Source organism: Pseudomonas sp. PME37.24/025, assembly GCF_055556615.1.
Window position 1 is genome coordinate 341,976 of the sequence record NZ_JBVHNK010000003.1, and the last position, 57,082, is coordinate 399,057.

Genomic DNA, 57,082 nt, shown 5'->3' on the forward strand with positions numbered 1-57,082 from the left:
TGACAGACGGTTTTCTTGATCATTCGGACCAGTTGATTCAGGTCACTCGTTGTAGATAAAACAAAATATTGCCACTAAAAAGGCTTGTTTTCTATTTTTTTGCGAATAATCTTGTAATTCCAACAACAAAACGACGGCGGCGCTGTAAATGACTCTTCGAATCGCAATCAATGGTTTTGGCCGTATCGGCCGTAATGTCCTGCGCGCACTGTATACCCAAGGCTATCGTCAGGATCTGCAGATCGTTGCGATCAACGATCTGGGCGACAGCTCGATGAATGCCCATCTGCTCAAGTACGACACCGTTCACGGCACATTCGATGCCGACGTTCAGCATGATCAGGAAAGCCTGACTGTCAACGGCGACCGTATTTCGGTCAGCGCCATTCGCAACCCGGCCGAACTGCCTTGGGCTGCGGAAAAGGTCGATGTCGTGTTCGAGTGCACCGGTCTGTTCACCGACCGTGCCAAAGCCGCCGCGCATATTACGGCCGGCGCGCGCAAAGTGATCATCTCGGCCCCGGCCAAAGGCGCTGACGCCACCGTGGTGTATGGGGTTAACCACGACATTCTGCGCCAATCGCACCAGATTATTTCCAACGCCTCGTGCACCACCAACTGCCTGGCCCCGGTGGCCCAGGTGCTGCATCGCGAGCTGGGCATCGAAAGCGGTCTGATGACCACCATCCATGCCTACACCAACGATCAGAACCTGACCGACGTCTACCACACCGACCCGTACCGCGCCCGTTCCGCCACCCAGAACATGATCCCGAGCAAGACCGGCGCCGCTGAAGCAGTGGGCCTGGTGCTACCGGAACTGGCGGGCAAACTGACCGGCATGGCGGTGCGTGTACCGGTAATCAATGTGTCGCTGGTGGACCTGACCGTGCAGCTCAAGCGCGAAGCGTCGGCCGATGAAGTCAACGCGATGCTCAAACACGCCAGCCAGCACTCGAAGATCCTGGGTTACAACACCCTGCCGCTGGTTTCCAGCGACTTCAACCACAACCCGCTGTCGTCGATCTTCGACGCCAACCACACCAAATCCAGCGGCAAGCTGCTCAAAGTGCTGGCCTGGTACGACAACGAATGGGGCTTCTCCAACCGCATGCTCGATAACTGCCTGGCGCTCTGCAACGCCGAGTAAGCGTCTCACTCTACGTTGAACGCGCCCCCTTAGTAGCTGCCGAAGGCTGCGATCTTTTGATCTTGACGATTGTAAGACCGACAAAAGATCAGGATCAAAAGATCGCAGCCTTCGGCAGCTCCTACAGGTATTGGCAACGCCGAAAAATGCGTTTTCGCAGACGCATTCTCGTCTGGAGAAGCAAGCGATGATCGGTATCAGCTTTACGCAAAAGACCCTGGCCGCGCGCAAGCGTATTGCTCTGGTTGCCCACGACCACTGCAAAGTATTTTTGCTGGATTGGGCCGAGCGGCAGAAAGACAAACTCGCGCAACATGAACTGGTCGCCACCGGCACGACGGGGTTGTTGTTGCAACAACGCCTCGACCTGCCGGTGGAAAGCATGATCAGCGGTCCGCTGGGCGGTGATCAGCAACTCGGCGCGCGAATTGCCGAGCAGCGGGTCGACATGCTGGTGTTCTTCTGGGACCCGTTCGAACCGCAGCCCCATGACCCGGACATCAAGGCGTTGCTGCGGGTCGCGGCGGTATGGAACATCCCGGTGGCCTGCAACGAGTGCAGCGCCGATTACCTGCTCAGCAGCCCGTTGATGGATCAGGCTCACGAACACCGCATCCCGGATTACGCGACCTATCTGCTGGGGCGTGGGTAAAGCGTGACCCATTCCGGGCGTAGCAACAATCACAAATCCTGTGGGAGCTGGCTTGCCTGCGATGGCGGTGTGTCAGCCGAATCTCTGTTGGCTGATACACCGCCATCGCAGGCAAGCCAGCTCCCACAAGGTCGGGTATTCGGCCGGCAACCGGCATTTTCATCTAATCGAGCGGTATTTTGAACTATGCTCGGGCTCTCGCTCCGGAGGGCCTTCGATGACTGATTTACTCACGTCCATTCAAGCCGCGCTCGGCTTGCCGCACACCCCAATCCCGTTCAAATCGAGCGGCGCCCTGCCCTCGGCGTTTGCCGTCACTGACCTTGCCTGCGCGAGCATTGCCGCTGCCGGTCAGGCGGTCAGTGAGTTGTTGCAACAACACACCGGCCGTTTGCCTGCCCTTGAAGTCGACCGGCGCCTGGCATCGTTCTGGTTCGCAACGTCGATCCGCCCCCAGGGGTGGAGCGTCCCGCCGTTGTGGGACCCGGTTGCCGGTGACTATGCGACCAAGGACGGCTGGGTTCGCCTGCACACTAACGCGCCTCATCATCGTGCCGCCGCTGAAAGCGTGCTCGGCGCCTGTGCCGACCGCGCCGCGATGGCGAACAAGGTTGCGCAATGGGCGAAAAGCGATCTGGAACAGGCCGTAGTTGATGCCGGTGGTTGCGCGGCCGAAATGCGCAGCTGGGCGCAATGGCAAGCACATCCTCAAGGTTTGGCGGTGAACGCCGAGCCGTTGATTCAGTTCAGCGCCGACGACAGCCAAAACCCAAAACCATGGAAGGGTTCGGTGGCGCAACCGCTGGCCGGGATCAAAGTGCTGGACCTCACGCGGGTGCTCGCCGGTCCGATCGCCAGCCGCTTTCTCGCAGGGATTGGCGCCGATGTGCTGCGCATCGATCCTCCGACCTGGAACGAACCGGGCGTGGTGCCGGAAGTCACTTTGGGCAAACGCTGCGCGCGCCTGGATCTGCACGACAAGACTGATCGCGCGGTGTTCGAAAGCCTGCTCCAGGACGCCGATATCTTGCTTCATGGCTACCGCGCCGATGCATTGGAAAGGTTGGGTTACGGCGTCGCCGCGCGTCAAAAACTGGCGCCGGGCCTGATTGATGTGTGCCTCAACGCCTACGGTTGGAGCGGCCCCTGGCAGAACCGTCGAGGGTTCGACAGTTTGGTACAGATGAGCAGCGGAATTGCCGAAGCAGGGATGCAGTGGAAGAAAGCAAACCAGCCGACACCGCTGCCGGTACAGGCGCTTGATCACGCCACCGGGTATTTGATGACTGCTGCGGCGATCAAGCTATTGGGACGTGGCGGGTCGGCCAGGTTGTCATTGGCGCGGACCGCCAAGTTGCTGATTGAACATGGCGCGGGGACCGATGAGGCGTTGCGGACGGAGGATCAAAGCGATCAAGGGATGTTGATTGAGCAGACACCTTGGGGGCCGGCCCATCGACTGCAGGTGCCACTGAAAATCACCGGGACACCATTGCAGTGGGCACTGCCGGCCGGGGAATTGGGTTCCCATCGCGCGCAGTGGTGGTGACTGTTCGGGCCCCTTCGCGAGCAAGCCCGCTCCCACAGGTGATCGCATTCCTCCAAGGAAACTCGGTCACTGTGGGAGCGGGCTTGCCCGCGAAGAGGCCCGGAAAGTCACTACACATCTCAGCTCAATCCGGTCGGCTCAACGATGTCCACAGCACCTGCGCCGCATACCCTCGCCAGGGCCGCCAGGCCTCGGCCCGCACCCACAATTCCCGAGCCGTCACCGGCTCACCTTCCAGCGCCGCCAGCGAATTGATCAACCCCACATCCCCACTCGGAAACGCATCCATCTCCCGCAGCTGCCGCAAGGCAATGTACTGTGCCGTCCAGTCACCAATCCCGTGCAACGCCAGCAACCGCGCCACACCGCCTTCCCGTTCCGGTTCAAACAACAAGGGATCATCCAGCAACGCCTGAGCCACGCCGGACAAGGTCCGACCGCGACTTTTCGGCATCCCCAACGTTGCCAGATCCGCCGCTGCCAACGCGACAGCATCAGGAAACACATGACTCAACCCCGGCATCGGCGACTGCAATGGCCGTCCATATTGCACCACCAGTTTCCCCGCCAATTTAATCGCCGCGACCACACTAATCTGCTGCCCCAACACCGCACGAATGGCCAACTCCAGCCCATCCCAAGCCCCGGGCACTCGCAGCCCCGGACGCGCGGTAATCAAGCGCGCCATCAACGGATCAACCGCCAGTTGTCGATGAATGGCTGGCAAATTCGCATCCAGATCAAACATCCGCCGTAGTCGCGCGACAATCTCCGGTACTGCCGCTGAATCAGGAAAATCCAGCGTGACTTCCAGCACATCGCCTGCCCCTGGCCTGACCGAAATCACACCGTGAACACCGTTCAACGCGATGCTGCGCGAGTACACCCCATCGACCACGGTTTCCATCCCGACCACCGCCCGCGCCGACAAAAAACCCAGCATCGCCGACCAGTCATAAGGCGGTTGATACGCCAGCAGCAATCTCACAACGACAACAATCCGCTGTACAACCCATAGGCCGCCAACCCCGCCCCGGCAACCACACAGCTGAAAATCCCCTTCTCGATATGGGTAAACAAAGGCTCGCCCTGTTCCCGCTTGGCCTGGGCAAACAGAATCACCCCCGGCGCATACAACAACGCCGAGAGCAGCAGGTATTTCACGCCACCGGCATACAACAGCCATACCGCGTAACACAGGGCAATGCCGCCGATCAGCAAGTCTTTCGTGCGCTCGGCCGAAGCATGCTCATAGGTTTCCCCTCGCCCGCTCAACAACACCGCATATGCCGCCGACCACAGGTACGGCACCAGAATCATCGATGAGGCGAGGTAAATCAGGCTGGTGTAAGTGCCGGCGGAAAACAGCGTGATCAGCAGAAAAATCTGGATCATCACGTTGGTCAGCCATAGCGCGTTGACCGGCACGTGGTTGGCGTTTTCCTTTTGCAGGAATGCCGGCATGGTCTTGTCCCTGGCCGTGGCGAAGAGGATTTCGGCGCACAGCAGCGCCCACGACAACAACGCCCCCAGCAGCGAAACCGCCAAGCCGACGCTTATCAGCACCGCGCCCCAATGACCGACCACGTGCTCCAGCACCGCGGCCAGCGACGGGTTCTGCAACGTGGCCAATTCCGGTTGGCTCATGATCCCAAGGGATAACACGTTCACCAGCACCAGCAACGCCAACACACCGATAAAACCGATAACCGTCGCCCGGCCCACGTCCGAACGTTTCTGCGCCTTCGCCGAATACACACTGGCGCCTTCGATACCGATGAAGACAAACACGGTGACCAGCATCATGTTGCGCACCTGGTCCATCACGCCGCCGAAATTCGGGTTGCTGCGGCCCCAGATGTCGCGGGTGAAGATCTCCGCCTTGAAGGCCACGGCGGCGATGACGATGAACATGATCAGCGGCACGATTTTGGCCACGGTAGTCAGTTGATTGATGAACGCCGCTTCCTTGATCCCGCGCAATACCAGGAAATGCACACCCCAGAGCAGTACCGAGGCGCAGCCGATGGCGATTGGCGTGTTGCCCTGGCCAAAGACTGGAAAGAAATAACCGAGGGTGCTGAACAGCAACACGAAATAACCGACATTGCCCAACCAGGCGCTGATCCAGTATCCCCAGGCAGACGAGAACCCCATGTAATCGCCAAACCCGGCCTTGGCGTAGGCGTACACCCCGGAGTCCAGTTCGGGTTTGCGATTGGCCAGGGTCTGAAAGACGAAGGCCAGGGTCAGCATGCCGACGGCAGTGATTGCCCAACCAATCAATATCGCCCCGGCATCGGCACGCGCCGCCATGTTTTGCGGTAAGGAAAAAATCCCGCCGCCAATCATTGATCCCACCACCAAAGCGATCAGCGCACTCAGACGAAGCTTTTGCGTCGGTTGCGACATTCGTGCATCTCCATTTCCCCGCGGCACTATCGCCGCGAGACCGTCACATAGTCGGTTTTTAACTAAATAGATAAAGCGTAATAACGTTTATCAATTAACGCCAATTCTGTCTTTATTTATAACTGATCACACTATCGAACCTATTTGCAAATAGCGGTTTTATCGGAAAATCCTAATAATTCCATATCCCTGCAAAATCAATGACCAATACTTGCCAAAACAAGAAAACAAACTAGCGTCTAAATCTCAACTGATACGCTTTATTTCTTTCACTTTTAACCGAGGCCTCTGGAAAGGGCTTTCCGGGCATTAGCCTTATGCCTGCCAAGGACGCATAAGTCTTTAATTAACAATGGAATGTGATCATGCATTGATCTAAATCAGATGATTGAACAGCTAACGAAATTAACCTGTTGTCTCTCTTCTCCTGCATTGGAGTCATGCAATGTCTGAATCCCCCGGAAAACTGAAACTCGGCGCCCTGGTTGCATTGGTTGTCGGCTCAATGATTGGTGGCGGGATCTTCTCTTTGCCCCAGAACATGGCCGCCAGTGCCGACGTCGGTGCCGTTCTTATCGGCTGGGCAATTACCGCGGTGGGCATGTTGACCCTGGCCTTCGTGTTCCAGACCCTCGCTAATCGAAAACCTGATCTGGATGGTGGTGTTTACGCCTACGCCAAGGCCGGTTTCGGCGATTACATGGGTTTCTCGTCTGCATGGGGTTACTGGATCAGTGCCTGGCTGGGCAACGTCGGTTACTTCGTTCTGTTGTTCAGCACCCTCGGCTACTTCTTCCCCATTTTTGGGGAGGGCAATACCGTAGCTGCCGTGATCGGTGCGTCTGTGCTGCTCTGGGGCGTACATTTCCTCGTGCTGCGGGGCATCAAGGAAGCGGCGTTCATCAACCTGGTGACCACCGTCGCCAAAATCGTACCGCTGCTGCTGTTTGTCCTGATCGCGATTTTCGCGTTCAAACTGGACATCTTCACCGCCGACATCTGGGGCGTGAAAAACCCTGACCTGGGCAGCGTGATGAACCAGGTGCGCAAGATGATGCTGGTCACCGTGTGGGTGTTCATCGGCATCGAAGGCGCGAGCATCTTCTCGGCCCGTGCGGAAAAACGCAGCGACGTGGGTAAAGCCACCGTCATCGGTTTCATCACCGTGCTGCTGTTCTTGGTGCTGGTGAACGTGCTGTCGCTGGGCATCATGACCCAACCGGAATTGGCCAAACTGCAGAACCCGTCCATGGCCGCGGTGCTGGAACACGTGGTCGGTCATTGGGGCGCGGTGCTGATCAGCGTCGGCCTGATCATCTCGTTGCTGGGTGCGCTGCTGTCGTGGGTGCTGCTGTGTGCGGAGATCATGTTCGCTGCCGCCAAAGACCACACCATGCCGGCCTTCCTGCGCAAGGAAAACGCCAACCATGTACCGGCCAACGCCTTGTGGCTGACCAACGCCATGGTCCAGTTGTTCCTGATCGTCACGCTGTTCTCGGCCAGCACTTATCTGTCGCTGATCTACCTCGCCACCTCAATGATTCTGGTGCCATACCTGTGGTCGGCGGCTTACGCGCTGCTGTTGGCGGTACGCGGCGAAAGTTATGAAAACGCTATAGCCGAGCGCAGGAAAGACCTGTTCATTGGCGCCGTCGCGTTGATTTACGCGGTCTGGCTGATCTATGCCGGTGGCGTCAAATACCTGCTGCTCTCCGCCCTGCTCTATGCGCCCGGCGTGATCCTGTTCGCCAAAGCTAAACTTGAAGTCAACAAACCGGTTTTCACCAACGTCGAGAAGCTGATTTTCGCAGCGGTCGTCGTGGGCGCCCTGGTGGCAGCTTACGGGCTGTATGACGGCTTCCTGACTCTGTAACACCCGACTCATTTGTCATCTGGAGGATCACTGTAATGACCACCGAAAAAGTTAAGTACGGCGTCCATTCCGAAGCCGGCAAACTGCGCAAAGTCATGGTTTGCTCCCCAGGCCTGGCCCACCAGCGGCTGACCCCGAACAACTGCGACGAACTGCTTTTCGATGATGTGCTGTGGGTTGCCCAAGCCAAGCGTGACCATTTCGACTTCGTCACCAAGATGCGCGAACGCAACATCGACGTACTGGAAATGCACAACCTGCTGACCGACATCGTCGCCATCCCTGAAGCGCTGGACTGGATACTGGAGCGCAAGATCACCGCCAACTCGGTCGGCCTTGGGCTGGTCAACGAAACCGGTTCCTGGCTGCGTAGCCTGGAGCCGAGAAAGATTGCCGAATTCCTGATTGGCGGCGTCTCCGCCGATGACCTGCCGGACAGCTTCGGCGGCAAGACCATTCAGATGTTCCGCGAATTTCTCGGTCACTCCAGCTTCATTCTGCCGCCGCTGCCCAACACCCAGTTCACTCGCGACACCACCTGCTGGATTTACGGTGGCGTGACACTCAACCCGATGTACTGGCCGGCGCGTCGTCAGGAAACGTTACTGGCCACGGCCATCTACAAATTCCACCCGCAATTCACCAACGCCGACTTCCAGATCTGGTACGGCGATCCGGATCAGGACCATGGCAGCGCCACCCTTGAGGGCGGCGACGTGATGCCGATCGGCAACGGCGTGGTATTGATCGGCATGGGTGAGCGTTCGTCCCGCCAGGCCATCGGTCAATTGGCGGTCAACCTGTTCAAGAACAAAGCGGTCGAACGTGTGATTGTCGCCGGCCTGCCGAAGTCCCGCGCAGCGATGCACCTGGACACCGTGTTCAGCTTCTGCGACCGCGACCTTGTGACCATTTTCCCGGAAGTGGTGAATCAGATCGTCGCCTTCAGCGTGCGCCCTGATGAAAGCAAACCGGGCGGCGTCGATATCCGCCGCGAAGAAACCAGCTTCCTCGACACCGTGGCCAAGGCCCTCAACCTGAAAGCGTTGCGCGTCGTCGAAACCGGCGGCAACAGCTTCGCCGCCGAACGCGAGCAATGGGACGACGGCAACAACGTGGTGGCCGTGGAGCCTGGTGTGGTGATCGGTTATGACCGCAACACCTACACCAACACCCTGCTGCGCAAGGCCGGCATCGAGGTCATCACCATCAGCGCCGGTGAACTCGGTCGCGGGCGTGGCGGCGGCCACTGCATGACCTGCCCGATCATTCGCGACCCTATCGACTATTAACTTTCAAACCCTGGCCGCCGCCAGCGCGGCCCGGGGGATAACCGATACCAAAGGAGATCCAATCATGGCTTTTAATATGCGCAACCGCAGCCTGCTGAGCTTGATGCACCACACCACTCGCGAGCTGAACTACCTGCTGGATCTGTCCCGGGACCTCAAACGCGCCAAGTACACCGGCACCGAGCGTCCACACCTGCAAGGCAAAAACATCGCGCTGATCTTCGAAAAAACCTCGACCCGCACCCGTTGCGCCTTCGAAGTCGCGGCCCACGATCAGGGCGCGCACGTCACCTATATCGACCCGGTGTCGTCGCAGATCGGCCACAAGGAAAGCATGAAAGACACCGCCCGCGTGCTCGGGCGGATGTTCGATGCCATCGAGTACCGTGGCTTCGAACAGGAAATCGTCGAAGAGCTGGCGAAGTTCGCCGGCGTGCCGGTGTTCAACGGTTTGACCGCCGAATTCCACCCGACGCAAATGATCGCTGACACCCTGACCATGCGCGAACACAGCGACAAGCCGCTGCACGACATCAGCTACGCCTACCTCGGCGATGCCCGCTACAACATGGGCAATTCATTGTTGATGATCGGTGCCAAACTCGGCATGGACGTGCGCATCGCCGCACCGAAAGCGCTGTGGCCACATCAGGACTTCATCGATCAGTGCAAAGCCTTCGCCGAGGAAAGCGGCGCGCGCATCACCATCACCGAAGACCCGAAAGAAGCGGTCAAGGGCGTGGACTTCATCCACACCGACATCTGGGTGTCGATGGGCGAGCCGGTGGAGGCGTGGGACGAGCGCATCGAGCAACTGCTGCCCTACCAGGTCAACGCCGACATGATGAAGGCCTCGGGCAACCCGCGCGTGAAATTCATGCACTGCCTGCCGGCGTTCCACAACAGCGAAACCAAGGTCGGCAAAGACATCGCCGCGCGCTATCCGCACCTGGCCAACGGCGTCGAAGTGACAGAAGAAGTCTTCGAGTCGCCGGCCAACATCGCCTTCGAGCAAGCGGAAAACCGCATGCACACCATCAAGGCGATTCTGGTGTCGGCGCTGGCGGATATCTAACGGCTCACTCGGTTTGCTCTTTGTGGGAGCGAGCCTGCTCGCGATGACGGACTGACATTCACCATGGATGTTGACTGATACACCGCTATCGCGAGCAGGCTCGCTCCCACAGGAGACCGAGTTACCTGCAACCTCCTCTCTGTTTAGAAGGACTGCATTATGCGTATCGTCGTTGCTTTGGGCGGTAACGCCCTGCTCCGCCGGGGTGAACCCATGACCGCGGACAATCAACGCGCCAACATCCGCGTTGCCACCGAACAGATCGCCAAGGTCCATCCCGGCAACCAACTGGTGATCGCCCACGGCAATGGTCCGCAGGTCGGCCTGCTGTCGCTGCAAGCGGCGGCCTACACCCAGGTTTCCGCTTACCCGCTGGATGTGCTGGGGGCTGAAACCGAAGGCATGATCGGCTACATCATCGAACAGGAACTGGGCAACCTGTTGGACTTTGAAGTCCCGTTCGCCACCCTGCTGACCCAGGTCGAAGTCGACGCCAACGACCCGGCATTCCAGAACCCCAGCAAACCCATCGGCCCGGTCTACACCAAGGCCGAAGCGGAAAAACTCGCTGCCGAGAAAGGCTGGGCAATTGCTCCGGACGGTGACAAATTCCGTCGTGTGGTGGCCAGCCCTCGACCGAAACGCATCTTCGAAATCCGCCCGATCAAGTGGCTGCTGGAAAAAGGCAGCATCGTGATTTGTGCCGGTGGTGGCGGCATCCCGACGATGTACGGTGCCAGCGGTAAACTGCAGGGCGTGGAAGCGGTGATCGACAAGGACCTGTGCTCGGCGCTGCTGGCCGAACAGCTTGAAAGCGATCTGTTGGTGATCGCCACCGACGTCAGCGCGGCGTTCATCGACTTCGGCAAGCCCACCCAGAAAGCCATCGCCCAGGCTCACCCGGATGACATGGAAAAACTCGGCTTCGCGGCCGGTTCCATGGGACCAAAGGTCCAGGCGGCCTGCGAGTTCGCCCGCCATACTGGAAAAACCGCGGTGATCGGTTCACTCTCGGATATCGAGGCGATCGTCCAGGGCAAGGCCGGCACGCGTATCAGTACGGCGACACCTGGCATAACTTACTTGTAAGGAGAGACGTCTATGGCAACGTTTGAGCCCGGTCATCTGCATATCGAGCGCCACGCGCTGACCCCGGATGATGTCAACTACAACGTGCACCTCGACTATGAGGTCGCACAGGATCCCAAGAAAGGCAAAGGGATGCAGTTCACCATGCACGGCAGCATGCAGGGAAAGGACATGACGGAGACCTTCTTTCTGCCCAAGGAGGAGGCTTACAACTTCGCCAACAACGTGACGAAAATCGCCGAGAAGTACGGAATCCCGAAAACACACAGCCAGATCGGCTCGGTTCACAAGCATTACGATTTAATGTTTGAAGATATCCGGAAGCAGTTGGATATGAAATCCGGCGACCCGGTAAACCTCGAGAACTTCGAATAACCCTATTCCCCTGGATGAACGCTGTACCTGTGGGAGCGGGCTTGCCCGCGATGGCGGTTTAACATTCAACATCTATGTTGTCTGACACACCGCTATCGCGGGCAAGCCCGCTCCCACAGGGATCATCGTTGCCCTGAAGTCCTGCGCAGGATTTCACCATTGACCCGCCCCAAGGCATACTTGCCACCCTCCGCACTCCAGAACCCAATCGCCCCATGCGTATCCACGTCAGCTTCATCGACCGCGTCGGCATCACCCAGGAAGTCCTGGCCCTGCTCGGTGGGCGCAATCTCAATCTGGATGCGGTGGAAATGGTGCCGCCCAACGTCTACATCGACGCCCCGACCTTGAGCCCGGCAGTGCTCGAAGAGCTGCGCGACGCGCTGTTCAGCGTGCGCGGCGTGCAAGCGGTGACGGTGGTCGACATTCTTCCCGGCCAGCGCCGTCACTTGCAGCTCGATGCATTGCTCGCCGCGATGACCGACCCGGTGCTGGCCCTGGACAGTGCCGGCAAGGTGCTGCTGGCCAACCCGGCGCTGATTGCCCTGTACGGCCGCGAACCGGCAGGTGAAAGCATCAGCGAGCTGTTTGCCGATCCGGCACTGCTCGACACGTTGTTGGAAAACGGCTTCCGCCTGCCGTTGCGCGAGATCACCGTCAACGGCCAGACCCTGCTGCTGGATGCCACGCCGATCACCGACGCTGGCGCGCTGCTGACCCTGTATCAACCGAACCGCATCGGTGAACGCCTCTCGGCGCTGCACCACGACCACGCCGAAGGTTTCGATGCCCTGCTCGGCGAATCCCCGGCGATTCGTACACTCAAGGCGCGCGCTCAACGGGTTGCGGCCCTTGATGCACCGTTGCTGATCCAGGGCGAAACCGGCACCGGTAAAGAGCTGGTGGCCCGCGCCTGCCACGCCATCAGCGCTCGCCACAGTTCGCCTTTCCTGGCGTTGAACTGCGCCGCACTGCCGGAAAACCTCGCCGAAAGCGAACTGTTCGGGTACGCCCCCGGCGCCTTCACCGGCGCGCAGCGAGGCGGCAAACCGGGGCTGATGGAACTGGCCAACCAGGGCACGGTATTTCTCGACGAGATCGGTGAAATGTCGCCGTACTTGCAGGCGAAATTGCTGCGTTTTCTCAACGACGGCAGCTTCCGTCGGGTCGGTGGCGATCGCGAGGTGAAGGTCAATGTGCGGATCCTCAGCGCGACCCACCGCGATCTGGAAAAAATGGTCAGCGAAGGCGCCTTCCGCGAAGACCTTTTCTATCGCCTCAACGTGCTGAATGTCGAAGTCCCGCCCCTGCGCGAGCGTGGCCAGGACATCCTGCTGCTGGCGCGCTACTTCATGCAGCAGGCCTGCGCGCAGATCCAGCGCCCGGTCTGTCGACTCGCCCCCGGCACTTACCCGGCGCTGTTGGGCAACCGTTGGCCAGGCAACGTACGGCAATTGCAGAACGTGATCTTCCGCGCCGCGGCGATTTGCGAAAGCAGCCTGGTGGACATCGGCGATCTCGACATCGCTGGCACCTCCGTGGCGCGCCAGAGCGACAGCGAGGTCGACAGTCTCGAACAGGCCATGGAGGAGTTCGAGAAAACCCTGCTGGAAAAGCTCTACGTCAGCTACCCCTCGACCCGCCAACTGGCCAGCCGCCTGCAAACCTCACACACCGCGATCGCCCATCGGTTGCGTAAGTACGGCATACCCAATAAGCCGTAAGATTTGTGGCTGAAACACAATCCCCTCAACACCACATCAGCCCGCTCCCACAGGTTCTGCGCTGCTTTTCAAAATCGCTTACAAAAGCGACCTCCACCTGTACTGAAAGCGCTACAGCGGAACGATATCGCTACACCCTCTCCTGATCGCCGCTGTGCAAGGCTTTGATCCACCTCAGCTTTTTTCTTCTCTCTGCGCTGTAGCGATTTCGCTACAGCCAGCCCATTCCAGTCTTTCGTAAAAACAATTAACTCATTGATTTATAAGCAATAAACAACATTGGCCGCGTTTTTGCTTAGTAACCATCTATAAAGCAGGGCTTTTGCCCGAGCATTCAATCGCGTCCACCAGACGAGTCTGGCCCCCTTAGGAGTTTCCATGAGCGAGTTGCGTTTTACTGAAGATCACGAATGGCTGCGCACCGAAGCTGACGGTACCGTCACGGTCGGCATCACCGCTTTCGCACAGAACGCCCTGGGCGACGTGGTTTTCGTACAACTGCCTGAGCTGCAGTCCTACGACAAAGGCGCTGAAGCCGCCACCGTGGAATCGGTAAAAGCCGCCAGCGGCGTGTACATGCCACTCAACGGCGAAATGCTGGAAGTGAACCCGGCGCTGGACAGCAGCCCTGAACTGGTCAACGAAGATCCGCTGGGCGAAGGCTGGTTCTTCCGCTTCCAGCCAACCGACGCCTCGGCTGTCGGCCAACTGCTGGATCAAGACGCTTACGACCGTCTGATCAAAGCCAACGCTGAAGCCTGAGGATCCGCCATGACTATCAATCTCAGCACCGCCAATGAATTCATCGCCCGCCACATCGGCCCGCGTGCCGGCGACGAGCAAGCCATGCTCAACAGCCTGGGCTTTGATTCGCTGGAAGCCCTGAGCGCCAGCGTCATTCCCGACAGCATCAAAGGCACCAGCGTCCTCGGCCTGGAAGACGGCCTGAGTGAAGCGGATGCCCTGGCGCTGATCAAATCCATCGCCGGCAAAAACCAGCTGTTCAAGACCTACATCGGCCAGGGTTACTACGGCACGCACACGCCGTCGCCAATCCTGCGCAACCTGCTGGAAAACCCGGCCTGGTACACCGCTTACACCCCGTACCAGCCGGAAATTTCCCAGGGCCGTCTCGAAGCGCTGCTGAACTTCCAGACCCTGATCAGCGACCTGACCGGCCTGCCGATCGCCAACGCCTCGCTGCTCGACGAAGCCACCGCCGCTGCCGAAGCCATGACCTTCTGCAAACGCCTGAGCAAGAACAAAGGCAGCCACGCGTTCTTCGCATCCGTGCATTGCCACCCGCAAACCCTCGATGTGCTGCGCACCCGTGCCGAGCCGTTGGGCATCGACGTGGTGGTCGGCGACGAGCGCGAACTGACTGACGTGACGCCGTTCTTCGGCGCCCTGCTGCAATACCCGGCCAGCAACGGTGACGTGTTTGACTACCGCGAACTGACCGAGCGTTTCCACGCTGCTAATGCGCTGGTCGCAGTCGCGGCCGACCTGCTGGCCCTGACCGTACTGACTCCGCCGGGCGAGTTCGGCGCCGACGTGGCCATCGGCAGCGCGCAACGCTTCGGCGTGCCGCTGGGCTTCGGTGGTCCGCACGCGGCCTACTTCTCCACCAAGGACGCGTTCAAGCGTGACATGCCAGGCCGTCTGGTCGGCGTGTCTGTGGATCGTTTCGGCAAGCCGGCCCTGCGCCTGGCCATGCAGACCCGCGAGCAACATATCCGCCGCGAGAAAGCCACCAGCAACATCTGCACCGCCCAAGTGCTGCTGGCCAACATCGCCAGCATGTACGCCGTGTACCACGGCCCGAAAGGCCTGACGCAGATCGCCAAGCGCATTCATCACCTGACCGCGATCCTCGCCAAAGGCTTGAGCGCATTGGGCCTGACCGTCGAGCAAACCAACTTCTTCGACACGCTGACGGTTAAGACCGGCGCGCAAACAGCTGCTTTGCACGACAAGGCGCGTGCTCAGAAGATCAACCTGCGTGTTGTGGATGGCGAGCGTCTGGGTCTGTCCCTGGACGAAACCACTTCGCAAGCTGATGTGGAAACCCTGTGGGCCCTGCTGGCCGACGGCAAAACCCTGCCAGACTTCGTCGCATTGGCCGCAAGCATTGAAAGCACGATCCCGGCCGCGCTGGTTCGCCAGTCGCCGATCCTCAGCCACCCGGTGTTCAACCGTTATCATTCGGAAACCGAGCTGATGCGCTACCTGCGCAAGCTCGCCGACAAGGACCTGGCCCTGGATCGCACCATGATCCCGCTGGGTTCCTGCACCATGAAACTCAACGCCGCCAGCGAAATGATCCCGGTGACTTGGGCTGAATTCGGTGCCCTGCACCCGTTCGCCCCGGCCGAGCAAAGCGCCGGTTATCAGCAGCTGACCGATGAACTGGAAGCGATGCTCTGCGCCGCCACCGGTTACGATTCGATCTCCCTGCAACCGAACGCTGGTTCCCAAGGTGAATACGCTGGCCTGCTGGCGATCCGTGCCTACCACCAGAGCCGTGGCGAAGACCGTCGCGACATCTGCCTGATCCCGTCGTCCGCCCACGGCACCAACCCGGCCACCGCCAACATGGCTGGCATGCGTGTGGTTGTGACTGCCTGCGACGCCCGCGGCAACGTCGACATCGAAGACCTGCGCGCCAAGGCCATCGAGCACCGCGAACACCTCGCTGCGCTGATGATCACCTACCCGTCGACCCACGGCGTGTTCGAAGAAGGCATCCGCGAAATCTGCGGGATCATTCACGACAACGGCGGCCAGGTGTACATCGACGGCGCCAACATGAACGCCATGGTCGGCCTCTGCGCACCGGGCAAGTTCGGCGGCGACGTGTCCCACCTGAACCTGCACAAAACCTTCTGCATCCCCCACGGCGGTGGCGGCCCGGGCGTCGGCCCGATTGGCGTCAAGTCGCACCTGACGCCGTTCCTGCCGGGCCACGCGCAGATGGAACGCAAGGAAGGCGCGGTCTGCGCGGCACCGTTCGGCAGCGCGAGCATTCTGCCGATCACTTGGATGTACATTCGAATGATGGGTGGCGCGGGTCTCAAGCGTGCTTCGCAATTGGCGATCCTGAATGCCAACTACATTTCCCGTCGCCTCGAAGAGCACTACCCAGTGCTGTACACCGGCAGCAACGGTCTGGTGGCGCACGAATGCATCCTCGACCTGCGTCCGTTGAAAGACAGCAGCGGCATCAGTGTCGATGACGTCGCCAAGCGCCTGATCGACTTCGGTTTCCACGCCCCGACCATGTCGTTCCCGGTGGCCGGCACGTTGATGATCGAGCCGACCGAAAGCGAATCCAAAGAAGAACTGGACCGCTTCTGCGACGCCATGATCCGCATCCGCGAAGAAATCCGCGCAGTGGAAAACGGCACGCTGGACAAGGACGACAACCCGCTGAAAAACGCACCGCACACCGCCGCGGAAATCGTCGGCGAGTGGACGCATCCGTACAGCCGCGAGCAAGCGGTGTATCCGGTAGCGTCGCTGATCGAAGGCAAGTACTGGCCACCGGTCGGTCGCGTCGACAACGTCTTCGGCGATCGCAACCTGGTCTGCGCCTGCCCGTCGATCGAAAGCTACGCTTGATCTATAGGGGGCGAGTTCGCTCGCCCCCCTTTTCAAGAACACCACAAAACCCTGTGGGAGCTGGCTTGCCTGCGATGGCGGTGGGTCAGTCAGCATCTCCGTTGGCTGATCCACCGCCATCGCAGGCAAGCCAGCTCCCACAGGATCGTATTTAGTCAAAAAAATTTCGCCAATTCCTATAACAAGAAACCGGAGAACAACCATGTCGTTAAGCGTGTTCGACCTGTTCAAGATTGGCATCGGCCCCTCCAGCTCCCACACCGTCGGCCCGATGCGTGCCGCTGCGCGTTTCGCCGAAGGTCTGCGCCGTGAAGGGCTGCTGGCCGCAACCACCTGCGTCAAAGTCGAGCTCTATGGCTCGCTCGGCGCCACCGGCAAAGGCCACGGCAGCGACAAGGCTGTGTTGCTGGGCCTGGAAGGCGAACACCCGGATACCGTAGACACCGAAACCGTCGCCGCTCGCCTGCAAGAGATTCGCGGCAACGGTCGCTTGAACCTGCTCGGCGAACACAGCATTGCGTTCAACGAGAAAGAACACCTGGCGATGATCCGCAAACCGTTGGCCTATCACCCCAACGGCATGATTTTTCGCGCGTTCGATGCCGCTGGCCTGCAAATCCGCAGCCGCGAGTACTACTCGGTAGGTGGCGGGTTCGTCGTCGATGAAGACGCCGCCGGCGCCGACCGCATCGTCGAAGATGCCACACCGCTAACCTTTCCGTTCAAAAGCGCCAAGGACCTGCTCGGTCATTGCAGCACCTACGGCCTGTCGATCAGCCAGGTGATGCTGACCAACGAAAGTGCCTGGCGCCCCGAAGCGGAAACCCGTGCCGGTTTGCTGAAGATCTGGCAAGTGATGCAGGACTGCGTCACCGCCGGTTGCCGCAATGAAGGCATCCTCCCCGGTGGATTGAAGGTCAAACGTCGGGCCGCGGCGCTGCATCGGCAATTGTGCAACAACCCGGAATCGTCGCTGCGCGATCCGTTGTCGGTGCTGGACTGGGTCAACCTGTACGCCTTGGCGGTCAACGAAGAAAACGCAAACGGTGGGCGCGTGGTTACGGCGCCCACCAACGGTGCAGCCGGAATCATCCCGGCGGTGCTGCATTACTACATGCGCTTCATCCCCGGGGCCAACGAAGATGGCGTCGTGCGCTTTCTACTGACGGCCGCTGCGATCGGCATTCTGTACAAGGAAAACGCCTCGATCTCCGGCGCCGAAGTCGGCTGTCAGGGCGAGGTTGGCGTCGCCTGTTCCATGGCCGCCGGCGCCTTGTGTGAAGTGCTGGGCGGCACGGTGCAGCAGGTGGAAAACGCCGCCGAAATCGGCATGGAACACAACCTCGGCCTGACGTGCGACCCGATTGGCGGGCTGGTGCAAGTGCCTTGCATCGAGCGCAACGCCATGGGTTCGGTCAAGGCCATCAATGCGGTGCGCATGGCCTTGCGCGGCGACGGTCAGCACTTCGTCTCCCTCGACAAAGTCATCCGCACCATGCGCCAGACCGGCGCCGACATGAAAAGTAAATACAAGGAAACCGCCCGTGGCGGTTTGGCGGTCAACATTATCGAGTGCTGATGCGCGCATCTGCACTATTTTCAGGAGCTGGATATGTCCACCGAACAATTGTTGAAAACCCCGTTGCACGCACTGCACCTCGAACTCGGCGCCCGCATGGTGCCGTTTGCCGGCTACGACATGCCGGTGCAATACCCGTTGGGCGTGATGAAAGAACACCAGCACACCCGTGATCAGGCCGGGCTGTTCGATGTTTCGCACATGGGCCAGATCCGCCTGACCGGCGCCAACGCTGCCAAAGCCCTGGAAACCCTGGTACCGGTGGACATCATCGACCTGCCGGTGGGCATGCAGCGCTACGCGATGTTCACCAACGACACCGGCGGCATCCTCGACGACCTGATGGTCGCCAACCTCGGTAATGACGAACTGTTCCTGGTGGTCAACGCCGCCTGCAAGGATCAGGACCTGGCGCACCTGCGCAAGCACATCGGCGACCAGTGCACGATCGAACCGCTTTTCGAAGAGCGCGCGCTGCTGGCTCTGCAAGGCCCGGCCGCCGTAACCGTGCTCGCACGCCTGGCGCCTGAAGTTGCGAAGATGACCTTCATGCAATTCGCCCGCGTGAAGCTGTTGGGCGTGGACTGCTTTGTCAGCCGTTCGGGCTACACCGGTGAAGACGGTTTCGAAATCTCCGTACCAGCGGTCAACGCCGAAGCCTTGGCTCGCGCCCTGCTGGCCGAACCGGAAGTAGCGGCCATCGGCCTCGGCGCTCGCGATTCCCTGCGCCTGGAAGCCGGCCTGTGCCTCTACGGCCACGACATGAACACCGAAACCACCCCAATCGAAGCGAGCCTGCTGTGGGCCATCTCCAAGCCTCGTCGTGCCGATGGCGCGCGGGCCGGCGGCTTCCCCGGCGCTGAAACCGTGTTCGCCCAGCAGCAAGCCGGTGTCAGCCGCAAACGCGTTGGCCTGCTGCCGCAGGAACGTACGCCAGTGCGCGAAGGTGCGGAAATCGTCAACGAAGCCGGCGAAATCATCGGCAGCGTGTGCAGCGGCGGTTTCGGTCCAACCCTCGGCGGTCCTTTGGCCATGGGTTACCTCGACAACGCTTACATCGGTCTGGATACGCCAGTTTGGGCAATTGTTCGTGGGAAAAAGGTGCCTTTGCTTGTAAGCAAAATGCCATTTGTTCCACAACGCTACTATCGCGGTTGATTGACTGTTTCTATAAGTAACGCGGTTGCGTTAACAGTGCACTAATCTGTAACGCAGCCGCCATAAAACAGTGCGTACGTTTCGTTTATGAACGTTACTTATAACGATCGAAAACAACTGAACAACTCTATCGAATAAGCTTGCGTTAGTGTCCCCCCTGATTGTCACAACCCGAGGAAATCCGGGCCTTCGCAGGGCTTGTTTTTTCTCCCGTAGTTGGCGTAGAGTTTGTTCACTGTGTTTGCATGGGTCGCTTGGAATCGTGACCTGGGCAGTAGCCTACAAGTTAGCTACATCCCGTTCGACGTCTTCTTACTCTCCTGCAACCAGCCCCAGTACTCTTTCATCGGAAGGAGACTGTCATTCATTTTTGCGTCAAAGGAAATAAGAAATGTCCCAACGTCAGAGCGGTACCGTCAAGTGGTTTAACGACGAGAAAGGTTTTGGTTTTATCACTCCAGAAAGCGGTCCGGATCTGTTCGTGCATTTCCGCGCTATTCAGGGCAACGGCTTCAAGAGCCTGAAAGAAGGCCAGAAAGTGACTTTCGTTGCTGTGCAAGGCCAGAAAGGCATGCAGGCTGACGAAGTACAAGCAGAAGCCTGATCTTCTGTAACGAAAAAGCCCCTGATACTGATATCAGGGGCTTTTTTGTGCGCGCAAATCCGTAAAATGGCTTCTTTTTCCGTTCAGAGGCTGCCATGTCGAAACACCTGCTCAACCCACAGGGCGACTTTCCCGCCGTCGGCCTGGGTCGTCGCCTGGCAGCGATGTTCTATGACTTTCTGTTGTGCACTGCCCTGCTTATCGTCACCAGCGGCATCTACAAGATGATCCAGATGGCGATCATCGGCGAAGGCCAAATGCGTACCTTGACCGACGCCGGCGCGCTGGATGGTGATCCATTGTTGTCGACAGTGCTGCTGTTTGTGCTATTCGGCTTCTTCGCCAAGTTCTGGACCTGGTCGGGACAAACACTGGGCATGCAGGTCTGGGGCATTCGCGTGCAAAACGCCGATGGCTCATCCATCAGCCTGTGGCAGGCGCTGCTGCGCTTTGTGGTGTCGATCGCGTCCTGGCTTTGCCTCGGGCTGGGGTTCTTCTGGTCACTGTTCGACAAGCAGAAGCGCAGCTGGCATGACATCTACTCCAATACCCAGGTTGTGCGGATTCCGAAGAAAACCAAGTAACTGTGGCGAGGGAGCTTGCTCCCGCTGGGGTGCGAAGCGCCCCCAAATGCGGCTGCTGCGCAACCGAACGGGAGCAAGCTCCCTCGCCACAACAGGTCTCGCCACAGTAAGTGTCAGGCGTTGCCAGCCAACTTCATCCGCGCCGCCTGGGTGAAATCAAGCATCCGCTTCAATGGACGAATCGCCTGCGGAATCAACGCCGGATCAACGAAGATCTCGTTGGTCCCTTCACGCAAGCTCTTCAGCATGCGCTCAAGGGTGTTCATCGCCATCCATGGGCAATGCGCGCAACTGCGGCACGCTGCGCCGTTACCGGCCGTTGGCGCTTCGATGAAGACCTTGTCCGGGCACAGCTGCTGCATCTTGTAGAAAATGCCACGATCAGTGGCAACGATCAGGGTCTTGTTCGGCAGACTTTGCGCAGCAGCGATCAGCTGACTGGTTGAACCCACCGCGTCGGCCAACTCGATTACGGCGGTCGGCGACTCCGGGTGCACCAGAATGGCCGCGTCCGGGTACAGCGCTTTCATGTCTTCGAGCTGCTTGGCCTTGAACTCTTCGTGGACAATGCAGGCACCGTCCCACAGCAGCATGTCGGCGCCGGTCTTGCGCTGGATGTAGGTGCCCAGGTGCTTGTCCGGAGCCCAGATGATGGTTTCGCCGTTATCCATCAGGCTTTCGACGATTTCCAGCGCACAGCTGGAAGTCACCACCCAGTCCGCACGCGCCTTGACCGCCGCCGAAGTGTTGGCATACACCACCACCGTGCGCTCCGGGTGCTGATCGCAGAACGCCGAGAACTCGTCTACCGGGCAACCCAGGTCCAGCGAGCAAGTCGCTTCCAGGGTCGGCATCAGCACACGTTTTTCAGGGTTGAGGATTTTCGCTGTTTCGCCCATGAACTTCACACCGGCGACCACCACGGTCTTGGCCGGGTGAGCATTGCCGAAGCGGGCCATCTCCAGAGAGTCGGAGACGCAGCCACCGGTTTCTTCGGCCAGGGCCTGAATGACCGGATCGCAATAGAAGTGGGCAACCAGCACTGCGTCCTGAGCCTTGAGCTCGGCAGCGATGGCGGCACGGTAATAAGCCTCTTCCTCGGCCGTCAGCGGTTTGGGCTGCTTGGCGTCGAGGTGGGCTTGAACCAGAAGGCGTTCGGAAATCTGCGTCATGTTCGCAAGACCTGCAGGCGCTCTCGCGCGAAAGTCGAGTATACACCCGGCTCCGGACCCTTCAGGGTACCGCCGGGAGAGTGAGTATTCATCAGGCGTGGATAGCGTTGAAGCTGCGCAAGGCTACAGAATATCCCGTGGATGCAAAAGATGATTCTGACCTGCGTCACCCAGACTGAGCCGAGCTCAAATCGCGGGCAAAAAAAAACCCGGAAATCCTCACTTACGTGGGCCTTCCAGATTTTTTAAAATGGTGGGTCGTGTGGGATTCGAACCTACGACCAATTGGTTAAAAGCCAACTGCTCTACCAACTGAGCTAACGACCCGCTGTGTGGTGGCGCGTATAATACTGATTTTTAAGGACTATTCAACACCTAATTTGAAATAAATCAAAAATAAGGTGTTGGGTCAGTCACACCGGCCGCCGCGAAGCCTTCTGCACGCAGGCGGCAGCTGTCGCATTTACCGCAGGCACGGCCATTATCGTCTGCCTGATAGCAGGAAACGGTCAGCCCGTAATCGACGCCAAGCTTCACGCCTGCCTGAACGATCTGCGCCTTGCTCAGGTTCTGCAGTGGCGCCTGGATACGGAAGCCCTGCCCTTCTACCCCGGCCTTGGTCGCCAGGTTAGCCATGCGCTCGAAGGCTTCGATGAACTCGGGACGGCAATCCGGGTACCCGGAGTAATCCACCGCGTTAACACCGATAAAGATGTCACGCGCGCCCAGCACTTCGGCCCAGCCCAGCGCCAGGGACAGAAACACGGTGTTGCGCGCCGGCACGTAAGTCACCGGGATACCTTCACCCGGCGTTTCCGGCACATCGATGCTAGTGTCGGTCAGGGCCGAGCCGCCGATACCATTCAGGTTCAGGCCGATCACCTTGTGCTCGACCACACCCAAGTCTTGGGCGACACGTGCGGCGGCGTGCAATTCGGCGTGAGACCGCTGACCGTAATCGAAGCTCATGGTGTAGCAGCTATAGCCTTCGGCACGGGCCATGGCCACGACGGTCGCGGAGTCGAGGCCACCGGACAGCAAGATGACCGCACGTTTTTCGGTGGTGTTTGTTTGTTCAGTCATTTCAACGCCCCGGCTCGTCATTCCAAAGATATTTATGCAGCTGCAGTTGCAAACGCACAGGCAGATTGTCCGCCACCACCCAGTCCGCCAGATCACGCGCGTTCAGGTCATGATGGCTCGGCGAGAACAGGACTTCGCCGGCACGTTGATCCAGACCGTACTGAATCAGCTTGGACACGGCCCAGTCGTAGTCTTCCCGCGAGCAGATGACAAACTTTACCTGATCGTTAGGCGTGAGCAGCTCGATGTTTTCGTAGCGGTTGCGGTGTGCTTCTTTCGAGCCCGGGGTTTTCAGGTCGACGACGCGACTGACCCGTGGATCGACCGCCGAGATATCCAGCGCGCCACTGGTTTCCAGCGACACTTCGTAGCCGGCGTCACACAACTGCTTGAGCAAGGGAATGGCATTCGGTTGCGCCAGGGGTTCACCGCCCGTGACACACACATAACGCGGGCGAAAACCGGCCACTTGCTCGAGGATGTCGTCGAGCGTACGAAGGGTGCCGCCAGTGAAGGCGTAGGCGCTGTCGCAGTATTGGCAACGCAATGGACAACCGGTCAGGCGCACAAAAACAGTGGGCAGCCCGGCAGTCCGCGTTTCACCCTGCAACGAGTAGAAAACTTCGGTGATTCTCAATGTGTCTTGCATAGTCGCCACGGGCGTAACAGCTAAACAGGCTGTCCGCCTCCGTCAGGCACTTCAAGGAACCCCGGCAATGCGCAGATCCCAAAAAGCGTGTTTCAGAAAAAGGGGGTGAATTCTAACGAAAAAACCCGCGACAAGCGCGGGTTTCTTCGAAACAGGTAGTGCAGGCTTACATGCGCTGCAAATCGCGTTGCGCCAGCTGAGCGGCGGAAGTGCCCGGATATTGGGACACAACCTGTTGCAGAATGCCTTTGACCCTGTCGGTATGACCGAGGCGGCGCTCTACATCAGCGAGCTTGTACAGCGAATCAGGCACTTTGGGGTGCTTGGGGTACAGTTGCGAAACCTTGGCAAATGCCTGACCTGCACCTTGCAGATCGCCTTTGGCCAGGTTCACTTCACCCAACCAGTACTGAGCGTTGCCCGCGTATTGGCTGTTCGGGTACTTGCGCAGGAATGCGGCGAAAGCCTGGCTGGCCTTGTCGAAATCCTTGGCTTTGATCAGGTCGAAGGCTGCATCGTAATACAGTTTTTCCTTCGCCGGATCAGCCGGTTCGCCACCCGCGGCAGGCGCTTGTGTGGAAGTGGCAGCGGCTGCCGCTCCGGCACCTGCGCCGGCTGCTGCTGCACCGGGGGCATTCAAATTGCCACCGGTGGAAGAATTATCAGGAGTCGCGGCTGGTGCAACGCCGGTTCCTATGCGCCGATCAAGATCCTGATATCGCTCCAGGTTCTCTTGCTTCATGCGCGCTACATCATTTTGCAGAACTTCGATCACACCCTGTTGGCGTGAGATCTGCTCCTGCATGGATTGCAGTTGGTTGAACAGCTCGCCCTGTGCCGAGACAGGGGCCGAAACCCCTCCCCCGGCATAGGCGCCGTTCGTACCGTAACCCGCAGGCGGATAACTACTCCCGCTATTGTTATAGCCGGAGTTGTCCTCGACCACAGGAACCGCAGCCCACACCGCAAGCGGTGCGAGACTGAGAGCCAAAACAGTTACAGCACGACGGCACGTTCGCATGACGAATTACTTACGCAGTTCGACGCGACGGTTTTGAGCCCAGGACTGCTCGTCGTTGCCGGTAGCAACTGGACGCTCTTCGCCGTAGGAAACCAGTTCCAGCTGAGCTGGGGAAACACCTTGCAGTACCAGGTAGCGCTGAACGGCTTTCGCACGACGCTCGCCCAGTGCCATGTTGTACTCACGAGTACCACGTTCGTCGGTGTTGCCTTCCAGAACAACGCGAGCGCCGTTTGCTTTCAGGTCTTTGGCGTGAACGTCCAGAGCGCGCATGGCTTCTGGCTTCAGGTCCGAGCTGTCGTATTCGAAGTAGAAGGTGGTGATTGCGCGCAGAGCAGCTTCTTCGCTCAGGGAGCCGTCAACAGCACCAGTGTTAGCGCCGTAACCAGCGTTTGGATCAACAGCGCCTTCACCGGCGTTGTCGCCGCCTTTGGACGAGCAACCTACAGCTACAGCCATGGCCAGAGCCAGCGCAGCAAATTTACCAAACTTCAGCATTTCCATCGTGAAACTCCTAATGAACCCCAGTGTGTTAAGTACAACGTGTAGCGCCGCGTCAGTTCAGGTAAGGGGACCAGGACGGTTCTCTGACTTCGCCTTGTGCGGTAGGAAGCGGGAGCCTCACGCGTCCATTAATGGACACGAGCATCAAGACTCCCCGGCCCTGCTGGCGGGTGGCGTAGATTACCATGGTGCCGTTGGGCGCAACAGTAGGTGACTCGTCCAGAGTGCTATCAGTGAGGATCTTTACACTACCTCGCTGCAAATCCTGGGCCGCCACCTTGAAATTGGTGAAGCCTTCCTGACGATGGATCATCACCAGGGTCTTTTCATCAGCCGACAGTTTAGGGTTGGCGTTGTAGTTACCGATGAAGGTCACACGCTCCGCACCACCACCGCTTGCGCTGGTTTTGTAGATCTGCGGCTTGCCGCCACGGTCGGAGGTGAAGTAGATGGTCGAACCATCCTTACCCCAGAACGGTTCGGTGTTGATGCCTTGGCCGTTAGTAACGCGGCTGATCTGACGCGACCCCAGGTTCATCACATAGATGTCGGGGTTGCCGTCTTTCGACAATACGAATGCCAGGCGCTGACCATCCGGCGACCATGCTGGCGCACCATTCAGGCCTTCGAAGTTGGTGATCTGCTCACGGCGACCGGTGTCGATGTTCTGCATGAAAATGCGCGGACGCTTCTGCTCGAACGACACATAGGCAATGCGCTTGCCATCCGGTGCAAAACGCGGCGACAGGATCGGCTCGCGCGATTGCAGCAGGGTCACGGCACGGGCACCGTCATAGTCCGAACGTTGCAGCGTGTAGCGAGTGTTCTTCTCGGAGAACCGCTCGGCCGTCACGTACAGCAGACGAGTCGAGAACGCACCTTTGATACCGGTGAGTTTCTCAAACGACTGGTCGGAGATGTAGTGCGCCATGTCGCGCAGTTGATCGACGCTGCCCGACACGCTGCCGGTCAGCACTTGCTGCTCGGTGGCGACGTTGAACAGTGCGTATTGAACCTGCAGGCGACCGCCCGCTGGAACGATACTGCCGACCATAATGTACTGGGCGCCAACAGCCTTCCAGTCACGGAAAATGATTTCGCTCGCCTGGCTTGGCTGGCTGATCATGTTCTGTTTTGGAATCGGCGAGTAGTAACCCGAGTTGCGCAGGTCGTTACCGATGATTTCGGCCATGTCGTCCGGCAGCACGCTGCCGCCCTGGTTGCCGAACGGAACGACTGCAATCGGGGTGGCCCGATCACTGCCGCTGGTGACCAGAATGTTTTTTTCATCTGCTGCCGCTATCCCTGCCAGGCAGCAGATAACGACAAGCATTCCTCGAAGAAGGTTTCTCACAAGGCTAGATCCTCAGGTGTGAATGTCATCTTGAATGAACGATACGGAGCGAAATCGCTCGGCTTCATTCCCTGCATTTCTGTCAAACGTCCAATGTTCTTGACCGCCGCTACTGCGGAAGCGTCAAACGGACCATCGCCGCTGGACTTGGCCACGCCAACCGAAGTCACCGTACCATCCGGCAACATGCCGATTTGCAACACGACCGTCATGCCTTTGCGTGCCGAAGGTGGACGAGCCCAGCCTTCCGCTGCACGAGCACGAATCAGATCATCGAAACTGCCGGAGACTTCGTCACCCTGCTCATCGGCCAAGGCCTGCTGACGCTGCGGCGTGTCGGAAAGCAAATCTGCCAGGGCCTGAGCCTTTTTCTCATCGGCGGATTTACGTGCCGCTTCCTGCGATTTTTTCTTCGCGGCATCGGCAGCAGCTTTCTTCTTCGCGTCTTCGGCGACTTTCTTCTTCGCCTCTTCAGCTTCAGATTTTTTCTTGGCGTCTTCCGCGGCTTTCTTCTTCGCGTCTTCGACGATCTTTTTCTTCGCCTCTTCAGCGGCCGCTTTCTTGGCCTCTTCTTCAGCAGCTTTCTTGGCTTCTTCTTCAGATTTCTTCTTGGCTATATCAGCCAATTGTTTCTCTTCGGCCTTTTTGGCTTCGGCGGTCTTCTTGGCTTCATCGGCTTTCTTGGCTTCATCAGCCTTTTTTGCCTCTTCCGCTTTCTTCGTCTCGTCGGCCTTCTTGGATTCTTCGGCTTTTTGAGCCGCATCTTCCTTCTTTTGTTCCGCGGCCTTGATCGCTTCCTGTTCGATCTTTTTCTGTTCCATCTGTTCGACTTCGGTCTGGCGCGCAGCGGATTTCTGCGCTTCACCCGCAATCTTCTGATTAGTCTGGGTGGTCGCCCGACTTTTCGATTTCAACTGGTACAGGGTCGCCTGGACGATCGGCTTGGCCGGCGGCAGCTCCGGTGTGAAGGCGAAACTGACAAACAGCATGCCGAAAACCAGCACGTGCAAGACAATCGCCCAGACACTAGGCCAGAAGTAGCTTTCCGAGGCGGACGGCTCTCGCATTTGCTGCATCAGGGTGCCTCGGTAATCAAGCCAACATTACCGACCCCGGCTTTCTGCAACCCGCCCATCGCGCCCATGACGGAGCCGTAATCGACAGTCTTGTCGCCGCGAATGAATACCTGGGTACGCTTGCCGCCTTCAGTACCGGCGCGAATGATCTTGGTCACCGCGTCGGTCATTTGCGGCAAGGTCATGGCCTTGTCCTGCTGCTTTTCGGTGTCGACTTCGCTGCCAAGGTTCCAGTAGTAGGTCTTGTCAGCCTTGATCGAAATGGTCAGGACCTGGGTGTTGTTGTCCTGCGGCAAGGCTTCGCTGGAAACCTTGGGCAGATCAACTTTCACGCCCTGATTGAGCATCGGCGCGGTCACCATGAAGATGACCAGCAGTACCAGCATCACGTCGATGTAAGGCACCACGTTCATCTCGGCAACCGGCTTGCGCTTTTTGCGAGCTCGAGCGATTAAAGCCATTGGAAATTACCTGCTTATTCTTCGCTGGTGTGCACTTTGCGGTGCAGGATCGCCTGGAATTCGTCGGCGAAGGTGTAGTAACGGCCCAGCAGGGTTTCGCTGCGAGCAGCAAAACGGTTGTACGCGATAACGGCCGGGATGGCGGCGAACAGACCGATCGCGGTGGCAATCAGTGCTTCGGCAATACCGGGGGCCACGGTGGCCAGGGTCGCTTGCTGGGCAGTTGCCAGACCACGGAAGGAGTTCATGATGCCCCAGACCGTACCGAACAGACCGATGTACGGGCTGACCGAGCCGACGGTGGCGAGGAACGGCAGGCTCTGCTCGAGCTTTTCTTCCTCACGGGAAATGGCCACGCGCATGGCACGGGCCACGCCTTCCATGACCGCTTCCGGGTCAACGCCGGACTGCTGACGCAGACGGGAGAATTCCTTGAAGCCAGCACGAAAGATCTGCTCGACGCCCGAATCCGGATCAGGGTTGCTACCGGCCTGACGGTAGAGTTTGGACAGGTCGATACCCGACCAGAAGCGCTCTTCAAAGCTCTCCAGGGCGCGTCGACCGGCACGCAGCAAGTTGCTGCGCTGAAAGATCATGATCCATGAGGTCACCGATGCGGCTACCAGGATCAGCATTACCAGTTGCACCACGATACTGGCATTGCTGACCAGGCTCCACATGGAGGAATGGTCGACGACGTTAGCTTCCACGCTTTATCTCCTGCTTTGAGTGTGTACCCGCGCCGCTCACGTCGGCAAAGGCCGCACGTAGAGCTTCGGGAATGGCCCGGGGTTTTAAACTGTTAGTGCGCACACAGGCCACCAGAAACTGCCCTTCGCAGAGCAGCACGTTATCCGTAGCCCGCCTGACCTGCTGTTTGAAGCGCAGGCTGACCCGGTTCAATTCAATGACTTCAGCGCTTACGAGCAATTCGTCGTCCAGTCGCGCCGGCGCGTGATAACGCGCTTCGCTGGAATGCACGACGAACAACAGGTCCTCCCCTGCCAGCGCCGACTGGGCAAAGCCCAGCTCCCGGAGCCGCTCGGTTCGAGCCCGTTCCATAAACTTGAGGTAATTGACGTAATACACGATGCCGCCGGCATCGGTGTCCTCGTAATAAACGCGACAACGATGTGCGAACGGCTCAAGCCCGTTTTGCGCGCGCATACTCTAGTGCTTACTCCTCAGGTTGCCAATCCGGCCAGGCAACTGTTTTTCATTGATTCGCGGCTTTCTGGCGAAAGTACGGTCCTGGGACAGCACAAACCCCGAATAAATCAGCGCGCAAAGGTTACTAATCGTCCACGGCATCGAGGAACTCGTCTACCACGGGCATCTCGCCTAATCGTGACGGGATGTTTAAACCGAAGTGCAGATACGCATGCCGAGTGACCACCCGCCCCCGCGGAGTGCGCATGATATAGCCCTGCTGGATCAAATATGGCTCCAGCACGTCTTCAATGGTGTGACGCTCTTCGCTGATCGCTGCCGCCAGACTGTCCACCCCCACCGGCCCACCGTCGAATTTCTCGATCATGGTCAGCAGCAGGCGTCGATCCTGATGGTCGAAACCACGCTCGTCGACATCCAGCAGGTTCAGCGCCAGGTCGGCGATCGGCTTGGTGATGTGGCCCTTGGCGCGGACCTCGGCAAAATCCCGGACCCGGCGCAGCAAGCGGTTGGCGATCCGCGGCGTGCCACGGGCACGGCGGGCGATTTCGAAGGCGCCTTCCGGGTCCAGCGGCAAACCGAGAATGTTCGCCGAACGGCTGACAATCGTCGCCAGGTCGGCGGTGTTGTAGAACTCCAGGCGCTGGACGATCCCGAAACGGTCGCGCAACGGGTTGGTCAGCATGCCGGCCCGGGTGGTTGCGCCAACCAGGGTGAATGGCGGCAGATCAAGTTTGATCGAGCGCGCGGCCGGCCCTTCGCCAATCATGATGTCGAGCTGGAAATCTTCCATGGCCGGGTACAGCACTTCTTCGACGATCGGCGACAACCGATGGATCTCGTCGATGAACAACACGTCATGGGGTTCAAGGTTGGTCAGCAACGCCGCCAGATCACCCGGACGCTCGAGGACCGGCCCCGAGGTGCTTTTGATCGACACGCCCATTTCCTGGGCAATGATGTTGGCCAGGGTGGTTTTACCCAAGCCCGGAGGGCCGAAAATCAGCGTGTGATCCAGCGATTCATTGCGCCCGCGCGCAGCCTGGATAAACAACTCCATTTGCTCGCGAACGGTTGGCTGGCCAATGTACTCGGCCAGGCTGACAGGACGAATCGCCCGGTCCTGGACTTCCTCACGGTCACGGGGACCTCCCGTGGCGGCGATCAGACGATCAGCTTCAATCACTTAGATCATTCCCTTCAGGGCACGACGAATCATGTCTTCACTGCTCAAACCTTTCTCCTTGATCGCGGAAATCGCCTTGCTGGCTTCCTGCGGTTTGTAACCCAGGGAAATCAGCGCGCTGACCGCGTCATTTTCGGCGGTGGCCACCGGAGCCGGCGCATCTGGCCCTCCCGGCTGGTTTGGCACCAACGCGAACATCGCCGGCACGGTTTCCCACGCTTTGAAGCGGTCCTTGAGTTCCACCAGCAAACGCTCGGCCGTCTTCTTGCCCACGCCCGGCACCTTGGTCAACGCCGAAGTGTCCTGGGATTGCACGCAACGAACCAGCTCGTCGACTTCCAGGCTCGACATCAAGGCCAGCGCCAGTTTCGGCCCTACACCATTGAGACGGATCAATTCGCGAAAAAAGTCTCGCTCGCGCTTGCCAAAGAAGCCATAGAGTAACTGCGCGTCTTCGCGTACGACCAAATGGGTGTGCAAGGTCAGCGGTTCACCGACCGACGGCAAGCGATAAAGCGTGGTCATGGGTACTTCCAGCTCATACCCCAGACCGTTTACATCCAGAATCAGGTGCGGCGGCTGTTTCTCAGCCAAAGTGCCGCGCAAGCGTCCAATCACGTTTCAGATCCTTGAGCCTTGGCCAGATCAGTGCTGGCGACTGACAGAACAAGAGTTTTGCGCCGACAACACAGGCGCAAAACCCTCATTCCATAAAAAATGATTGCTGATGCTATCAGAGACGCAGGCGCCCGCCACGACTGCGTGCCGTACCCAAGCCATGGGGCAACAGGCTGGAACGGGTGTGAGCATGGCAAATGGCAATGGCCAGGGCGTCCGAGGCATCGATTTGCGGCTTGCTGGTCAATTTCAGCATGTGCATGACCATCATTTGCACCTGTTCCTTGTTCGCCGCGCCAGTGCCGGTTACCGCCTGTTTGACCTGGGTCGCGGTGTATTCGGCGATTTCCAGGCTTTCCTCGGCACCGGCCACAATGGCTGCGCCGCGGGCCTGGCCAAGTTTCAGCGCAGAATCGGCGTTGCGCGCCATGAAGACCTTTTCGATGCCCATGGTCACCGGGCCGTAGGTCTGAATGACTTCGCGTACACCGCGATAGACGATTTGCAGGCGTTCATGCAGCTCGCCGGAGCCTGTGCGAATGCAGCCCGACGCCACGTACACGCAACCACGCCCGGTATCGCGTACCACGCCATAACCGGTGATACGCGAACCGGGGTCGATTCCAAGAATTAAAGTCATAACGCCTGCGGGTTAGGTAAGAGCACGATATTCAATACAGCTAATAACAAATGTGGGAGCTGGCTTGCCTGCGATGGCGTAGGCACATCAAACAATGATGTAGCCTGACACGCCGCCATCGCAGGCAAGCCAGCTCCCACACTGAATCTTAGTCGCCCTTAACCGAGCTGTGCGGCCACCGACTCTGGAATGTCGGCGTTGGAATACACGTTTTGCACGTCATCCAGGTCTTCAAGCATGTCGATCAGCTTCAGAACCTTCTCGGCGCCTTCCAGGTCCAGTTCGGCACTGGTGGTCGGCAGCATGACGATTTCCGCGTCATCGCCCTTGAAGCCAGCGGCCTCCAAAGCGTTGCGTACGGAATAGAAGCCGGCGAACGAGGTGAACACGTCGATGGAGCCGTCTTCGTGGGTTACCACGTCATCGGCGTCGGCCTCCATGGCCGCTTCCATCAGCGCATCCTCATCAACGCCTGGCGCGAAGGAAATCTGCCCCTTGCGTTCGAACAGATAAGCCACTGAACCGTCGGTACCAAGGTTGCCGCCGCACTTGCTGAACGCATGGCGAACAGCCGCTGCGGTGCGGTTGCGGTTGTCGGTCATGCACTCGACCATCACCGCCACGCCGCCCGGGCCGTAGCCTTCGTAGGTCAGTTCAACCATGTCGTCGGTATCGGCGGCGCCGGCACCGCGAGCAACCGCGCGATCGATGATGTCGCGACTCATGTTCGCACCCAGCGCTTTATCCAGCGCCAGACGCAAACGCGGGTTGGAGCCCGGATCACCGCCGCCCTGACGGGCAGCAACCGTCAGTTCACGAATCCACTTGGTGAAAATCTTGCCCTTCTTGGCATCCTGACGTTCTTTGCGGTGCTTGATGTTCGCCCACTTGGAATGACCCGCCATAACTCGCTCCGAATTATCTTTGAAACATTGCCCGCCACGCCATGACACGCCAGCCAGCAAATAAAAATCTCGACCATTCTATAAAGAAAGGGCGCATCCGAAGATGCGCCCTTCTGGTCAGCCTTACTCAGCTTTAGGCGTTTCGCGCAGACGAATGTGCAGTTCGCGCAATGCCTTGGCATCCACCAGACCCGGTGCCTGAGTCATGACGCAGGCAGCGCTCTGGGTTTTCGGGAAGGCGATCACTTCACGGATCGACTGGGCGCCGGTCATCAGCATCACCAGACGGTCCAGACCGAAGGCCAGACCACCGTGCGGCGGCGCGCCGTATTTCAGGGCGTCGAGCAGGAAGCCGAACTTCTCTTCCTGTTCCGCTTCGCTGATACCCAGCAGACGGAACACCGACTGTTGCATTTCCTTGCGGTGGATACGGATCGAACCGCCACCCAGCTCGGTACCGTTCAGGACCATGTCGTAGGCACGGGACAGCGCGGTTGCCGGGTTGGCTTCCAATTCTTCCGGCGTGCATTTCGGCGCGGTGAACGGGTGGTGCAACGCGGTGAAGCTGCCGTCGTCGTTCTCTTCGAACATCGGGAAGTCGACGACCCACATCGGCGCCCACTTGCAGGTCAGCAGTTCCAGGTCGTTACCGACCTTGATCCGCAGCGCGCCCAGGGCCTCGCTGACGATCTTGGCTTTGTCGGCACCGAAGAACACGATGTCACCGTCAACCGCGCCAACGCGATCGAGGATCACATTGAGGTTGGCTTCAGGGATGTTCTTGACGATTGGCGACTGCAGGCCTTCAACACCTTTGGCGCGCTCGTTGACCTTGATGTACGCCAGGCCCTTGGCACCGTAGATGCCGACGAACTTGGTGTAGTCGTCGATCTGCTTGCGCGGCATGCTCGCAGCACCTGGAACGCGCAGGGCGGCAATACGGCATTTCGGGTCGTTGGCCGGGCCGCTGAACACCTTGAAATCGACGTCTTTCAGTTGGTCGGCAACGTCAACCAGTTCCAGCGGGTTACGCAGGTCCGGCTTGTCGGAACCGTAACGGCGCATGGCTTCTTCGAAGGTCATGTGCGGGAAGTCGCCGAATTCCAGATCCAGCACTTCCTTGAACAGGTTACGGATCATTTGTTCGGTGATGCCCATGATCTCTTTTTCATCGAGAAAGCTGGTCTCGATGTCGATCTGGGTGAATTCCGGCTGACGGTCGGCGCGCAGGTCTTCGTCACGGAAGCACTTGGCGATCTGGTAGTAGCGGTCGAAGCCGGCAACCATCAGCAATTGCTTGAACAACTGTGGCGATTGCGGCAAGGCGAAGAAGGAACCGGCGTGGGTACGGCTCGGCACCAGGTAGTCGCGAGCGCCTTCCGGGGTGGCACGGGTCAGGATCGGTGTCTCGACATCGAGGAAGCCGTTCTCGTCCAGGAAGCGACGGATGCTGGTGGTCATGCGCGAACGCAGACGCAGCTTCTCGAGCATTTCCGGGCGACGCAGGTCGAGGAAGCGATAACGCAGGCGGGTTTCTTCGCCGACGTCGGAGAACTCGTTGAGCGGGAACGGCGGGGTTTCCGCTTCGTTCAGCACTTCAAGCTCGTAGCCCAGCACTTCGATCATGCCCGACGCCATGTTGGCGTTGGTGGCACCAGCCGGACGCAGGCGAACCTTGCCGGTGATCTTGACCACGTATTCGCTGCGCACGCGATCGGCGGCGGCGAAGGATTCAGCGCGGTCCGGGTCGAACACCACCTGGGCCAGACCGTCACGATCACGGATATCGAGGAAAATCACCCCACCGTGGTCACGGCGACGGTGAACCCATCCGCAAAGGGTAATTTCCTGGCCTTCCAGGCTTTCGTTCAGTTGGCCGCAATAATGGCTGCGCATCATGGTCGTGGTTTCACTTCTCGTAATTCGAAATTCGGTTGGAGGTCTTGCTGCACCCTCGCACTTAAACAAGGTGCCAGATGATGCAAGAGCTCACGCGTGTCATTCAGCCCGGGCGCTAGACCCTAGTCAGCTTTGTCGCCACCGGCCAGATTCTTCTTGGAACCGGTCTTGAAGTCGGTTTCGTACCAGCCGGTGCCGCTGAGGCGGAAGCCCGGCATGGACAGCATCTTTTTCAGCTCTGGCGCCTGGCAGGCAGGGCAGTCGACCAGCGGTGCTGCGCTGATCTTTTGAATGGCTTCCAACTGATGACCACAGGAAGCACATTGATAGTCGTACATCGGCATGGGGGTTGTCTCGGCGATCAGATTGCTACCGCGCATGCTGGGCTTTGCGGCAAAGGGCGGGATTATATCCATTAAATGCAGCCTGTGCAGCCGTAAGACTGCACAGACCGACACTCGACCCGATCAACCGCCAATCGCTAAGCCATGACGAGGCAACTTCCCTCCTTCAGGCTGTGCACGACGCAGACAACCCGCACCAGCCCGGTGAAGTTCTTCACCCCGCCATGACGCAAATGTACTTCGCGATCCACGCGGGACAACAGCGCACTGACCGAGCAGCAATTGACCTTGGCCATGTCACCCAAAATATCCCAATAGACCTGCTCCAGCCGCAAACAGGTCGCAAAGCCATTCAAACGTACCGACCGGGACAATGGCTGGGCCAAGTCCATATCGAATTCGCTGACTAATGAATCAATCCTTACGTCCTTGAGTGGACCGACCCTCCCCTCGTTTTGCCTGTCTTCATGAACCATACCGTTGACACTCCTTTGCCATCCTTGCTGCTTATAAGAGTCATATTCCGTTTCCTTATAAAAGCGCAGTCGCACAGGCATATCCAGATGACTTTATGACCATCAACGTAGGATAAGCCAACAACGGAGGGGAGATCATGGAGCACGTCCTAGGCCGGACGTTTTCCCACAAGAACTGACGCAACATCACTCACTGAAAAGGTAAAAGATCCGAGGAACACTGCGCACGAACAACACTCAGCAAGCGTCATTCGCACACCGGCCAGTGGAAAGCACCGCTGGACTGCCTGATTTGAGTAGCCGCGGGCTTTGCTGTTAAATAGGCAGTGTGTCGCTACCGCCTATTTTCCGGGGGTTGCGCATAGGCTGATACCGGGTACGTGTCCAACGCCTCTTATTGTTCTGAAGCGAACCGCGCTCCATCAGCTCTTCCTTGTGATCCGTCTTAACGTGAGTTAATCAAAATGTTGAAAATCGTCCACCTGCTAATGGGCGCAGCGGCCCTGCTGCTGTCCTTCATCCCTAGCCTGCGATCCGAAGCGGTACCTTACCTGCAACAACCTGATGCGCTGTACCTGGCCTTTTTCGGCCTGCTCAACCTCACCCTTGCACCTGTTATCCCTTACTGGAACAAAGGCCCGCGTCATCAACTGCAAAACCTGGTCAGCGCCCTGCTGGTTCTGGCTGTCGTGCTGCAAACCCTGACGCTGATCGCCCCGATGCCTGTCATCGCCGGTCAACCTGCCGTTCTGTTCAGTCTGGTCGCTGCCCTGATCGCCATTCTTCTGCACCTGGCCGTCAGCTTCTACAAATCTTCACCGGCCGCCGCCTCGCCAAGCTATGACATGAGCAACCGCGATACTGGCACCGTTAAATGGTTCAACACCTCCAAAGGCTTCGGCTTTATTTCCCGTGATTCCGGTGATGATATTTTTGTGCACTTCCGGGCAATTCGCGGTGAAGGCCACCGTGTTCTGGTCGAAGGCCAGCGCGTGGAGTTCTCTGTCATGAACCGTGACAAAGGCCTGCAAGCCGAAGATGTGATCGCCGCGCTACCGCGTCGCTGACTCCAAAGTTAAAAAAAACCGCGAACAGCCCAGGCTGTTCGCGGTTTTTTTATGACCTGCTTTTCTCTAATGTAGCTCACTCATGTGGCTCAATAATGCGGTGGTGGCGCCTCTTCTTCGAAGGACTCGAACTGGCCGACCATTTCCTCCTGCCGCTTGAGCAACGCCATCATTTGCAGTTGCAGGCGCTCAACCGCATGTTGCTGCGCAGCCAGCACATCATTCAACGTCTGGATGGTGTCATCCTGAAACGCCAACTGGCTTTCCAGATCGGTAACGCGTTCTTCCAGGCTCATGACTCAACCCTCCAGAAACGTGAAATCATCGGTCAACACCAGGCGCAGCCGTTCGCGAATCGTCGCGATCTGCTCTGGACTGTAGGGTAAAGCCTGCTGCTTGCCCCAGACTGGAGCTGGCCAGGCGGAGTCCTCACGCTTGCGCACAATCACATGCATGTGCAGCTGACTGACAACATTTCCCAGGGCCGCGACGTTCAACTTGTCCGCATCGAATGAGTCCTTGAGCATTTCCGCCAGCGCAGTCGTTTCCTGCCACAGCTGCTGTTGATCTGCGACATCTAACTGAAATATCTCACTGATATCCTCGCGGCGTGGCACGAGGATGAACCATGGGTAGTTCGAATCATTGGACAACAGCAACCGACAGAGCGGGAAATCGCCGATCGGCAAGGTGTCTTGTTGAAGTCGTGGATCTAAAGCGAACACAGCGCGCACTCCCCTCTGGTGATCTTTTTTCAGCTTAGCGCCCATACCAAAAGACGGAGGCACCAAGCGACAGGACGGCAGCATACCTGCGAACGCCACGCGCTTCACAACGACTTGCCGCCTGCAGCGTCCTCCGGGCGCCCCGACATGAGCCATCTTGATCCGGCATGCACCATGACAGAACCAGACATCGTACAAAAAATGCCGAAATGACCAATAAAGAACGGGCTGCTCGATTCGATCACAAAGCGATACTGTGTGATTTCGGTACAGCAATTGAAATTTTTTGCACCAAAACCGCACAACGCGTCTACGCTCAGATGCGTCAGCATCCGCTAACTACTCACTGACGGGGTGAACCGGTAACGTTTTTGGTTGTCGCCCCCATCAGTTCGATGTGGCAAACACGATGCGAAGCATGGCGTCAAGCCCAAGTAAAACGAGCTTGAACCCCCCGGTTTTATGGGGTTTTTACAGCAGCAGGCAGGCCTTTGGAAAAAAACAGCAACAGAATTCCGATTTGTGCACGCTTGTTGCATTCACACCTATATCGTCTATAAGGCGTCCGCTGGAAGTGGAAGCCTTAAGGCCAATAAAAACAGTGGCAGGATTGCCCGATGGAGATTCAAGTGCAGGACCAGGGACTCTTTTTTACCGATGCGCAAGCCATGGAAAACAACGCTGAAGTTGTCAGTCCGATTGCGTCGGGATTGTGAATTTGCGACATCTACCCAGCCATTTGCGACAGGGTCGTAAAGAAGCTGAAAGGTTAGATGCGCAAGTATCGCCAACATGGTCGGCGTGATATAAGTTTGCGCCGACACAAAAAGAAAGAGCCGCCCGGATAATAAAACAGGCGGGACGGCAGTACTCTTCTAAAAACCAAAGGAGCAAATCACGATGCGCGTGATGAAGTGGAGCATGATCGCACTGGCAGTTGCAGCAGCCGCCAGTACTCAATTGGCTACGGCCGCACCGTTCGTAAGTGACCAGGCTGAAGCCAAAGGTTTTGTTGAAGACGCCAAGTTCGACTTGCTGATTCGCAACTATTACTTCAACCGTGACAACAAAGATGGCGCCCGCGACGTTAAAGACTGGACCCAAGGTCTTTGGGGCACCTTCAACTCCGGTTACACCCAGGGTACTGTTGGCGTTGGCGTTGATGCATTCGGTTACCTGGCCATCAAACTGGATGGCGGCGATGGCACTTCCGGTTCGGGCAACATGAGCCGTAGCGACACCGTCAACGCCAACGGTGGCCGCGACGTCAACGACAGCCAGGGTAAAGCTGGGGGGGCCATTAAATTCCGCGTCTCCAAAACCGAGCTGAAAGCCGGCGACATGTCGCCAAGCACTGCTCCAGTGTTTGCTGTTGGCGGTTCCCGTATCCTTCCTCAAGTTGCCAGCGGTTTCCAACTGCAGAGCAGCGAAGTCAAAGACCTTGACCTCGAAGCCGGTCACTTCTACTCGGGTTCCAGCCAGGACAAAAACGCCCGTGACGGCGGCCTGTATGCAAACTACGCTGGCGTTGAAGCCGACAGCATCGACTATTTCGGTGGCAAGTACGGCATTACCGAGAACCTTTCCGCATCGCTGTATGGCGCCAAGCTGGAAGACATCTGGAACCAGTACTACGCCAACGTGAACCTCACCACCCCAATCAGTGGTGACACGTCGCTGAACACCGATTTCAACATCTATCGCACCACCGATACCGGTGACGCGAAAGCTGGCGACATCAGCAACACAGCATTCTCGCTGGCAACTGCTCTGTCGTTCCTGAAAGCACACACCATCACCCTGGCCTTCCAAAAGGTTAACGGCGATACCCCGTTCGACTACGTCGGTATTGGCAAGAACAACCGCGGCGGCGACTCGATCTTCCTCGCCAACTCCATCCAGTACTCTGACTTCAACGCCCCTGGCGAGAAGTCTGCCCAGATCCGTTACGATCTGAAAATGGCTGAGTACGGCGTTCCTGGTCTGAGCTTCATGACCCGTTACGTGAAAGGTTGGGACATCGACGGTACCAAAACTCCAGCAGGCAGCGCTTACGCCGGCCTGTACGGTGAAGATGGCAAGCACAACGAAACCAACTTCGAAGCCAAGTACGTTGTTCAGTCTGGCCCGGCAAAAGATCTGTCCGTTCGCTTCCGTCAAGCTTGGCACTTTGCTAACGCCGACGAAGGTGAAGGCGACGTGAAAGAGTTCCGTGTGATCGTCGACTACCCGCTGTCGATTTTGTAATCGCATCCAGTTAGTTTGCGGTAACAAACAAAAAGGCCCATCTTCGGATGGGCCTTTTTTTTGGCTACAGCATTGTGTTTAACGGTTCGGGCCTCTTGCAGAACAAGTCTGACCGAAAGGTCAAACATGAACTGAAAGACCGATCCTTACACCGTTGCCGATTCCTGGACCACTCGAATAACCCGCTGCGGAAACGGAATATCGATACCGGCTGCCTTCAAACGATCGCGGGCGTGCTCGTTAAACATGAATAGCACATTCCAGTAATCAGCGGTCTTGACCCAGACTCGCAGCGAAACAGTGATCGAGCTTTCGCCCAGCATAGAAATGACTGCTTCCGGTGCCGGCTCAGCCAGCACGCGTTCATCCTTGGCCAATTCCAGCAACACTTCACGGGCCTTTTGCAGATCCGCATGGTGATCCACACCGATATCAAACACTACTTTGCGTGTCGTTTGACGATTGGTATTGGTGATGATGCCGTTCGACAGATTGCCGTTAGGCACGATGATGGTTTTGTTATCGCCGGTACGCAGTACGGTGTGGAAGATCTGAATGCTGTCGACAGTACCGGCAACACCTTGGGCTTCGATCCAGTCACCGATGCGGAACGGGCGGAACAACAGAATCAGCACGCCGCCGGCGAAGTTCGCCAGACTGCCCTGCAACGCCAGACCGATAGCCAGGCCGGCTGCACCGATGGCCGCGACGAACGAGGTGGTTTCCACACCGATCATTGACGCCACGCTGACGATCAGCAGAACCTTTAAAATGATGTTCGCCAGGCTGCTGATGAAGCCCTGCAATGCCAGGTCAGCGTTACGCAGTGCCAACAGACCGCCAAGCTTTTGCGTAACTTTGTTGATCAGCCACCAGCCAACGGCCAGGGTAATCACCGCCAACAGCACGCGGCTGCCGTATTCCATGATCATCGGAATCCAGGCTTGGGATGCCTTGACCAGGTTGTCCACTTCAGCATTCAAATCCATCTTTTTTCTCCTGATTTCCGGCTACCCGGCACGCAAAAAATGAGCGGCAGAAAGACCAAACCCGTGAGGGCCCAATCGTTTCTGCCGTTGCTTGGGCCTCGGACGTCGAAAACGCCAAGAGGTTCCCGCTTGAAAAGTCAGTCGCGGAAGTTGTTGAACTGCAGCGGCATGTCGAACGTCTTGGCGCGCAGGGCGGCAATCGCTTCCTGCAAATCGTCACGCTTCTTGCCGGTGATGCGCACCTGCTCGCCCTGAATGGCGGCCTGGACCTTGAGCTTGGCGTCTTTGACGTGAGCGACGATTTTCTTCGCCAGCTCTTTGTCGATGCCTTCCTTGAGGACCGCTTCCTGCTTCATCAACTTGCCCGACGCGTAGGCATCCTTGACTTCCAGGCACTGCACGTCGATCTTGCGCTTGACCAGGGCCAGCTTGAGGATCTCGATCATCGCTTCGAGCTGGAAATCGGCTTCCGCGGTCAGGTTGACGGTCAGGTCCTTTTCCTTGAACTCGAAGGTGCCTTTGCCTTTCAGGTCATAGCGACGATCGAGTTCCTTGACGGCGTTCTCGACCGCGTTGGTGACTTCGTGTTTGTCCAGTTCGGATACCACGTCGAACGACGGCATGTAATCTCTCCAATAAAAAGGCACGCTCGATAATGATGGAGCGCGCTTGGCTTGCGGTTAAAATCCGGCTCATTATAACGGGTCTTTTCCAACCGATACTGCGAGCCTCACATGCCAGCGTCAAACCGAGCAAAAAGCTGATGTCTACCCCTTGGCATATCCTCGGCGCCGGCAGTCTCGGCACCCTTTGGGCCACGCGTCTGGCACGGGCTGACGTGCCGGTCAGGCTGATCGTGCGGGACGCGACACGCTTACAGGCCTATCAGGCGGCGGGCGGTTTGACGCTCGTCGAACACGGTGAAGCGCAGCTGTATCCGGTGCCTGGCGAAACAGCCGACAGCGACGAGCCCATCAGCCGTCTGTTAGTGGCCTGCAAAGCCTACGACGCCGAGGAAGCCGTGGCCAGGCTTGCCCATCGTCTGACACCCGACGCTGAACTGATCCTGTTGCAGAACGGCCTCGGCAGTCAGGACGCGGTTGCCGCGCAGGTGCCTCAGGCGCGCTGCATCTTCGCCTCAAGCACTGAAGGTGCATTTCGTGACGGCGACTGGCGCGTGGTGTTCGCCGGCCACGGTTACACCTGGCTGGGAGATGCCGGCCACCCGGTGGCGCCGATCTGGCTGGAGGACTTGAGTGCCGCCGGCATTCCCCATGAGTGGAGCACGGACATCCTCACAAGGCTGTGGCGAAAACTGGCGCTCAATTGTGCGATCAACCCGCTGACCGTGCTGCACGAATGCCGCAACGGCGGTTTGCAGCAACATCATTGCGAAGTCGCCACCCTGTGCGCCGAGCTCACCGAACTGCTGGAGCGCTGCGGCCAGCCGGCAGCGGCGCAAAACCTCCAGGATGAAGTCGAACGGGTGATCCAGGCCACTGCCGCCAATTTCTCCTCGATGTACCAGGACGTCGCGAATCGGCGCCGCACTGAAATCAGCTACCTGTTGGGTCATGCCTGCAAAGTCGCGTCGCGGCACCAGTTGAACCTGCCCCACCTCAGTCAATTGCAGCAGCGCTTGATCGCCCATCTGCACAGCCTTGGATTGCCCAGCGACTGAGCAGCGGCTACGCTGGCCACTTGTTCCTTTTCAGCGATGAACCTGATGCCATTGCGCCAGCGCCTTGAAAATCTTCCAGTCGGCCAGAAATTGCTGGCCGCCCTGCTGGTGCTGTTGACCACCGTTTTGCTGGTCGCCAACCTGACCTTTATCAGCGCCGCGTATTACATCTCCCAGGAAAGCATGGCCCCCCAGGCCTTGCAGACCATCGGCCGACTGGTGTCCAACCCGAGCCTGGTCTCCGACGCTTTGAAGTCGCCGCAAACCGCCGAGCGCCTGCTCAACGAACTCAATAGCTATACACCGTTGCGTGCGGCAGCGCTCTATGACGGCAAAGGTGTGCGTCTGGCGCAGTTGCAGCAGGGAGACAAGCTGAGCCTGCCGGAGCACTTCCGGCACCTCGACGCCTGGCAAGCCACGGAGTTTCGCAGCAATCAAGTAATCACCCTGCCCCGCCCCGGCACCGAGCCCGGCCACCTGCTGCTGGTGGCCAGCAGCGAATTGCCGATGGCGTTCTACACCGGGACCCTGACCGCCAGCCTGGGGATTCTGATCTTCAGCGTGCTGTTATGGCTGGTGATCGCCCGGCAGATCAAACGCCTGATTACCCGCCCGATCCATCAGCTCGAAGAGCTGTCCCGGCAAGTGACCCGGGAAGAGAACTACGCCTTGCGCGCCTCTCGCGGCAACCACGACGAAATCGGCAGCCTCGCCGAAGCGTTCAACACCATGCTCTCGCGCATCGAGGCCCGGGAGCAGCAACTCAAGCGCGCTCGCGACGATTCCCAGGCTGCTTACGACCAGGCCCAGGGGCTGGCCGAAGAAACCCGCCACACCAACCGCAAGCTGGAACTGGAAGTTCAGGTGCGCAGCAAGATCGAGAAAAAACTCACCGGTTTCCAGAACTACCTCAACAGCATCATCGATTCCATGCCGTCGGCACTGATCGCCCTCGACGAGCAGCTCTACGTGACCCAGTGGAATCAGGAGGCCAGCGCCCTGTCCGGCACACGTCTCGATGAAGCCCTGAACCAGCCGATCTTCCTCGCCTTCGAACCGCTCAAGCCGTTCCTGCCGCAACTCAGGCAAACCGTCGAGCAGCACACGGTGGCGAAGATCGAACGCGTTACCTGGCTCAAGGACGATGAACCCAAGCATTACGCCCTGACGTTCTACCCTTTGATGGGCGGTGCCGGGCGCGGTGTGGTGATCCGGATCGACGACATCACCCAGCGTCTGTCCCTGGAAGAAATGATGGTGCAGTCGGAAAAAATGCTCTCGGTCGGCGGCCTCGCCGCCGGCATGGCCCACGAAATCAATAATCCACTGGGCGCAATCCTGCACAACGTGCAGAACATTCGTCGACGCCTGTCACCCGACTTGCCGAAAAACCTCGAACAGGCCGAACAACTCGGCATCGAGCTGGAAACGGTCAACCAGTACCTTCAAGCTCGTGAAGTCCCGAAGCTGCTCGATGGCATTCAACAGGCCGGCGCCCGGGCGGCAAAAATCGTGACGCACATGCTCAGCTTCAGCCGCCGCAGTACCCGGCAGATGGCCCCGTGCGATTTGCCGGCGTTGATCGATCAAGCGGTGGAAATTGCCGGCAATGACTTCGACCTGGCCATCGGCTTCGACTTCAAGGGTCAAGCGATCATTCGGCAGTTCGATCCGGCACTGGGCCCGGTGCCCGGCACCGCCAACGAACTGGAACAAGTGCTGCTCAACCTGCTGAAAAACGCCGCGCAAGCCATTCACCAGCGCCCGGACGACCGCGAACCGGGGCGGATCATTCTGCGTACAAAACTGAATCCTCCATGGGCGGAAATTCAGGTCGAGGACAACGGCATCGGCATGAGCGAGAACGTGCGCAAACGCACGTTCGAGCCGTTCTTCACCACCAAGGAAATCGGTCAGGGCACCGGCCTTGGACTCTCGGTCTCGTATTTCATCATCACTAACAACCACAAAGGTCAGATGGAAGTGCAATCGACGCCGGGCCAAGGTACCTGTTTCACCTTGCGCCTGCCGCTGTCCGGCACGCCGGTGGTCTCTCAAGAACTCAATCAGCTGTCGAGGTAACCATGGGCTTTCGCTTGTCGAAGATTTACACCCGCACTGGCGACAAAGGCGAAACCGGGCTCGGCGATGGCCGCCGGGTGCCCAAAGACCATCCGCGAATCGAAGCCATTGGCGAAGTCGATACGCTGAATAGCCAGGTGGGTGTGCTGTTGGCCGGGTTGGCTGCGGAAAGTAACGCGTATCCAGGGTTGAGCGAAGTGATCGAGGTGTTGGCGCCTTGTCAGCATCGGTTGTTCGACTTGGGTGGCGAACTGGCGATGCCGGTGTATCAGGCACTGAACACAGCAGAAGTCGAGCGCCTGGAAGCGGCGATTGATGTGTGGAATGAAGAGTTGGGGCCGCTGGAGAATTTCATTCTGCCCGGCGGTTCGGCGCTGATTGCCCAGGCCCACGTATGCCGCTGTCTGGCGCGCAGTGCCGAGCGGCGCTGTCAGCAGTTGAATGCGATCGAGCCGCTGGCCGGGGTTGGCCTGGCGTATATCAATCGGTTATCGGATTTGTTGTTTGTGGCGGCAAGGTTGATTGCCAAGCGCCAGGGGATTGCCGAGATTTTGTGGCAAGCGGCAGCGAAACCCAAAGTTTAGTCGGCGCGTCCGAAGACGCCATCGCGGGCAAGCCCGCTCCCACAGGGATCAGCGTCGTACACAAATTTGTGTCCACTACGAACCACTGTGGGAGCGGGCTTGCCCGCGATGGCGCCAGCAGCTACACCGCAGAATCAGGCTTCAGGCCAAAACGCCCGAATCCCCGCCACACCCTGCGCTCCCGCTTCCCAGGCTTTCTGCCGCTCCGCCGGGCCCACCCCACCGAGCAAGAACACCGGCTTGCTGAAGCCCTCGATCAAGCTCGAAGCCTGCTCCCAACCTAATGGCAGCGCATCCGGGTGAGTCTGCGTCGGCTGCACCGGCGACAGGGTCACGAAGTCCACGCCCATCTGCTCGGCCAGCGCCAGTTCCTCAGCGTTGTGGCAAGACGCTGCCAACCAGCGCGACGCCGGTAGCGGACGCCCGGCTGCCGCGTACTTGCGCAACTGTGCCGACGTGATGTGCCAACCGGCGGACGGGAAGTCCCCCAGCCATTCAAACGGCCCCTTGATCATCAACTGCGCCTTGCCGGCACACAGCCCCGCCGCATCAACCGCCAGATCGCGGTATTGCGGGTCGTAGCCGTTGGGCGCGCGCAATTGAATCAACTTGATGCCGCCAGCGATGGCTTTCTGGATACCGCGCAGCAAGGCCGGGGTTTCCAGGCCCTCCGGGGTGATCAAGTATTCGCCGGGCAAGCGTGCAGCGGCGACGATCGGCTGGTTGGCGGCCGGAAACTCGTAGTCCACCAGTTCACGCGCGGTCACCCAGGCCAAAGGCTGACCTTCGGCGCCATGGGGTTCGCCGGTAAACGCCGAGACTTCCCAGACATCCAGCAACACCTGCTTGTCCGGGTAATCGTGGCGGACCTTGATCATCGGCCGCGCGGTGTTGACCACAATGCCCAACTCTTCGTGAAGCTCGCGGGCCAGGGCCGTCTCGACGGATTCGTCATCCTCGACCTTGCCACCGGGGAACTCCCACAAACCGCCCTGATGCTGGGTGTCGGCACGGCGGGCAATGAGGATTTTGCCGTTGCTATCGCGGATAACCGCGGCTGCTACATGGACTCGTTTCACCGCTCTATTTCCTCCAGTCCCGCCTTCCGCCAGGCCTTGAAGGCTGGCCATTGGTAGATGGTTTCGACATAGGCCGCATCGACCTCGGGCAGCTTCACCTGATAGGTGCGCAGACGTACGGCGATCGGTGCAAAAAACGCATCGGCCAGGGTCGCACCGCCAAACAGGAACGGGCCGGTTTCAGTCGCGACGGCACGACATTCAGCCCACAACGCCAGCATGCGCTCGATTTCAGCCTGAACCTCAGGCGGAGTCGGCGACAGTGGCGCATCGTGGCTCAGGTCGAACGGCAAATTGCTGCGCATGGCGAAAAAACCGCTGTGCATCTGCGCACACGCCGAACGCGCCTGGGCACGGGCGGCAGTGTCTTGGGGCCACAGGCCGGCATCGGGAAATTGTTCGGCCAGGTATTCGGCAATCGCCAGGGAATCGGCGACGGTGCCGTGTTCGGTTTTCAGTAGCGGGACTTTCCCGGTCGGCGAATGCTTGAGCAGGCGCTCGCGAGTGTCCGGCTGGTTCAGCTTGATCAGCTCTTCGGTGTAGGACGCGCCCGTCAAATCAAGGGCCAGTGCGGCGCGCAGGGACCAGGAGGAATGCAGTTTGTCGCCGATGATCAGGTGGAGGCTCATGTTCGGGACCTTTTGATGAGGGGAATAGACCAGGATCTCGAGTGTCTGTTCGTCCGTCATCGCGGGTAAGCCCGCTCCCACAGGGTTTAGTGTCAACCGGCAATCTTGTGGCTGACTCGATCAATGTGGGAGCGGGCTTGCCCGCGATAGGGTCGACGTAGTCTTACGTACGGTACTCCGCGTTGATCTTCACGTATTCGTGGGACAGGTCAGTCGTCCAGATGGTTTCGCTGCAATCACCGCGACCCAGCTCGATGCGGATGGTGATTTCTTCCTGCTGCATCACCGCCGCGCCCTGGGCTTCGGTGTAGGTGGCAGAGCGAGCACCACGGCTGGCGATACACACGTCGCCGAGGAATACGTCGATCTTGCTCACGTCCAGGTTCGGTACGCCGGCACGGCCCACGGCGGCCAGAATGCGACCCCAGTTCGGGTCGGAGGCGAACAGTGCTGTCTTGATCAGCGGCGAGTGGGCCACGGTGTAACCGACGTCCAGGCACTCCTGGTGATTGCCGCCGCCGTTGACTTCCACGGTGACGAATTTGGTCGCGCCTTCACCGTCGCGCACGATGGCCTGGGCCACGTCCATGCAGACTTCGAACACCGCTTGTTTCAGCAAAGCGAACAGCGGGCCACTGGCCTCGGTGATTTCCGGCAGTGCTGCCTGACCGGTGGCGATCAGCATGCAGCAGTCGTTGGTCGAGGTGTCGCCGTCGATGGTGATGCGGTTGAACGACTTGTTGGCGCCGTCCAGCAGCAAGTTTTGCAGCACGTCACGCGAGACTTTGGCGTCGGTGGCGATGTAGCCAAGCATGGTCGCCATGTTCGGGCGGATCATGCCCGCGCCTTTGCTGATGCCGGTGACGGTGATGGTCACGCCGTCATGCTGGAACTGGCGGCTGGCACCCTTTGGCAGGGTGTCAGTGGTCATGATGCCGGTAGCGGCGGCTTCCCAGTTATTCACCGACAGATCGTCGAGGGCGGCTTGCAGCGCGCCTTCGATTTTTTCGACCGGCAGCGGCTCGCCGATCACACCGGTGGAGTACGGCAGCACCAGGCTTGCATCGACACCGGTCAGCTCAGCCAGTTTGGCACACGTGCGCTCGGCGGCTGCCAGGCCTGGCTCGCCGGTGCCGGCGTTGGCATTACCGGTGTTGGTCAGCAGGTAACGTACCGGGCCTTGCACGCGTTGTTTGGCCAGGATAATGGGAGCGGCGCAAAAGGCGTTCAGGGTGAACACGCCCGCCACTGTGGAACCTTCGGCACAGCGCATGACCACGACATCCTTGCGCCCCGGGCGCTTGATGCCGGCCGAGGCGATACCGAGTTCAAAACCGGCAACCGGGTGCAACGTTGGCAAAGGACCAAGACCAACAGCCATGAATGCGCTCCTTAAAAAGTAGTGTCTGCACCGTCATTACCCCGTTCTTTTAACGTGGCGCGGTGGTTTAAATGGCAAAACGCCGCGACGGCATAAGCCGGTCGCGGCGCGGGTATTTCAGCGTATGAAACGGGTTTACTGGATCTGCCCGTGGCAATGCTTGTACTTCTTGCCCGAACCGCAGTAGCACAGCTCGTTACGGCCCAGCTTCTGCTCGTTGCGTACCGGTGCGGTGGCGAGGGCTACATCGACCTCTTCACCCAACACTTCCGGTTGCTCCAGGCCAGGTGCTTCGTCGTGCTGGAACTGCATGCGCGCAGCCAGTGCCTCGGCTTCCTGACGCAGGCGAGCTTCTTCTTCGATCGGGTCTTCGCGGCGAACCTGAACGTGCGACAGCACGCGGATCGAGTCGCGCTTGATCGAATCCAGCAACTCGGAGAACAAGGTGAAGGACTCGCGCTTGTACTCCTGCTTCGGGTTCTTCTGTGCATAACCACGCAAGTGGATGCCGTGACGCAGGTGATCCATGGTCGACAGGTGGTCTTTCCACAGGTCATCCAGTACACGCAGAACGATTTGCTTCTCGAAGGAGCGCAGCGCTTCGGCACCGGCCTGGTCTTCTTTCTCGTTGTACGCGGCAATCAGCTCGTTCATCAGCTTCTCGCGCAGGGTCTCTTCGTAGAGGTGATCGTCTTCGTCCAGCCATTGCTGGATCGGCAACGCCACACCGAAGTCGCTCTGCAACGCCGCTTCCAGACCGGCCACGTCCCACTGCTCTGGCAGCGATTGCGGTGGAATGTGCGCGCTGACGGTTGCGTTGAGCACGTCCTGACGGAAATCGGCGATGGTTTCGCCAATGTTGTCGGCGGCCAACAAACTGTTACGCATGTGATAGATCACTTTACGTTGTTCGTTGTTGACGTCGTCGAACTCAAGCAGTTGTTTACGAATGTCGAAGTTACGGCCTTCAACCTTGCGCTGAGCCTTCTCGATGGCGTTGGTCACCATGCGGTGCTCGATCGCCTCACCGGACTGCATGCCCAGCGCCTTCATGAAATTCTTCACCCGGTCAGAGGCGAAGATGCGCATCAGGCTGTCTTCCAGCGACAGGTAGAAACGGCTGGAACCGGCGTCGCCCTGACGACCGGCACGACCGCGCAACTGGTTGTCGATACGGCGCGATTCGTGACGCTCGGAAGCGATCACCTGCAAACCGCCCGACTCCAGCACTTGCTGGTGACGTTTCTGCCAGTCGGCCTTGATCTGGGCAATCTGCTCAGGAGTCGGGTCTTCCAGCGAAGCCACTTCCACTTCCCAGTTACCGCCCAACAGGATGTCGGTACCACGACCGGCCATGTTGGTGGCGATGGTCAGTGCGCCCGGACGACCGGCCTGAGCAATGATTTCGGCTTCTTTTTCGTGGAACTTGGCGTTCAGAACCTTGTGTTCGATGCCTTCCTTCACGAGCAGGCTGGACATGTGCTCGGACGTTTCGATGGTGGCGGTACCCACCAGCACCGGACGGCCCTGAGTCATGCACTCCTTGATGTCGTTGATGATCGCCGCGTATTTCTCTTCGGCGGTCAGGAACACCAAGTCGTTGTAGTCTTTACGCGCCAACGGCTTGTTCGGCGGGATGACCATGACCTGCAGGCCGTAGATCTGGTGGAACTCGAACGCTTCGGTGTCCGCGGTACCGGTCATGCCGGACAGCTTGTTGTACAGACGGAAGTAGTTCTGGAACGTGGTCGACGCCAGGGTCTGGCTCTCGGCCTGGATGTTCAGGTGTTCCTTGGCTTCGATGGCCTGGTGCAGGCCTTCGGACAAACGGCGACCCGGCATGGTACGGCCGGTGTGTTCGTCGACCAGCACGACCTGACCGTCCTGCACGATGTATTCGACGTTACGGTTGAATAGCTTGTGCGCGCGCAGACCGGCATAAACGTGGGTCAGCAGACCGAGGTTATGCGCCGAATACAGGCTCTCGCCTTCAGCCAGCAGGCCGACGCGGGTCAGCATGTCTTCGATGAACTGGTGACCGGCTTCGTTGAGTTCGACCTGACGGGTCTTCTCGTCGACGGTGTAGTGGCCAGCCTTGGTGACTTCGCCTTCGACTTCTTCGACGTGCAATTCCAGCTGCGGGATCAGTTTGTTGATCTCGATGTACAGCTTGGAGCTGTCCTCGGCCTGACCGGAGATGATCAGCGGGGTACGGGCTTCGTCGATGAGGATGGAGTCGACTTCGTCGATCACGGCAAAGTTGAGTTCGCGCTGGAATTTTTCTTCCATGCTGAACGCCATGTTGTCGCGCAGGTAGTCGAAACCGAATTCGTTGTTGGTGCCGTAGGTGATGTCGGCGGCGTAAGCGGCGCGCTTCTCTTCCGGCGGCTGGAATGGGGTGACCACGCCGACCGTCATGCCGAGGAATTCGTAGAGCGGACGCATCCAGTTGGCGTCACGGCGGGCCAGGTAGTCGTTCACCGTCACAACGTGCACGCCCTTGCCGGACAGCGCGTTGAGGTAAACGCCCAGTGTTGCCACCAGGGTCTTGCCTTCACCGGTACGCATTTCCGCGATCATGCCTTCATGCAAGGTCATGCCGCCGATCAGCTGGACATCGAAGTGGCGCATACCCATGACGCGCTTGCCGGCTTCGCGGGCGACCGCAAAGGCTTCTGGCAGCAGTTTGTCGAGGGTTTCCCCTTTGGCGAGGCGGGCCTTGAACTCGTCGGTCTTGGCACGCAATTGATCGTCCGAAAGGGCTACCATTTGCTCTTCGAAGGCATTGACGAGCTGCACCGTCTTGAGCATGCGTTTGACTTCACGCTCGTTCTTGCTTCCAAAAAGTTTCTTTAACAAAGGCGCAAACATATCGGCAGGATCTTCCACACTAAAGGGATGGAGGGCGGCCCCGTGAGTCGCCCGTGCAGCCCTCATGGCCGCATGCGAACGAGCATTCTACCCGGAAACGATGGTGAGGAAAGTGGCGTTATTCCACGATGCATGCACTGCGCTGTGACGGGGCTCACTTAAAATAAGGGCATTTTGCTGAACTTCAACCCATTGAGGGTACAAGTTACTCGTTGATTTAATGGGTAAAGCGCTCGCAAAGCAATGGGTCGGGGGCAACGGATGCTTTCTGTTACCATGGCCGCTCTGTTACTTCAGGTGTTCGATCATGGCATTTCGCCCTCTCACGGCCAGAGCACCCGCCGTTCTGCTTCGCGAAGCCAAACCGCTGAAAGCCATTTTTGGCCACGCTCAACGCCTGGGTCATTTACAACGTCTGGTGGAAAGTCAGTTGCAGCCGGCTGCCCGCGAGCATTGCCATGTGGCGTCGTGGCGCGAAGGCAGTTTATTGCTGATTGTCACCGACGGCCACTGGGCCACCCGCCTGCGTTATCAGCAAAAGCGTCTGCAACGGCAGTTACAGCTGTTCGACGAGTTCGCCAGCCTGACGCGGATCCTGTTCAAGGTTCAACCGCCTACCGTTCAGCAAGGGGCGGCGGGGCATACGATAAATTTGTCGACTGATGCGGCGGCGACCATTCAGGCGACGGCTGACGGGATTACCGACCCGAACCTGCGGGCGGCCCTCGAACGGCTGGCGGCGCACGCCAAACCCAAAACCTGACATAAAACCAATGTGGGAGCGGGCCTGTGGCGAGGGAGCTTGCTCCCGCCGGGCTGCGAAGCGGCCCCAAAATGGGACTGCTTCGCAGTCCAACGGGAGCAAGCTCCCTCGCCACAAGCCAGCCCCACATTTTGATTGCCCACTTGTCAGCGGCGTTTGCTGCCACCTAGCAATGACCCCATCAACCCGCGTACCAGTTGTCGGCCCAATTGATTTGCCGCCTGTCGCATGGCTGATTTCAACGCCTGGCCTGCCGCCGTGCCGAGGAATTCCCCGGCCTGTTCGGTGAAACTCGGCTCTTCAGGAGCAGGTTTGCCCGGCGCTGCTTCGGGATCCGGCGCCAGGCCTTTGCGCCCCATCAGCACTTCATAAGCCGATTCGCGATCGACCGGTTTGTCGTAACGCCCCTTGAACGGCGAACCGGCGATCAGCACGGTGCGCTCGGTCTCGGTCAGCGGCCCGATCCGCGATTGCGGCGGTGCAACCAATACACGCTGGACCATCCCCGGCGTGCCCTTGTCTTGCAAGGTACCGACCAGCGCCTCGCCGATCCCCAGCTCCGTCAATACCGACAAGGCATCGAACGCCGGGTTCGGCCGGAAGCCGTCGGCCACCGCGCGCAGGGATTTCTGCTCTTTGGCGGTGAATGCACGCAAACCATGCTGAATACGCAGGCCCAGCTGAGCCAGCACATCATCCGGCAAGTCGCCCGGCGATTGGGTGACGAAATACACCCCCACGCCTTTCGAGCGAATCAGTCGCACCACTTGTTCCAGACGCTCCTGCAATGCCTTGGGCGTACCGGCGAACAACAAGTGCGCCTCGTCGAAAAACAGCGCCAGCAGCGGTTTCTCGGCATCGCCACGCTCCGGCAGTTGCTCGAACAGTTCGGCCAGCAACCACAGCAGGAACGTCGCATAGACCTTTGGCGCTTCGTGTACCAGACGGCTGGCATCGAGCAAGTGAATGCGCCCGCGACCATCCACGGCCGGTTGCAACATGTCTTCCAGTTGCAGCGCCGGTTCGCCGAACAACGCTTCGGCGCCCTGCTGCTCCAGCGTCGCCAGACGGCGCAACAGGGCCTGGCTGGAACCGGTGGTCATCAACGCGGCGTCATCCCCCAGCAATTCGGGGTTATCGCGCAGATGATTGAGCAGCGCCTTCAGATCCTTCAAATCCAGCAGCAACAGCCCTTCGCGGTCGGCCACCTTGAACGCGGCATAGAGTGCCGACTGCTGACTGTCGGTCAGTTCCAGCAAGCTGCCGAGCAGCAACGGGCCCATTTCGCTCAAGGTTGTGCGCAGTGGATGACCGGACTGACCGTTAATGTCCCACAGGGTAACCGGATACGCCTGAGGCTTATGGTTCAGCCAGGGCATCCCGGCGATCCGCTCCGCGACCTTGCCTTGAGGGTTGCCGGCGGCGCCCAGGCCGCACAGGTCGCCTTTGATGTCCGCCGCGAACACCGCCACGCCAGCATCGCTGAAGGCTTCGGCCAGGCGCTGCAAGGTGACGGTTTTACCGGTCCCGGTAGCGCCCGCTACCAGGCCGTGACGGTTGGCCAGGCGCATGGCCTGGGCGATGGACTGGCCCGCGAGATCGGCGCCGATAACGAGTTGCAATGAGTCAGGCATTTTGTCACCCATGGTTAATCTTTGATCCTTCATGGCCGATATAAAAGACTGAAAAGCGTCGGTAATCCCCCTAAGGAGAGGACGGAAATATCAGCTTGATTTCAACACTGCCCGTTTTGCGTGCCTTTATAAAAGCACGCCCTGAATAATAAGACCTTAGCGGAACCCCAAGCCATGAACAAAAATCTGCGCTTCAGCCATAAAATACTGCTTGCCGCCGCCCTCATCGTTATTGCTGCCTTCGCCTCGTTCACACTGTACAACGACTATTTACAGCGCAATGCCATCCGCGAGGATCTGGACAACTACCTCAATGAAATGGGCGATGTCACCGCCAATAACATTCAGACCTGGCTGGCAGGTCGCATCCTGCTGATCGAGAGTCTCGCGCAGAACATTGCCATCAACCCCGAACAATCCAACGTCGCCAACCTGCTTGAACAGAAGGCTCTGGAATCGACCTTCATGGCCAGGTACCTGGGCGATGCCAGCGGCACTTTCATCAACCGCCCGGACTCCAAGATGCCGGACGGCTACGACCCCAGAGTTCGCCCTTGGTACAAAGGCGCGGTAAACAGCAATGGCTCGACGCTGACCGAACCTTATATAGATGCGGCGACCGGTCAGACCATCATCTCCATCGCCACCGCCTCGAAGAAAGCCGGGCAAAGCGTGGGGGTGGTAGGCGGTGACTTGAGCCTGCAAACCCTGATCGATACCCTGACCGCGCGTGACTTCGACGGCATGGGCTATGCCTTCCTGGTCAGCGCCGACGGCAAGATCCTGGTCCATCCGGATAAATCCATGGTGATGAAGTCCCTCGGCGAGGCTTACCCGAAGAACACCCCACGCATCAGCGGCGGCATCAGTGAAGTCGAAGTCGACGGCAAAACCCGCATCGTCACGTTCACCCCGATCAAAGGCCTGCCGTCGGTGAACTGGTACATCGGCCTGTCGGTGGATAAAGACAAAGCCTTCTCAATGCTCAGCGAGTTTCGCGCCTCGGCGGTCGTCGCCACCATCATTGCCGTGGCAATCATCATCGCCCTGCTCGGCATGTTGATCCGCATCCTGATCCAGCCGCTGCACGTCATGACCCGCGCCATGGAAGACATCGCCGACGGTGAAGGCGACCTGACCAAGCGCCTGACCATCCAGAACCAGGACGAATTCGGCATCCTCGGCACGGCGTTCAACCGTTTCGTGGAACGGGTTCATACGTCGATCCGCGAAGTGTCCTCGGCCACCGGCCAGGTCAACGAAGTGGCCCTGCGGGTGGTGGCGGCCTCGAACTCGTCGATGTCCAACTCCGACCAACAGGCCTCGCGCACCAGCAGTGTCGCCGCGGCAATCAACCAGCTCGGTGCCGCGGCCCAGGAAATCGCCCGTAACGCCGCGCAAGCGTCAAATCAGGCCAGCGACGCGCGCAGCCTGGCCGAAGACGGCCAGCAAGTGGTGGATCGCAGCATTGCCGCGATGAACCAGCTGTCGAGCATGCTCAGCGCCTCAAGTACCAACATCGAATCGCTGAACAGCAAAACCGTGAACATCGGGCAGATTCTCGAAGTGATCACCAGCATCTCCCAGCAAACCAACCTGCTGGCGCTGAACGCGGCCATTGAAGCAGCGCGGGCCGGTGAAGCCGGGCGCGGTTTTGCCGTGGTGGCCGACGAGGTACGCAACCTGGCGCACCGCACACAGGAATCGGCGCAACAAGTGCAAACCATGATCGAGGAGCTGCAAATCGGCGCCCGTGAGTCCGTCAGCACCATGAGCGACAGCCAGCGCCACAGCCAGGACAGCGTGGAAATCGCCAACCTGGCCGGTGAACGCTTGAACAGCGTGACGTTGCGCATCGGCGAAATCGACGGCATGAACCAATCCGTGGCTACAGCGACCGAGGAACAGACGGCGGTGGTTGAGTCGATCAACGTGGATATCACTGAGATCAACACGTTGAACCAGGAAGGCGTGGAAAACCTGCAGTCGACGTTGCGTGCCTGCTCGGACCTTGAGCAGCAGGCTTCGCGATTGAAGCAGTTGGTAGGCAGTTTCCGGATTTAGCGTCTGATCACACTGTGGCGAGGGAGCTTGCTCCCGCTGGGTCGCGAAGCGACCCCAAAATCGGGATTGAAGGTGTGCCAGATTGAACACACCGACTGATTTTACGACTGCTTCGCAGCCGAGCGGGAGCAAGCTCCCTCGCCACATAATCGTCCAAAGCCTCCCCACCGCAAAACCCCAACCGAACATCTATCCTTCATATAGGTCAACCAAAGGGAGAACAACGATCCCGGAGGGATGTTCATCGTGCATATCGCTGACATAACCATGTTCTACGCCCCTGCCAGCGGTGGCGTGCGCACTTATCTGGATGCCAAACACCGCCGCCTGGGCAACAAGCCAGGCATTCGTCACAGCTTGCTGATCCCTGGGGCACATTTAAGTGAACGGGATGGCATTTACACGGTTCCGGCCCCTGCCCTGCCCTTTGGCAAGGGTTATCGCTTCCCCCTCCGCCTCGCGCCCTGGCGCAATGTTCTGCAGGATTTACAGCCTGATCTGATTGAAGTCGGCGACCCCTACCTGACCGCTTGGGCTGCATTGGACGCCAAGCGGCAACTCGATGTGCCGGTGATCGGCTTTTATCATTCGGACCTGCCGCTGTTGGTCAGCAATCGCATGGGCAATTGGGTTACCCCCAATATCGAAGCTTATGTCAGCAAACTTTATGGCAACTTCGACCGGGTTCTGGCGCCGAGTCAAATCATGGCCGATAAACTGATCGGGTTGGGCGTGAAGAACGTTTTCGTACAACCGCTGGGCGTCGACCTGCAAACATTCAACCCCAGTAAACGGGATCCAGGTTTGCGGTCCGAATTGGGCATCGATGAAAATACTCATCTGCTGATCTTCGCCGGCCGTGGATCCAAGGAAAAAAACCTGCCAGTGCTGCTCAAATGCATGAAACGCCTGGGCCGTCGCTATCACCTGTTATTGGTGGGTTCGTCGATGCCGACCCTGGTACCGCGCAATGTCACCGTCCTCGACGAGTTCTACCCGGCGGCGCAAGTCGCGCGCTTGATGGCCAGTGCCGATGTGCTGGTGCATGCCGGTGATCAGGAAACCTTTGGCCTGGTGGTCCTCGAAGCCATGGCCAGCGGCATTCCGGTGGTGGCCGTGGCGGCCGGGGCTTTTCAGGAAATTGTCACCGATCAATGCGGCCTGCTGTGCGCGCCGAACAATCCAGCGGCGATGGCCAACGCTGTGCGCGAACTGTTCAGTCAGGGCAGTGCCGCGCTGGGCAAACAAGCCCGCAGCCATGTCGAGCAGCATTACGCCTGGGACATCGTGGTCGACAGCCTGCTGGGGCACTATCACGCCGTACTCGGCACTCAATGGCCACTAACCGCTAATGGTTGAGCCCATGAACGCGTCCAGCCTGTTACTGGTATTGCACGACGTTGCGCCGCAAACCTGGCCCGATTACCAAGCCTTCGTCGAAGCCGTCGACGCGCTGGGTGAGGTGCCGATCACCTGGCTGGTGGTACCGGATTTCCACAAGCATAACGACCTGGGCGCGTATCCGGCGTTTCGACGTTTGCTGACCCGCCGCGTCGCTCGCGGCGACGAACTGGCACTGCATGGTTACTTTCATTGCGATGAAGGACCGATCCCCATCACTCCCCGAGACTGGTTCATGCGCCGAATCTACACCCACGAAGGCGAGTTCTACGACCTGCCTCTGGAAGCAGCCCTCACCCGCCTGCGTGCCGGAATCGAGGTGTTCCACCGTTACAACTGGCCATTAGAAGGTTTCGTCGCCCCGGCCTGGCTGATGAGCGAAGGCACCCGCCAAGCCTTGCGCCAGGTACCGCTGCGCTACACCAGCGACTCGCAGCATCTGTATCGATTGCCGGATTTCACCGCGATCGATGCCCCGTGCCTGGTCTGGAGCGCGCGCAGCGCCTTGCGCCGGGGTCTGTCGAAAATCGTCAGCGATCAGCGTGAACAACGCTGGCGCCAGGCGCCGGTGATTCGCCTCGGCCTGCACC

The 57,082-nt window shown here is 58.9% G+C and carries 53 protein-coding genes, 1 tRNA gene and 1 pseudogene (1 of these 55 running past the window's edge); 25 read left to right on the plus strand and 30 right to left on the minus strand.

The genetic code is table 11. The annotated features are described in order from the left end of the window. Window positions 1-148 precede the first annotated feature (148 nt). The 3 genes from gap to ACZ3HH_RS07615 all read left to right on the plus strand — a co-directional run bounded on the left by gap (window position 149) and on the right by ACZ3HH_RS07615 (window position 3,351). Window positions 149-1,150: a type I glyceraldehyde-3-phosphate dehydrogenase gene (gene gap, locus ACZ3HH_RS07605; protein WP_048395661.1), complete on the plus strand. Its 1,002-nt coding sequence runs from the start codon at window positions 149-151 to the stop codon at window positions 1,148-1,150. A gap of 187 nt (window positions 1,151-1,337) precedes the next feature. Continuing rightward, window positions 1,338-1,802, plus strand: a complete 465-nt coding sequence (locus ACZ3HH_RS07610) for a methylglyoxal synthase (protein WP_007903352.1) — start codon at window positions 1,338-1,340, stop codon at window positions 1,800-1,802. Window positions 1,803-2,019: 217 nt separating this feature from the next. Next, complete coding sequence (locus ACZ3HH_RS07615; protein ID WP_465803785.1) at window positions 2,020-3,351, plus strand: CoA transferase; 1,332 nt, start codon at window positions 2,020-2,022, stop codon at window positions 3,349-3,351. 124 nt (window positions 3,352-3,475) lie between these two features. On the opposite strand, the gene ACZ3HH_RS07620 is transcribed toward ACZ3HH_RS07615, so the two are convergent. Further along, window positions 3,476-4,339 (minus strand): DNA-3-methyladenine glycosylase family protein, encoded by an 864-nt coding sequence (locus ACZ3HH_RS07620; protein ID WP_465803787.1) that lies wholly within the window; start codon window positions 4,337-4,339, stop codon window positions 3,476-3,478. Beyond that, window positions 4,336-5,763, minus strand: a complete 1,428-nt coding sequence (arcD, locus tag ACZ3HH_RS07625) for an arginine-ornithine antiporter (RefSeq protein WP_465803788.1) — start codon at window positions 5,761-5,763, stop codon at window positions 4,336-4,338. The genes ACZ3HH_RS07620 and arcD (ACZ3HH_RS07625) overlap by 4 nt, the downstream gene beginning before the upstream one ends. A gap of 445 nt (window positions 5,764-6,208) precedes the next feature. On the opposite strand from arcD (ACZ3HH_RS07625), the gene arcD (ACZ3HH_RS07630) reads away from it, so the two are divergent. The 12 genes from arcD (ACZ3HH_RS07630) (at window position 6,209) to ACZ3HH_RS07685 (ending at window position 20,737) form a co-directional block, all read left to right on the plus strand. Then, a complete protein-coding gene (gene arcD / locus ACZ3HH_RS07630) occupies window positions 6,209-7,636 on the plus strand; it encodes an arginine-ornithine antiporter (protein WP_465803790.1) in 1,428 nt (475 codons plus the stop codon). A 35-nt stretch (window positions 7,637-7,671) separates the two neighbouring features. After that, complete coding sequence (gene arcA / locus ACZ3HH_RS07635) at window positions 7,672-8,928, plus strand: arginine deiminase (RefSeq protein ID WP_038981971.1); 1,257 nt, start codon at window positions 7,672-7,674, stop codon at window positions 8,926-8,928. Window positions 8,929-8,992: 64 nt separating this feature from the next. Beyond that, window positions 8,993-10,003 carry an ornithine carbamoyltransferase gene (locus ACZ3HH_RS07640; RefSeq protein ID WP_008005440.1) on the plus strand — a complete coding sequence of 337 codons (1,011 nt, stop codon included), beginning with the start codon at window positions 8,993-8,995 and terminating at the stop codon, window positions 10,001-10,003. A gap of 159 nt (window positions 10,004-10,162) precedes the next feature. After that, the gene (gene arcC, locus ACZ3HH_RS07645) at window positions 10,163-11,092 is read left to right on the plus strand and encodes a carbamate kinase (protein ID WP_465803793.1); all 930 of its coding nucleotides are present in this window, start codon (window positions 10,163-10,165) and stop codon (window positions 11,090-11,092) included. A 12-nt stretch (window positions 11,093-11,104) separates the two neighbouring features. After that, complete coding sequence (locus ACZ3HH_RS07650) at window positions 11,105-11,467, plus strand: DUF5064 family protein (protein WP_465803794.1); 363 nt, start codon at window positions 11,105-11,107, stop codon at window positions 11,465-11,467. A 215-nt stretch (window positions 11,468-11,682) separates the two neighbouring features. Further along, complete coding sequence (locus ACZ3HH_RS07655; protein ID WP_454846405.1) at window positions 11,683-13,191, plus strand: sigma-54-dependent transcriptional regulator; 1,509 nt, start codon at window positions 11,683-11,685, stop codon at window positions 13,189-13,191. A 378-nt stretch (window positions 13,192-13,569) separates the two neighbouring features. Further along, window positions 13,570-13,953 carry a glycine cleavage system protein GcvH gene (gcvH, locus tag ACZ3HH_RS07660; RefSeq protein WP_465803796.1) on the plus strand — a complete coding sequence of 128 codons (384 nt, stop codon included), beginning with the start codon at window positions 13,570-13,572 and terminating at the stop codon, window positions 13,951-13,953. 9 nt (window positions 13,954-13,962) lie between these two features. Next, window positions 13,963-16,812 (plus strand): aminomethyl-transferring glycine dehydrogenase, encoded by a 2,850-nt coding sequence (gcvP, locus tag ACZ3HH_RS07665; protein WP_465803798.1) that lies wholly within the window; start codon window positions 13,963-13,965, stop codon window positions 16,810-16,812. Window positions 16,813-17,014: 202 nt separating this feature from the next. Next, window positions 17,015-18,391, plus strand: a complete 1,377-nt coding sequence (locus ACZ3HH_RS07670; protein WP_465803799.1) for an L-serine ammonia-lyase — start codon at window positions 17,015-17,017, stop codon at window positions 18,389-18,391. 33 nt (window positions 18,392-18,424) lie between these two features. Then, entirely contained in the window at window positions 18,425-19,549 is a 1,125-nt protein-coding gene (gene gcvT, locus ACZ3HH_RS07675; RefSeq protein WP_465803801.1) for a glycine cleavage system aminomethyltransferase GcvT, read from the plus strand. Window positions 19,550-19,940: 391 nt separating this feature from the next. Continuing rightward, window positions 19,941-20,153 carry a cold-shock protein gene (locus ACZ3HH_RS07680; protein ID WP_003175786.1) on the plus strand — a complete coding sequence of 71 codons (213 nt, stop codon included), beginning with the start codon at window positions 19,941-19,943 and terminating at the stop codon, window positions 20,151-20,153. Between the two features lie 95 nt (window positions 20,154-20,248). Further along, window positions 20,249-20,737: an RDD family protein gene (locus ACZ3HH_RS07685; RefSeq protein WP_465803803.1), complete on the plus strand. Its 489-nt coding sequence runs from the start codon at window positions 20,249-20,251 to the stop codon at window positions 20,735-20,737. A 113-nt stretch (window positions 20,738-20,850) separates the two neighbouring features. Here the strand turns inward: ACZ3HH_RS07685 and nadA are convergent, their stop codons facing one another. The 18 genes from nadA to ACZ3HH_RS07775 form a co-directional block, all read right to left on the minus strand. Beyond that, the gene (nadA, locus tag ACZ3HH_RS07690) at window positions 20,851-21,909 is read right to left on the minus strand and encodes a quinolinate synthase NadA (RefSeq protein WP_465803805.1); all 1,059 of its coding nucleotides are present in this window, start codon (window positions 21,907-21,909) and stop codon (window positions 20,851-20,853) included. A 251-nt stretch (window positions 21,910-22,160) separates the two neighbouring features. After that, window positions 22,161-22,236, minus strand: a tRNA-Lys gene (locus tag ACZ3HH_RS07695). 63 nt (window positions 22,237-22,299) lie between these two features. Continuing rightward, on the minus strand, window positions 22,300-22,992 hold the full coding sequence (queC, locus tag ACZ3HH_RS07700; RefSeq protein WP_367372672.1) for a 7-cyano-7-deazaguanine synthase QueC: 693 nt from the start codon (window positions 22,990-22,992) through the stop codon (window positions 22,300-22,302). 1 nt (window position 22,993) lies between these two features. Then, complete coding sequence (gene queE / locus ACZ3HH_RS07705; protein WP_095632171.1) at window positions 22,994-23,641, minus strand: 7-carboxy-7-deazaguanine synthase QueE; 648 nt, start codon at window positions 23,639-23,641, stop codon at window positions 22,994-22,996. Between the two features lie 166 nt (window positions 23,642-23,807). Then, window positions 23,808-24,662: a tol-pal system protein YbgF gene (ybgF, locus tag ACZ3HH_RS07710; protein WP_465803807.1), complete on the minus strand. Its 855-nt coding sequence runs from the start codon at window positions 24,660-24,662 to the stop codon at window positions 23,808-23,810. 6 nt (window positions 24,663-24,668) lie between these two features. Next, window positions 24,669-25,166, minus strand: a complete 498-nt coding sequence (pal, locus tag ACZ3HH_RS07715; protein WP_003178634.1) for a peptidoglycan-associated lipoprotein Pal — start codon at window positions 25,164-25,166, stop codon at window positions 24,669-24,671. Between the two features lie 52 nt (window positions 25,167-25,218). Further along, entirely contained in the window at window positions 25,219-26,520 is a 1,302-nt protein-coding gene (gene tolB / locus ACZ3HH_RS07720; protein ID WP_437128243.1) for a Tol-Pal system beta propeller repeat protein TolB, read from the minus strand. Then, window positions 26,517-27,596, minus strand: a complete 1,080-nt coding sequence (tolA, locus tag ACZ3HH_RS07725; RefSeq protein WP_465803811.1) for a cell envelope integrity protein TolA — start codon at window positions 27,594-27,596, stop codon at window positions 26,517-26,519. Before tolA ends, tolB begins: the two co-directional genes overlap by 4 nt. After that, on the minus strand, window positions 27,596-28,048 hold the full coding sequence (gene tolR, locus ACZ3HH_RS07730; RefSeq protein ID WP_161807482.1) for a protein TolR: 453 nt from the start codon (window positions 28,046-28,048) through the stop codon (window positions 27,596-27,598). The genes tolA and tolR overlap by 1 nt, the downstream gene beginning before the upstream one ends. A 23-nt stretch (window positions 28,049-28,071) precedes the next feature. Further along, window positions 28,072-28,767, minus strand: coding sequence for a protein TolQ (gene tolQ / locus ACZ3HH_RS07735; protein ID WP_007897030.1), 696 nt, complete (start codon window positions 28,765-28,767; stop codon window positions 28,072-28,074). Further along, window positions 28,757-29,224 (minus strand): tol-pal system-associated acyl-CoA thioesterase, encoded by a 468-nt coding sequence (gene ybgC / locus ACZ3HH_RS07740; RefSeq protein WP_007933231.1) that lies wholly within the window; start codon window positions 29,222-29,224, stop codon window positions 28,757-28,759. Before ybgC ends, tolQ begins: the two co-directional genes overlap by 11 nt. A 127-nt stretch (window positions 29,225-29,351) precedes the next feature. Continuing rightward, a complete protein-coding gene (ruvB, locus tag ACZ3HH_RS07745) occupies window positions 29,352-30,413 on the minus strand; it encodes a Holliday junction branch migration DNA helicase RuvB (RefSeq protein ID WP_008006678.1) in 1,062 nt (353 codons plus the stop codon). After that, on the minus strand, window positions 30,414-31,031 hold the full coding sequence (ruvA, locus tag ACZ3HH_RS07750; protein WP_007897033.1) for a Holliday junction branch migration protein RuvA: 618 nt from the start codon (window positions 31,029-31,031) through the stop codon (window positions 30,414-30,416). Window positions 31,032-31,146: 115 nt separating this feature from the next. Further along, window positions 31,147-31,671 (minus strand): crossover junction endodeoxyribonuclease RuvC, encoded by a 525-nt coding sequence (gene ruvC, locus ACZ3HH_RS07755; protein WP_008147379.1) that lies wholly within the window; start codon window positions 31,669-31,671, stop codon window positions 31,147-31,149. Between the two features lie 158 nt (window positions 31,672-31,829). Further along, the gene (locus ACZ3HH_RS07760; RefSeq protein ID WP_008072427.1) at window positions 31,830-32,576 is read right to left on the minus strand and encodes a YebC/PmpR family DNA-binding transcriptional regulator; all 747 of its coding nucleotides are present in this window, start codon (window positions 32,574-32,576) and stop codon (window positions 31,830-31,832) included. 123 nt (window positions 32,577-32,699) lie between these two features. Beyond that, entirely contained in the window at window positions 32,700-34,475 is a 1,776-nt protein-coding gene (gene aspS, locus ACZ3HH_RS07765) for an aspartate--tRNA ligase (protein WP_465803812.1), read from the minus strand. A gap of 122 nt (window positions 34,476-34,597) precedes the next feature. Continuing rightward, window positions 34,598-34,819, minus strand: a complete 222-nt coding sequence (locus ACZ3HH_RS07770; protein WP_010457489.1) for an FmdB family zinc ribbon protein — start codon at window positions 34,817-34,819, stop codon at window positions 34,598-34,600. 137 nt (window positions 34,820-34,956) lie between these two features. Then, window positions 34,957-35,295 carry a ribbon-helix-helix domain-containing protein gene (locus tag ACZ3HH_RS07775; RefSeq protein ID WP_465803814.1) on the minus strand — a complete coding sequence of 113 codons (339 nt, stop codon included), beginning with the start codon at window positions 35,293-35,295 and terminating at the stop codon, window positions 34,957-34,959. 464 nt (window positions 35,296-35,759) lie between these two features. Here ACZ3HH_RS07775 and ACZ3HH_RS07780 point away from each other — a divergent pair, with 464 nt between their 5' ends. After that, on the plus strand, window positions 35,760-36,362 hold the full coding sequence (locus ACZ3HH_RS07780) for a cold-shock protein (protein ID WP_465803816.1): 603 nt from the start codon (window positions 35,760-35,762) through the stop codon (window positions 36,360-36,362). A gap of 89 nt (window positions 36,363-36,451) precedes the next feature. Here the strand turns inward: ACZ3HH_RS07780 and ACZ3HH_RS07785 are convergent, their stop codons facing one another. From ACZ3HH_RS07785 to ACZ3HH_RS07795, 3 genes are all read right to left on the minus strand, one after another. Then, complete coding sequence (locus tag ACZ3HH_RS07785; protein ID WP_253550924.1) at window positions 36,452-36,658, minus strand: SlyX family protein; 207 nt, start codon at window positions 36,656-36,658, stop codon at window positions 36,452-36,454. Window positions 36,659-36,661: 3 nt separating this feature from the next. Further along, window positions 36,662-37,087, minus strand: a complete 426-nt coding sequence (locus ACZ3HH_RS07790) for an HIT family protein (RefSeq protein ID WP_465804040.1) — start codon at window positions 37,085-37,087, stop codon at window positions 36,662-36,664. A 104-nt stretch (window positions 37,088-37,191) separates the two neighbouring features. Beyond that, entirely contained in the window at window positions 37,192-37,419 is a 228-nt protein-coding gene (locus tag ACZ3HH_RS07795) for a hypothetical protein (protein ID WP_465803817.1), read from the minus strand. A gap of 568 nt (window positions 37,420-37,987) precedes the next feature. Here ACZ3HH_RS07795 and ACZ3HH_RS07800 point away from each other — a divergent pair. Next, window positions 37,988-39,334 (plus strand): OprD family porin, encoded by a 1,347-nt coding sequence (locus tag ACZ3HH_RS07800; RefSeq protein WP_465803818.1) that lies wholly within the window; start codon window positions 37,988-37,990, stop codon window positions 39,332-39,334. A 146-nt stretch (window positions 39,335-39,480) separates the two neighbouring features. On the opposite strand, the gene ACZ3HH_RS07805 is transcribed toward ACZ3HH_RS07800, so the two are convergent. Together ACZ3HH_RS07805 and ACZ3HH_RS07810 are read right to left on the minus strand one after the other, a co-directional pair. Continuing rightward, window positions 39,481-40,323, minus strand: a complete 843-nt coding sequence (locus ACZ3HH_RS07805) for a mechanosensitive ion channel family protein (RefSeq protein WP_367372680.1) — start codon at window positions 40,321-40,323, stop codon at window positions 39,481-39,483. A gap of 137 nt (window positions 40,324-40,460) precedes the next feature. Next, on the minus strand, window positions 40,461-40,946 hold the full coding sequence (locus ACZ3HH_RS07810) for a YajQ family cyclic di-GMP-binding protein (RefSeq protein WP_007906601.1): 486 nt from the start codon (window positions 40,944-40,946) through the stop codon (window positions 40,461-40,463). Window positions 40,947-41,086: 140 nt separating this feature from the next. Between ACZ3HH_RS07810 and ACZ3HH_RS07815 the strand changes: the two genes are divergently transcribed. Genes ACZ3HH_RS07815 through ACZ3HH_RS07825 form a run of 3 tightly spaced genes read left to right on the plus strand, consistent with a single transcriptional unit; the run spans window position 41,087 to window position 44,670 of the window. Then, entirely contained in the window at window positions 41,087-42,004 is a 918-nt protein-coding gene (locus ACZ3HH_RS07815; protein ID WP_465803820.1) for a putative 2-dehydropantoate 2-reductase, read from the plus strand. A gap of 45 nt (window positions 42,005-42,049) precedes the next feature. Further along, complete coding sequence (locus ACZ3HH_RS07820) at window positions 42,050-44,086, plus strand: sensor histidine kinase (protein ID WP_465803822.1); 2,037 nt, start codon at window positions 42,050-42,052, stop codon at window positions 44,084-44,086. 2 nt (window positions 44,087-44,088) lie between these two features. Further along, window positions 44,089-44,670 (plus strand): cob(I)yrinic acid a,c-diamide adenosyltransferase, encoded by a 582-nt coding sequence (locus ACZ3HH_RS07825; RefSeq protein ID WP_465803824.1) that lies wholly within the window; start codon window positions 44,089-44,091, stop codon window positions 44,668-44,670. 134 nt (window positions 44,671-44,804) lie between these two features. On the opposite strand, the gene ACZ3HH_RS07830 is transcribed toward ACZ3HH_RS07825, so the two are convergent. The 4 genes from ACZ3HH_RS07830 to secA all read right to left on the minus strand — a co-directional run bounded on the left by ACZ3HH_RS07830 (window position 44,805) and on the right by secA (window position 50,630). Beyond that, window positions 44,805-45,749 carry a Nudix family hydrolase gene (locus ACZ3HH_RS07830; protein ID WP_465803825.1) on the minus strand — a complete coding sequence of 315 codons (945 nt, stop codon included), beginning with the start codon at window positions 45,747-45,749 and terminating at the stop codon, window positions 44,805-44,807. After that, window positions 45,746-46,378 (minus strand): glutathione S-transferase family protein, encoded by a 633-nt coding sequence (locus ACZ3HH_RS07835; protein ID WP_465803826.1) that lies wholly within the window; start codon window positions 46,376-46,378, stop codon window positions 45,746-45,748. Before ACZ3HH_RS07835 ends, ACZ3HH_RS07830 begins: the two co-directional genes overlap by 4 nt. 163 nt (window positions 46,379-46,541) lie before the next feature. Beyond that, a complete protein-coding gene (gene argJ / locus ACZ3HH_RS07840) occupies window positions 46,542-47,759 on the minus strand; it encodes a bifunctional glutamate N-acetyltransferase/amino-acid acetyltransferase ArgJ (protein ID WP_465803828.1) in 1,218 nt (405 codons plus the stop codon). A 135-nt stretch (window positions 47,760-47,894) separates the two neighbouring features. Then, on the minus strand, window positions 47,895-50,630 hold the full coding sequence (gene secA / locus ACZ3HH_RS07845; protein WP_258616773.1) for a preprotein translocase subunit SecA: 2,736 nt from the start codon (window positions 50,628-50,630) through the stop codon (window positions 47,895-47,897). 307 nt (window positions 50,631-50,937) lie between these two features. Between secA and ACZ3HH_RS07850 the strand changes: the two genes are divergently transcribed. Then, window positions 50,938-51,393 carry a DUF721 domain-containing protein gene (locus ACZ3HH_RS07850; RefSeq protein WP_007906612.1) on the plus strand — a complete coding sequence of 152 codons (456 nt, stop codon included), beginning with the start codon at window positions 50,938-50,940 and terminating at the stop codon, window positions 51,391-51,393. Window positions 51,394-51,539: 146 nt separating this feature from the next. Here ACZ3HH_RS07850 and ACZ3HH_RS07855 read toward each other — a convergent pair whose 3' ends face one another. Then, window positions 51,540-53,027, minus strand: coding sequence for a helicase HerA-like domain-containing protein (locus ACZ3HH_RS07855; RefSeq protein WP_123719540.1), 1,488 nt, complete (start codon window positions 53,025-53,027; stop codon window positions 51,540-51,542). Between the two features lie 174 nt (window positions 53,028-53,201). On the opposite strand from ACZ3HH_RS07855, the pseudogene ACZ3HH_RS07860 reads away from it, so the two are divergent. The 4 genes and pseudogenes from ACZ3HH_RS07860 to ACZ3HH_RS07875 form a co-directional block, all read left to right on the plus strand. Then, window positions 53,202-54,233 (plus strand): annotated as a pseudogene (locus ACZ3HH_RS07860) (HAMP domain-containing protein); the annotation flags it as partial. Window positions 54,234-54,326: 93 nt separating this feature from the next. Next, window positions 54,327-55,091, plus strand: a complete 765-nt coding sequence (locus tag ACZ3HH_RS07865) for a methyl-accepting chemotaxis protein (protein WP_465804042.1) — start codon at window positions 54,327-54,329, stop codon at window positions 55,089-55,091. Window positions 55,092-55,328: 237 nt separating this feature from the next. After that, window positions 55,329-56,450, plus strand: a complete 1,122-nt coding sequence (locus ACZ3HH_RS07870) for a glycosyltransferase family 4 protein (RefSeq protein ID WP_465803829.1) — start codon at window positions 55,329-55,331, stop codon at window positions 56,448-56,450. Continuing rightward, on the plus strand, window positions 56,443-57,082 hold the 5' portion of the coding sequence (locus ACZ3HH_RS07875; RefSeq protein WP_465803831.1) for a DUF2334 domain-containing protein. 137 nt of this gene lie beyond the right edge of the window; the window shows 640 of its 777 coding nt (coding positions 1-640); the start codon lies at window positions 56,443-56,445; its stop codon lies beyond the right edge, outside the window. Before ACZ3HH_RS07870 ends, ACZ3HH_RS07875 begins: the two co-directional genes overlap by 8 nt.

Excerpts from the sequence above, each read along its gene's own strand:
- ACZ3HH_RS07825 (WP_465803824.1), top strand. The coding sequence starts at position 44,089 with ATGGGCTTTCGCTTGTCGAAGATTTACACCCGCACTGGCGACAAAGGC.
- pal (WP_003178634.1), bottom strand. The coding sequence starts at position 25,166 with ATGGAAATGCTGAAGTTTGGTAAATTTGCTGCGCTGGCTCTGGCCATG.
- ACZ3HH_RS07760 (WP_008072427.1), bottom strand. The coding sequence starts at position 32,576 with ATGGCGGGTCATTCCAAGTGGGCGAACATCAAGCACCGCAAAGAACGT.
- gap (WP_048395661.1), top strand. The coding sequence starts at position 149 with ATGACTCTTCGAATCGCAATCAATGGTTTTGGCCGTATCGGCCGTAAT.
- ACZ3HH_RS07865 (WP_465804042.1), top strand. The coding sequence starts at position 54,327 with ATGTCCAACTCCGACCAACAGGCCTCGCGCACCAGCAGTGTCGCCGCG.
- ACZ3HH_RS07810 (WP_007906601.1), bottom strand. The coding sequence starts at position 40,946 with ATGCCGTCGTTCGACGTGGTATCCGAACTGGACAAACACGAAGTCACC.
- ACZ3HH_RS07680 (WP_003175786.1), top strand. The coding sequence starts at position 19,941 with ATGTCCCAACGTCAGAGCGGTACCGTCAAGTGGTTTAACGACGAGAAA.
- ACZ3HH_RS07785 (WP_253550924.1), bottom strand. The coding sequence starts at position 36,658 with ATGAGCCTGGAAGAACGCGTTACCGATCTGGAAAGCCAGTTGGCGTTT.
- gcvT (WP_465803801.1), top strand. The coding sequence starts at position 18,425 with ATGTCCACCGAACAATTGTTGAAAACCCCGTTGCACGCACTGCACCTC.
- ACZ3HH_RS07655 (WP_454846405.1), top strand. The coding sequence starts at position 11,683 with ATGCGTATCCACGTCAGCTTCATCGACCGCGTCGGCATCACCCAGGAA.
- ACZ3HH_RS07800 (WP_465803818.1), top strand. The coding sequence starts at position 37,988 with ATGCGCGTGATGAAGTGGAGCATGATCGCACTGGCAGTTGCAGCAGCC.
- queE (WP_095632171.1), bottom strand. The coding sequence starts at position 23,641 with ATGCAAGACACATTGAGAATCACCGAAGTTTTCTACTCGTTGCAGGGT.
- arcC (WP_465803793.1), top strand. The coding sequence starts at position 10,163 with ATGCGTATCGTCGTTGCTTTGGGCGGTAACGCCCTGCTCCGCCGGGGT.
- gcvP (WP_465803798.1), top strand. The coding sequence starts at position 13,963 with ATGACTATCAATCTCAGCACCGCCAATGAATTCATCGCCCGCCACATC.
- secA (WP_258616773.1), bottom strand. The coding sequence starts at position 50,630 with ATGTTTGCGCCTTTGTTAAAGAAACTTTTTGGAAGCAAGAACGAGCGT.
- ACZ3HH_RS07815 (WP_465803820.1), top strand. The coding sequence starts at position 41,087 with ATGTCTACCCCTTGGCATATCCTCGGCGCCGGCAGTCTCGGCACCCTT.
- ACZ3HH_RS07820 (WP_465803822.1), top strand. The coding sequence starts at position 42,050 with ATGCCATTGCGCCAGCGCCTTGAAAATCTTCCAGTCGGCCAGAAATTG.
- argJ (WP_465803828.1), bottom strand. The coding sequence starts at position 47,759 with ATGGCTGTTGGTCTTGGTCCTTTGCCAACGTTGCACCCGGTTGCCGGT.
- ACZ3HH_RS07615 (WP_465803785.1), top strand. The coding sequence starts at position 2,020 with ATGACTGATTTACTCACGTCCATTCAAGCCGCGCTCGGCTTGCCGCAC.
- queC (WP_367372672.1), bottom strand. The coding sequence starts at position 22,992 with ATGACTGAACAAACAAACACCACCGAAAAACGTGCGGTCATCTTGCTG.
- ACZ3HH_RS07670 (WP_465803799.1), top strand. The coding sequence starts at position 17,015 with ATGTCGTTAAGCGTGTTCGACCTGTTCAAGATTGGCATCGGCCCCTCC.
- nadA (WP_465803805.1), bottom strand. The coding sequence starts at position 21,909 with ATGACGCAGATTTCCGAACGCCTTCTGGTTCAAGCCCACCTCGACGCC.
- ruvC (WP_008147379.1), bottom strand. The coding sequence starts at position 31,671 with ATGACTTTAATTCTTGGAATCGACCCCGGTTCGCGTATCACCGGTTAT.
- aspS (WP_465803812.1), bottom strand. The coding sequence starts at position 34,475 with ATGATGCGCAGCCATTATTGCGGCCAACTGAACGAAAGCCTGGAAGGC.
- ACZ3HH_RS07835 (WP_465803826.1), bottom strand. The coding sequence starts at position 46,378 with ATGAGCCTCCACCTGATCATCGGCGACAAACTGCATTCCTCCTGGTCC.
- arcA (WP_038981971.1), top strand. The coding sequence starts at position 7,672 with ATGACCACCGAAAAAGTTAAGTACGGCGTCCATTCCGAAGCCGGCAAA.
- ybgF (WP_465803807.1), bottom strand. The coding sequence starts at position 24,662 with ATGCGAACGTGCCGTCGTGCTGTAACTGTTTTGGCTCTCAGTCTCGCA.
- arcD (WP_465803788.1), bottom strand. The coding sequence starts at position 5,763 with ATGTCGCAACCGACGCAAAAGCTTCGTCTGAGTGCGCTGATCGCTTTG.
- ACZ3HH_RS07610 (WP_007903352.1), top strand. The coding sequence starts at position 1,338 with ATGATCGGTATCAGCTTTACGCAAAAGACCCTGGCCGCGCGCAAGCGT.
- ACZ3HH_RS07770 (WP_010457489.1), bottom strand. The coding sequence starts at position 34,819 with ATGCCGATGTACGACTATCAATGTGCTTCCTGTGGTCATCAGTTGGAA.
- arcD (WP_465803790.1), top strand. The coding sequence starts at position 6,209 with ATGTCTGAATCCCCCGGAAAACTGAAACTCGGCGCCCTGGTTGCATTG.
- ACZ3HH_RS07775 (WP_465803814.1), bottom strand. The coding sequence starts at position 35,295 with ATGGTTCATGAAGACAGGCAAAACGAGGGGAGGGTCGGTCCACTCAAG.
- ACZ3HH_RS07795 (WP_465803817.1), bottom strand. The coding sequence starts at position 37,419 with ATGCTGACGCATCTGAGCGTAGACGCGTTGTGCGGTTTTGGTGCAAAA.
- gcvH (WP_465803796.1), top strand. The coding sequence starts at position 13,570 with ATGAGCGAGTTGCGTTTTACTGAAGATCACGAATGGCTGCGCACCGAA.
- ACZ3HH_RS07850 (WP_007906612.1), top strand. The coding sequence starts at position 50,938 with ATGGCATTTCGCCCTCTCACGGCCAGAGCACCCGCCGTTCTGCTTCGC.
- tolA (WP_465803811.1), bottom strand. The coding sequence starts at position 27,596 with ATGCAGCAAATGCGAGAGCCGTCCGCCTCGGAAAGCTACTTCTGGCCT.
- ACZ3HH_RS07805 (WP_367372680.1), bottom strand. The coding sequence starts at position 40,323 with ATGGATTTGAATGCTGAAGTGGACAACCTGGTCAAGGCATCCCAAGCC.
- ACZ3HH_RS07650 (WP_465803794.1), top strand. The coding sequence starts at position 11,105 with ATGGCAACGTTTGAGCCCGGTCATCTGCATATCGAGCGCCACGCGCTG.
- ACZ3HH_RS07685 (WP_465803803.1), top strand. The coding sequence starts at position 20,249 with ATGTCGAAACACCTGCTCAACCCACAGGGCGACTTTCCCGCCGTCGGC.
- ACZ3HH_RS07855 (WP_123719540.1), bottom strand. The coding sequence starts at position 53,027 with ATGCCTGACTCATTGCAACTCGTTATCGGCGCCGATCTCGCGGGCCAG.
- ACZ3HH_RS07640 (WP_008005440.1), top strand. The coding sequence starts at position 8,993 with ATGGCTTTTAATATGCGCAACCGCAGCCTGCTGAGCTTGATGCACCAC.
- ACZ3HH_RS07780 (WP_465803816.1), top strand. The coding sequence starts at position 35,760 with ATGTTGAAAATCGTCCACCTGCTAATGGGCGCAGCGGCCCTGCTGCTG.
- ACZ3HH_RS07870 (WP_465803829.1), top strand. The coding sequence starts at position 55,329 with ATGTTCATCGTGCATATCGCTGACATAACCATGTTCTACGCCCCTGCC.
- ybgC (WP_007933231.1), bottom strand. The coding sequence starts at position 29,224 with ATGCGCGCGCAAAACGGGCTTGAGCCGTTCGCACATCGTTGTCGCGTT.